48 protein-coding genes, 1 tRNA gene and 1 other RNA gene (2 of these 50 only partly in view) are annotated in these 57,671 nt (G+C 38.3%); 27 read left to right on the top strand and 23 right to left on the bottom strand.

Annotated features, from left to right (window positions below):
* The 4 genes from G521_RS0114970 to G521_RS0114950 form a co-directional block, all read left to right on the top strand.
* A protein-coding gene (locus G521_RS0114970) for a PAS domain-containing sensor histidine kinase (RefSeq protein ID WP_026899242.1) crosses the window boundary here: on the top strand, positions 1-1,310 show its 3' portion. 1,360 nt of this gene lie to the left of the window's left edge; only the last 1,310 of its 2,670 coding nucleotides appear in the window; its start codon lies beyond the left edge, outside the window; the stop codon is at positions 1,308-1,310.
* Between the two features lie 122 nt (positions 1,311-1,432).
* Positions 1,433-3,220 (top strand): chloride channel protein, encoded by a 1,788-nt coding sequence (locus G521_RS0114960; protein WP_051189787.1) that lies wholly within the window; start codon positions 1,433-1,435, stop codon positions 3,218-3,220.
* A gap of 126 nt (positions 3,221-3,346) precedes the next feature.
* Positions 3,347-4,792 (top strand): PAS domain-containing sensor histidine kinase, encoded by a 1,446-nt coding sequence (locus tag G521_RS17915; RefSeq protein WP_051189786.1) that lies wholly within the window; start codon positions 3,347-3,349, stop codon positions 4,790-4,792.
* Positions 4,793-5,279: 487 nt separating this feature from the next.
* Positions 5,280-5,690: a helix-turn-helix domain-containing protein gene (locus G521_RS0114950; RefSeq protein ID WP_026899240.1), complete on the top strand. Its 411-nt coding sequence runs from the start codon at positions 5,280-5,282 to the stop codon at positions 5,688-5,690.
* Positions 5,691-5,863: 173 nt separating this feature from the next.
* Here G521_RS0114950 and G521_RS18195 read toward each other — a convergent pair whose 3' ends face one another.
* The 10 genes from G521_RS18195 to G521_RS17910 form a co-directional block, all read right to left on the bottom strand.
* On the bottom strand, positions 5,864-6,013 hold the full coding sequence (locus tag G521_RS18195; protein WP_155975822.1) for a hypothetical protein: 150 nt from the start codon (positions 6,011-6,013) through the stop codon (positions 5,864-5,866).
* A 5-nt stretch (positions 6,014-6,018) separates the two neighbouring features.
* A complete protein-coding gene (locus G521_RS0114945; protein WP_155975819.1) occupies positions 6,019-7,614 on the bottom strand; it encodes a hypothetical protein in 1,596 nt (531 codons plus the stop codon).
* Positions 7,615-7,627: 13 nt separating this feature from the next.
* On the bottom strand, positions 7,628-9,745 hold the full coding sequence (locus tag G521_RS0114940) for an ATP-binding protein (protein WP_026899238.1): 2,118 nt from the start codon (positions 9,743-9,745) through the stop codon (positions 7,628-7,630).
* Between the two features lie 104 nt (positions 9,746-9,849).
* Positions 9,850-12,288: an AIPR family protein gene (locus tag G521_RS17445; RefSeq protein WP_081675095.1), complete on the bottom strand. Its 2,439-nt coding sequence runs from the start codon at positions 12,286-12,288 to the stop codon at positions 9,850-9,852.
* Entirely contained in the window at positions 12,289-13,254 is a 966-nt protein-coding gene (locus G521_RS0114930) for a PD-(D/E)XK motif protein (RefSeq protein WP_026899237.1), read from the bottom strand.
* Between the two features lie 9 nt (positions 13,255-13,263).
* On the bottom strand, positions 13,264-16,272 hold the full coding sequence (locus G521_RS0114925; protein ID WP_026899236.1) for a Z1 domain-containing protein: 3,009 nt from the start codon (positions 16,270-16,272) through the stop codon (positions 13,264-13,266).
* Positions 16,273-16,278: 6 nt separating this feature from the next.
* Entirely contained in the window at positions 16,279-17,811 is a 1,533-nt protein-coding gene (locus G521_RS0114920) for an ATP-binding protein (RefSeq protein ID WP_220096080.1), read from the bottom strand.
* A gap of 10 nt (positions 17,812-17,821) precedes the next feature.
* Positions 17,822-19,423, bottom strand: a complete 1,602-nt coding sequence (locus G521_RS0114915; protein ID WP_026899234.1) for a DNA cytosine methyltransferase — start codon at positions 19,421-19,423, stop codon at positions 17,822-17,824.
* Positions 19,424-19,603: 180 nt separating this feature from the next.
* Positions 19,604-20,017 (bottom strand): very short patch repair endonuclease, encoded by a 414-nt coding sequence (locus G521_RS0114910; protein WP_026899233.1) that lies wholly within the window; start codon positions 20,015-20,017, stop codon positions 19,604-19,606.
* 124 nt (positions 20,018-20,141) lie between these two features.
* Positions 20,142-21,422 carry a hypothetical protein gene (locus G521_RS17910; RefSeq protein WP_051189785.1) on the bottom strand — a complete coding sequence of 427 codons (1,281 nt, stop codon included), beginning with the start codon at positions 21,420-21,422 and terminating at the stop codon, positions 20,142-20,144.
* A gap of 242 nt (positions 21,423-21,664) precedes the next feature.
* Here G521_RS17910 and G521_RS0114900 point away from each other — a divergent pair, with 242 nt between their 5' ends.
* Positions 21,665-22,264: a hypothetical protein gene (locus tag G521_RS0114900; RefSeq protein WP_026899232.1), complete on the top strand. Its 600-nt coding sequence runs from the start codon at positions 21,665-21,667 to the stop codon at positions 22,262-22,264.
* A 556-nt stretch (positions 22,265-22,820) separates the two neighbouring features.
* Here the strand turns inward: G521_RS0114900 and G521_RS0114895 are convergent.
* Positions 22,821-22,894 (bottom strand) — tRNA-Ile (locus G521_RS0114895).
* A gap of 245 nt (positions 22,895-23,139) precedes the next feature.
* Between G521_RS0114895 and G521_RS0114885 the strand changes: the two genes are divergently transcribed.
* The 3 genes from G521_RS0114885 to G521_RS0114875 are packed head-to-tail and all read left to right on the top strand — an operon-like array spanning position 23,140 to position 24,507.
* Positions 23,140-23,775: an HAD family hydrolase gene (locus G521_RS0114885; RefSeq protein ID WP_026899231.1), complete on the top strand. Its 636-nt coding sequence runs from the start codon at positions 23,140-23,142 to the stop codon at positions 23,773-23,775.
* A gap of 35 nt (positions 23,776-23,810) precedes the next feature.
* Positions 23,811-24,119 (top strand): DUF962 domain-containing protein, encoded by a 309-nt coding sequence (locus G521_RS0114880; protein ID WP_026899230.1) that lies wholly within the window; start codon positions 23,811-23,813, stop codon positions 24,117-24,119.
* 58 nt (positions 24,120-24,177) lie between these two features.
* On the top strand, positions 24,178-24,507 hold the full coding sequence (locus G521_RS0114875; RefSeq protein WP_036679462.1) for a hypothetical protein: 330 nt from the start codon (positions 24,178-24,180) through the stop codon (positions 24,505-24,507).
* Here G521_RS0114875 and G521_RS0114870 read toward each other — a convergent pair.
* Positions 24,504-25,712 carry a proline dehydrogenase family protein gene (locus G521_RS0114870; RefSeq protein ID WP_026899228.1) on the bottom strand — a complete coding sequence of 403 codons (1,209 nt, stop codon included), beginning with the start codon at positions 25,710-25,712 and terminating at the stop codon, positions 24,504-24,506. The genes G521_RS0114875 and G521_RS0114870 overlap by 4 nt on opposite strands.
* A 63-nt stretch (positions 25,713-25,775) precedes the next feature.
* On the opposite strand from G521_RS0114870, the gene G521_RS0114865 reads away from it, so the two are divergent.
* The 7 genes from G521_RS0114865 (at position 25,776) to G521_RS0114835 (ending at position 32,356) form a co-directional block, all read left to right on the top strand.
* Complete coding sequence (locus G521_RS0114865) at positions 25,776-25,982, top strand: RNA-binding S4 domain-containing protein (RefSeq protein ID WP_026899227.1); 207 nt, start codon at positions 25,776-25,778, stop codon at positions 25,980-25,982.
* Positions 25,979-27,037, top strand: coding sequence for a 3-dehydroquinate synthase (gene aroB, locus G521_RS0114860; protein ID WP_026899226.1), 1,059 nt, complete (start codon positions 25,979-25,981; stop codon positions 27,035-27,037). Before G521_RS0114865 ends, aroB begins: the two co-directional genes overlap by 4 nt.
* Before the next feature lie 260 nt (positions 27,038-27,297).
* Positions 27,298-28,125 (top strand): prephenate dehydratase, encoded by an 828-nt coding sequence (locus G521_RS0114855; RefSeq protein ID WP_026899225.1) that lies wholly within the window; start codon positions 27,298-27,300, stop codon positions 28,123-28,125.
* 41 nt (positions 28,126-28,166) lie between these two features.
* Positions 28,167-29,276, top strand: a complete 1,110-nt coding sequence (locus G521_RS0114850) for a chorismate mutase (RefSeq protein ID WP_026899224.1) — start codon at positions 28,167-28,169, stop codon at positions 29,274-29,276.
* Positions 29,277-30,512 carry a 3-phosphoshikimate 1-carboxyvinyltransferase gene (aroA, locus tag G521_RS0114845; RefSeq protein WP_026899223.1) on the top strand — a complete coding sequence of 412 codons (1,236 nt, stop codon included), beginning with the start codon at positions 29,277-29,279 and terminating at the stop codon, positions 30,510-30,512.
* 118 nt (positions 30,513-30,630) lie between these two features.
* Positions 30,631-31,734 carry a chorismate synthase gene (gene aroC / locus G521_RS0114840; protein WP_026899222.1) on the top strand — a complete coding sequence of 368 codons (1,104 nt, stop codon included), beginning with the start codon at positions 30,631-30,633 and terminating at the stop codon, positions 31,732-31,734.
* A gap of 1 nt (position 31,735) precedes the next feature.
* On the top strand, positions 31,736-32,356 hold the full coding sequence (locus tag G521_RS0114835) for a DUF1684 domain-containing protein (RefSeq protein WP_026899221.1): 621 nt from the start codon (positions 31,736-31,738) through the stop codon (positions 32,354-32,356).
* A gap of 328 nt (positions 32,357-32,684) precedes the next feature.
* Here the strand turns inward: G521_RS0114835 and G521_RS0114830 are convergent, their stop codons facing one another.
* Positions 32,685-35,105 carry a thiamine pyrophosphate-dependent enzyme gene (locus G521_RS0114830; protein WP_026899220.1) on the bottom strand — a complete coding sequence of 807 codons (2,421 nt, stop codon included), beginning with the start codon at positions 35,103-35,105 and terminating at the stop codon, positions 32,685-32,687.
* Between the two features lie 191 nt (positions 35,106-35,296).
* Here G521_RS0114830 and G521_RS0114825 point away from each other — a divergent pair, with 191 nt between their 5' ends.
* The 3 genes from G521_RS0114825 (at position 35,297) to ssrA (ending at position 37,425) form a co-directional block, all read left to right on the top strand.
* On the top strand, positions 35,297-35,680 hold the full coding sequence (locus G521_RS0114825; protein ID WP_026899219.1) for a DUF1573 domain-containing protein: 384 nt from the start codon (positions 35,297-35,299) through the stop codon (positions 35,678-35,680).
* 64 nt (positions 35,681-35,744) lie between these two features.
* Positions 35,745-36,947 carry a pyridoxal phosphate-dependent aminotransferase gene (locus G521_RS0114820; protein ID WP_026899218.1) on the top strand — a complete coding sequence of 401 codons (1,203 nt, stop codon included), beginning with the start codon at positions 35,745-35,747 and terminating at the stop codon, positions 36,945-36,947.
* A 109-nt stretch (positions 36,948-37,056) separates the two neighbouring features.
* Positions 37,057-37,425: a transfer-messenger RNA gene (gene ssrA, locus G521_RS18070) on the top strand.
* A 138-nt stretch (positions 37,426-37,563) separates the two neighbouring features.
* Here ssrA and G521_RS17435 read toward each other — a convergent pair.
* From G521_RS17435 to G521_RS0114800, 4 genes are all read right to left on the bottom strand, one after another.
* The gene (locus G521_RS17435; RefSeq protein WP_081675094.1) at positions 37,564-39,006 is read right to left on the bottom strand and encodes a serine hydrolase; all 1,443 of its coding nucleotides are present in this window, start codon (positions 39,004-39,006) and stop codon (positions 37,564-37,566) included.
* Positions 39,007-39,298: 292 nt separating this feature from the next.
* Complete coding sequence (locus tag G521_RS0114810; RefSeq protein ID WP_026899217.1) at positions 39,299-40,018, bottom strand: SDR family oxidoreductase; 720 nt, start codon at positions 40,016-40,018, stop codon at positions 39,299-39,301.
* A gap of 189 nt (positions 40,019-40,207) precedes the next feature.
* Positions 40,208-40,885, bottom strand: coding sequence for an MCP four helix bundle domain-containing protein (locus tag G521_RS0114805; RefSeq protein WP_026899216.1), 678 nt, complete (start codon positions 40,883-40,885; stop codon positions 40,208-40,210).
* Positions 40,886-41,020: 135 nt separating this feature from the next.
* Positions 41,021-41,962 (bottom strand): hypothetical protein, encoded by a 942-nt coding sequence (locus tag G521_RS0114800; protein WP_026899215.1) that lies wholly within the window; start codon positions 41,960-41,962, stop codon positions 41,021-41,023.
* A gap of 261 nt (positions 41,963-42,223) precedes the next feature.
* On the opposite strand from G521_RS0114800, the gene G521_RS0114795 reads away from it, so the two are divergent.
* From G521_RS0114795 to G521_RS17905, 3 genes are all read left to right on the top strand, one after another.
* On the top strand, positions 42,224-42,745 hold the full coding sequence (locus G521_RS0114795) for a TetR/AcrR family transcriptional regulator (RefSeq protein WP_026899214.1): 522 nt from the start codon (positions 42,224-42,226) through the stop codon (positions 42,743-42,745).
* 46 nt (positions 42,746-42,791) lie between these two features.
* The gene (locus G521_RS0114790) at positions 42,792-43,901 is read left to right on the top strand and encodes an MBL fold metallo-hydrolase (protein ID WP_036679625.1); all 1,110 of its coding nucleotides are present in this window, start codon (positions 42,792-42,794) and stop codon (positions 43,899-43,901) included.
* A gap of 167 nt (positions 43,902-44,068) precedes the next feature.
* Positions 44,069-45,802, top strand: coding sequence for a CHASE domain-containing sensor histidine kinase (locus G521_RS17905; protein ID WP_051189784.1), 1,734 nt, complete (start codon positions 44,069-44,071; stop codon positions 45,800-45,802).
* Positions 45,803-45,823: 21 nt separating this feature from the next.
* Here the strand turns inward: G521_RS17905 and G521_RS0114780 are convergent, their stop codons facing one another.
* The 4 genes from G521_RS0114780 to G521_RS0114765 all read right to left on the bottom strand — a co-directional run bounded on the left by G521_RS0114780 (position 45,824) and on the right by G521_RS0114765 (position 50,373).
* Positions 45,824-46,387, bottom strand: a complete 564-nt coding sequence (locus G521_RS0114780; RefSeq protein ID WP_026899212.1) for a helix-turn-helix domain-containing protein — start codon at positions 46,385-46,387, stop codon at positions 45,824-45,826.
* Positions 46,388-46,399: 12 nt separating this feature from the next.
* Entirely contained in the window at positions 46,400-46,609 is a 210-nt protein-coding gene (locus G521_RS0114775) for a heavy-metal-associated domain-containing protein (protein ID WP_026899211.1), read from the bottom strand.
* Positions 46,610-46,659: 50 nt separating this feature from the next.
* The gene (locus G521_RS0114770; RefSeq protein ID WP_026899210.1) at positions 46,660-48,882 is read right to left on the bottom strand and encodes a heavy metal translocating P-type ATPase; all 2,223 of its coding nucleotides are present in this window, start codon (positions 48,880-48,882) and stop codon (positions 46,660-46,662) included.
* Positions 48,883-48,966: 84 nt separating this feature from the next.
* A complete protein-coding gene (locus tag G521_RS0114765; RefSeq protein ID WP_026899209.1) occupies positions 48,967-50,373 on the bottom strand; it encodes an ATP-dependent DNA helicase in 1,407 nt (468 codons plus the stop codon).
* Between the two features lie 79 nt (positions 50,374-50,452).
* Between G521_RS0114765 and G521_RS0114760 the strand changes: the two genes are divergently transcribed.
* The 3 genes from G521_RS0114760 to coaD all read left to right on the top strand — a co-directional run bounded on the left by G521_RS0114760 (position 50,453) and on the right by coaD (position 52,432).
* Entirely contained in the window at positions 50,453-51,301 is an 849-nt protein-coding gene (locus tag G521_RS0114760; RefSeq protein ID WP_026899208.1) for a DUF3822 family protein, read from the top strand.
* Positions 51,292-51,828, top strand: coding sequence for a 16S rRNA (guanine(966)-N(2))-methyltransferase RsmD (gene rsmD / locus G521_RS0114755; protein ID WP_026899207.1), 537 nt, complete (start codon positions 51,292-51,294; stop codon positions 51,826-51,828). The genes G521_RS0114760 and rsmD overlap by 10 nt, the downstream gene beginning before the upstream one ends.
* Before the next feature lie 136 nt (positions 51,829-51,964).
* Positions 51,965-52,432 (top strand): pantetheine-phosphate adenylyltransferase, encoded by a 468-nt coding sequence (gene coaD, locus G521_RS0114750; protein WP_026899206.1) that lies wholly within the window; start codon positions 51,965-51,967, stop codon positions 52,430-52,432.
* Between the two features lie 8 nt (positions 52,433-52,440).
* Here the strand turns inward: coaD and G521_RS0114745 are convergent, their stop codons facing one another.
* Positions 52,441-53,043 (bottom strand): NUDIX hydrolase, encoded by a 603-nt coding sequence (locus tag G521_RS0114745; protein ID WP_026899205.1) that lies wholly within the window; start codon positions 53,041-53,043, stop codon positions 52,441-52,443.
* 9 nt (positions 53,044-53,052) lie between these two features.
* On the opposite strand from G521_RS0114745, the gene pyrE reads away from it, so the two are divergent.
* The 3 genes from pyrE to clpB all read left to right on the top strand — a co-directional run bounded on the left by pyrE (position 53,053) and on the right by clpB (position 56,920).
* Positions 53,053-53,712, top strand: coding sequence for an orotate phosphoribosyltransferase (gene pyrE, locus G521_RS0114740; RefSeq protein WP_026899204.1), 660 nt, complete (start codon positions 53,053-53,055; stop codon positions 53,710-53,712).
* A gap of 13 nt (positions 53,713-53,725) precedes the next feature.
* The gene (locus G521_RS0114735; RefSeq protein WP_026899203.1) at positions 53,726-54,118 is read left to right on the top strand and encodes an SRPBCC family protein; all 393 of its coding nucleotides are present in this window, start codon (positions 53,726-53,728) and stop codon (positions 54,116-54,118) included.
* Positions 54,119-54,295: 177 nt separating this feature from the next.
* Positions 54,296-56,920, top strand: coding sequence for an ATP-dependent chaperone ClpB (clpB, locus tag G521_RS0114730; RefSeq protein WP_026899202.1), 2,625 nt, complete (start codon positions 54,296-54,298; stop codon positions 56,918-56,920).
* Between the two features lie 50 nt (positions 56,921-56,970).
* On the opposite strand, the gene G521_RS0114725 is transcribed toward clpB, so the two are convergent.
* Positions 56,971-57,671, bottom strand: the 3' end of a protein-coding gene (locus tag G521_RS0114725; RefSeq protein WP_026899201.1) for a bifunctional metallophosphatase/5'-nucleotidase. 841 nt of this gene lie beyond the right edge of the window; the window shows 701 of its 1,542 coding nt (coding positions 842-1,542); its start codon lies beyond the right edge, outside the window; its stop codon occupies positions 56,971-56,973.

Raw genomic sequence — 57,671 nt, 5'->3', positions numbered from 1 at the left:
CACAGCTGGAAGATCCGCAAAGTTTTATTGAGCGGGTGCAGTATTGCTATCAGCATCAGGAAGAATCTGCGCATGAGGAAGTGCTTTTTAAAGACGGCCGTGTAATTGACCGATATGGATTCTCCATCAAGGCCGAAGGAGAAGAGTCTTACGGCTGGGCCTGGTATTTCAGGGATATTACCGAACGTAAAAATTTTGAAAAATCTCTTCTTGAGAGTGAAAAACGATTCAGGCTGATGGCTGATTCTATGCCTCAGAAAGTATGGACAGCTGATGCTGCAAGCCAGGTTAATTATTTTAATAAACGATGGCTGGATTATACGCAGCTGAGTTTTGATGAACTCCGTGATCAGGGCTGGGATAACATCATCCATCCGGATGACCTGGCAGCAAGTTTACAGGCCCTGAAAGAATCTTTTGAAAACTCAAAAGACTGCGAGATTGAACATCGTATACTGAGGTATGATGGAACTTACCGATGGCACTTAAGCCGCGGACATGCCCGGACCGACAGTGATGGTAATTTAAAAGGATGGATTGGAACCAATACAGACATTCATGATCAGAAGCTGTTTGCGGAGGAGCTGAAAAAACAGATCTCTGAGCGGATTAAACTTGAGAAACAGAAAAACGATTTCATCAGCATGGCTTCCCATGAATTAAAAACACCTGTAACCAGCATTAAAGGATATACCCAGTTTCTGCAAAATAAACTTGCCAGAGAAGGAAATACCGAAGCAGTGAGTTTTCTATCCAGAATAAATAACCAGGTAAATAAGCTCACGTCTCTGATCAGCGATCTGCTGGACGCCACCAAGGTAACAGGCGGCAGACTGCAGTATGATTTAGAAATTTTTGATTTCAATAATCTTGTAATGGAAGTTGCAGATGAAATGAAACAAACCTCACTAAGTCACAGCATTATCTGCAACCTGGATTCCACTCAAAATATCCTTGGAGACCGCATTCGCATCGGTCAGGTTATGATTAATTTAATTTCTAATGCCCTGAAGTATTCTCCAAAGGCAAACAGAATTGTGCTAAGCACTAAATTAAACCACGATGAGATCAGTTTTTCAGTTCAGGATTTTGGAATAGGCATCTCTGCAGAAAATCAAAAGCAGGTTTTTGATCAGTTTTTCAGGGTAAGCGGTGAGGTAGTCAGTCAGTATGCCGGAATGGGCCTGGGTTTATATATCTCCTGCGAGATTGTTAAACGGCACCAGGGAAGGTTAGATGTACAAAGCGAAGAAGGCGAGGGTTCAATATTTACATTCACTCTCCCCCTAACAAGTGTAGAAAATATTTAATCAGACTCCTGTTATGATATTTTTAATCTTGATTTCTGATTACCGGGCAGCAATTCTGAATCAAATGGTTTAAAAATGAGTTTTAATTTCATTTGCTGATAAAATTCAGGAACTTGGCCCCAATGATATTCCCAAGTTTAAAAAGGCTATACATCCGGGTTAACAATTACAGGCAAAAACAAATTTCTAACCGTAATTTTTTAATAGTAGCCGCTGTATTTGTGGGAATAATGGGCGGACTGGCAGCTTCCCTTTTAAAATCATTAAGTCACCGGATCAGCTTTTTTCTTCAGCATGATGTACAATCCAATTATAAATACTTTTTATATCTGTTGTTTCCCTTAGTCGGAATTCTTCTTTCCATCACGTATGTTAAAAGATTTATCCGCAAAAAGCCCTTTGAAATTGGCTTAACCCCTATCCTTTTCACCATATCCAGAAAATCCAGCAAAATGGATTTTCATAATATTTACTCGCAAATAATAACCAGTGCTTTAACCGTTGGGTTTGGAGGATCAAGCGGACTGGAAGCTCCGATTGTTTCCAGCGGCGCTGCCATTGGTTCCAATTCCGGAAAATTATTCGGTTTAAATTATCGCGAAGTAACATTACTGCTGGCCTGCGGAGCCGCCGCCGGTATTGCCGGCGCATTTAACAGTCCGGTAGCGGGGATAATATTTGCTATAGAAGTACTCCTTCCGGAGTTCACCATTCCTGCATTTATTCCTCTGCTGATATCCGCAGCCACCGCCTCTGTAGTTGCCCGTTTATTTTATAAAGAACAGCTGTTTTTTCTGATCACAGAAGGATGGCAATTTAGTGCCATTCCTTTTTATGTAATTATGGCCCTGCTCATCGGATTATTTTCAATCTATTTTACCAGGCTTACCTTTTACATCAAGGGCAGTTTTAAGAAAATAAAAAACGACTATTACCGGGCCATAGCCGGAGGTCTTATCCTGGGAGCCCTGATTTTTATTTTCCCGGCGTTATACGGCGAAGGATATATCAGTATTAAAGAATTGCTGGCCGGGAATCACGACACGCTTCTAAAAAACAGCATTTTTTCTGAGTACAGCCATATTCCTGTTTTGATGATTCTGTTTGGCATTCTCACCATTTTTGCCAAATCATTTGCTACGCTGATTACCCTGGCTGCCGGAGGAAACGGCGGTGTATTCGGCCCCAGCCTGATTATGGGAGGTATTACAGGTTTTGTATTTGCCGAAACGGTTAATCAAACCGGCTTAATGCATCTGAATACCGCCAATTTTATTGTAGCCGGCATGGCTGCTGCCCTCAGCGGAATTATGCATGCGCCTCTCACCGGAATTTTTTTAATTGCCGAAATTACCGGCGGTTATGAACTTATGACACCCTTGATGATTGTTTCTGCTATTGCCTATTTCATTAGCCGCCGGAGCCAGAAATATTCTATTTATACAAAAGCTTTAGCCGAAAAAGGGGAACTGCTTTCCCATGAAGATAAGGATAGTACGGTACTGCAAATGATGAAGCTTAAGTATCTCATTGACCGCAACTTTATTCAATTAAAGCCCGGAGATATTCCTTACGAAAAAAGGAATGAAATCATCGGGTCCAAAAGAAATATCTTCCCCGTTGTGGATGATACAGGAAAACTCCTTGGAATAGTGTACAGTGATAAACTGTTTAATATGCTTTTTAAACCTGATGAAGCGGTAAAAGTGGAAGATATAATGGAACAACCTCCGTATGTTTTAACCCTTGATATCCGCATGAAAGAGGTTATGAAAAAAATGGATAAAGATGACATCTGGATTTTGCCTGTTGTTTCGGCCACTGGGAATTATATCGGTTTTGTATCCAAATCGACCATATTTACAAAATACAGGTCGCTGCTCATCAGGCAGGCTGCTTATCTCCAGTAAGATTATAAAAATACCACCTTAAAAATCTCAATCAGCCTGCCGCTGCATCCATTATTTTTTTATCATATTTCATAGAACCGGAAACTTCGGCATCATTTTAAACGTTGTTTAAATTTACCAGGGTTTATGGCAAGCAATTCAGAAATAGATTATAAACAGAAGTTCGCAGAAAGCGATACTAAGTTTCAAACCATTTTTAAATTAACTTCTGTCGCCTGTAAGATTATCAGCTCTGATCTAACCGTTATAAAGGTAAATCAGGCCTTAATCGATTTGCTGGGATATTCTGAGCAAGAAATCCAGGGAACCAAAATAGTTGATTACGCCTGCGAAGAATATAAAGCGCACTGGAATCATCTGCAGGATGAACTCTGGGATAAAAACACACCCTTTTTTAAATTAAATGCCTGTCTCATCCGGAAAGATCAATCTCTCGTTTGGGTGAATGTTACTACTATCCTGTTCCAGGAAGAAGGGATTACCTATGGTTATTCCGTACTGGATGATATAACCGGGCAAAAGCATTTCGAAGAAAGTGAGAAGCGGCTTGAAATGGCATTGCAGTATTCTAAAATGGCCGCCTGGGAACTGGACCTGAATGACTTTTCAGTTATTCGGTCTGAAAACACTCACGATAAAATTTTTGGTTACAAAGCTCCGCTCGAAGAATGGAATCTGGATACCTATCTCCATCATTTGATTCCGGAGGATGCCCTGCTTTTTAAAGAAGCTATTAATTCCTTAACCGATCATACCAACTTTGATTTTAAAGGAAGAATTCATACCGATAATATGTCGTTCAAATACATCCATTTTCAGGGCGAAAAGGAGCTTGACGAGCATGGCAATCCATGTAAAATTATCGGCACCATCAAAGATATCAGCAAAGAAAAACTTCTGGAACGCCAGAAAGAAGATTTCATCAGTATTGCCAGTCATGAGTTAAAAACTCCCATTACCAGTTTAAATGCCTCGCTGCAGCTGATTAATAAAAACATTAGTGACGGTGCTCAGAATTTAAAGCACCTGATTACCATGGCCAATAAAAGCATGAACAAAGTAAGTGCCCTGGTTGAAGATTTACTGAGTGCGAGCAGCATGAATGAAGGTCAGTTAAAACTGCATAAATCGACATTTATTCTTTCGCAGTTAATTGAAGACTGTTGCGACCGCATCCGCGTTTCGGGTAATTACTCGATAATTACCGGCGGAGATCTTGGGCTTAAGATTGAAGCAGACCCCGAGCGGGTGGAACAGGTAGTGAGTAACCTGATCAACAACGCCATAAAATACGCCCCGCAATCCAAAGAAATTCGCATTGATATTGAAAAGCAGGAGCAAATGGCAAAAATCTCCGTTACAGACCAGGGACCCGGTATTGCTGCAGAAAAAATCCCCCTTCTGTTCGACCGCTTCTACCGTGTAGAAAGCAATGGCAGCCGTTATTCCGGGCTCGGCCTCGGCCTGTATATTTCATCCCAGATTATTAAAGAGCACGGCGGACAAATTGGAGCCGACAGTGAAGAGGGAAAAGGAAGCAGGTTCTGGTTTACTTTGCCGATGAAGGAATAATATAATTGTACTCTAATCCTGATCTGCCGGTTTAAGAATCGTGTACAATCGCCATTGCAAGGTTACGAAGCAATCCTCCGGCGATAAGCATTACAACCTGCTATAAGTATTTACAAAAAAGCCCCTTTGGTCGGTTCTCCTTCGGTTCTTGGTCGGGTAAATATGGGTTTAAAGTACCACCAGCCCAGAAAGAGCCGAAGAAAGACCGAACAAGAACCGAACAATGTAGCTAGCGGTCCTACCCTTGTCTACCCTGAAATAGCTTTACAATTCCATAAACGAAACATAAACGAAAACATCAGCGTCATTGCGAGGGAATAAGCAATCAGCGGGAGATAATTTGTAATTCCGGATAAAGGAAAGTTAAGGCTATGATGTAAAGTATAGTAACTCAGTAATTTGTAATTTACAAGCACCTAAACGTTTTAAACAACCAAACTGAACTTGTATATTTATAATATATATTTGAAGCTTAAACCTTATAGCTATGACAGAAACTGCAACTCATATCGGAAGAAAAATCAGCCGCATCCGCGAATTACGTGGCATGAAGCAGGAAGTATTAGCCGCAGAATTGGGTATCAGCCAGCAGGCCATCTCGAAAATGGAGCAAGGAAATGTTGTAGATGAAGATATTCTGGAACAAGTTGCTAAGATTTTAGGTGTTACTTCAGATGCTATAAAGAATTATAGCGATGAAGCTGTAATTAATTACTTTAGCACCTTTCATGATAATAGTGGTGCTGGTGCATATAGTAATTATAGCAATTTCAATTTCAATCCAATAGATAAGTTAATTGAGGCTTACGAGGAGAACCGGAAACTTTATGAGCGATTGCTTCAGAGTGAGCAAGATAAGGTGGAAATGTTGAAAGAAATTTCTAAAAAAATTTTATAAAACTTAATAACATTAGATTAGAATCGTAGTCTTCACATATCAAGATAAGCCTTCTGAAAAGAAAGCTTTTTTTATAATTAGAATTTAATAAAGCATTACAAACGAATCATTTTAAAATAAAACTGGTATAGATGGGCATTAAAGTTTTCCGCAGTCTAATTATATCGCCCCTGTTAAAATGAATTGGAGCGATTAGAGAATAGATTGGTGTTATAGGTTGTTGATGACAACACCAACAAAGGCCAGAATTCGCTAAATTCTGAATCTATCAGTTCAGAAATTTTAGAGAGTGAAAAACCTTTTAATGCAGTTATATCTATCATAAAAACTATTGTATAAATGAAATTCCGGGTCTATTAACGTGTGATGAAAGCTGAGCAATAATGTCGAGTAATAATTCTCTTTTTAAGCGATAAATAACTTTTTTTGCTTTAGCATCAGATTTATCTTTGACATGAAATATATGATAATCAAACATAAAATTATATTCAATGCCATCAATATTAAATGTCGGCTCTACCTCATAAAAATTCTTGCCGGATTTCTTGTGACCAAAATACATGGTCGGACACATAACCCCCGGTAATGTACGTGAACGCTTCCATTTTTGTTGGGCGTAATCACAAATTGGTGACACTTCAAGATCAATTAGATAATATTCGGAGAGGTTTCCATCAATTTTTTTCATGAAAGTACCTAAGTATTGTTCTTTCTTTTTTTCTTCCTCATTGAAATAAATATTCCCAGGTATTAATTCCTGGCTCGGATTTAATTCAATATGAAGTTTAGTGTTCAAAGAAGCTGGTAGAATCTCGTAGCTAACTAATAAATTAACGCTGTTTTCCTTATCTTGAGATGCGATTTTATTATCTTTATTTAAAATTGCTTTTCTTAGTTTTTCTTTATCTGCCGCTTTACAAACAAGCTCATTACCTTTAAAAATCTCATATTCGGCAGGATGTTCTTTTAAGATATAATTTATTTCATCGATTTTATTGATAGAAATTATATTGTCGTCCAATGTAATATGTCCCGGTACATTCTCTGATTTCATTTCGTTTTCAACAGTATCCACCAGAGAAGTATTTAAGGTGTTTATTGATTCTTTAATCAGAATATCCATGGAAACTTTAGTTTGACCTACTCTTGCGATTCCCATCCTTTTAAGAACATTTTTTGTATTGACTTCCCAATGCTCATCATTTTTTATCAGGGAAGACACCTCATACACCATTGTTGAAGATGCTCTTTTAACAATATTCTCCCAGATTACAAACAGATGAAAGGCTCCCGCTTTTTCAAGCTCACTCTTTAATTGCTTTTCAATTATATCAACGGCATCAGTTTTGGCTTCGTATTCAGTCTTAAATTCTTCGTTCAGGGCAATTGTTACAGCTGATTGAACAATTTCGATATCATCAGCGTGAAGCTGACCTTCCAATTGTTCATTTAACTTCTCTAAAAAAAGATCTGATTCAATTGCCAATATTCTTTTACTTTCAAGACAGGCTGCTTTATCGAAATTAACTATACAGGCTGGGATAAGGTGATCGTGTTGATATATTTCTTGTTTAACCGCGGCCGCATAGGTGTTGAACTTTTTGCTCCATATAACCAGTAAGTACGGCCCGTTTTGTTTTGAAATAATTTTTAAAAGTACATTTACTATAGATTTGGCAATCTGATGTTCATCATTCGTTTCAATTATTTGAAGATCAAGAAATAACAACCTTATACACTGAATAGGGTATATTGGCAAGTCTTCTTTTATATTTCCTTGATAATATGTGGTTGCAATCCCTTTTTTAGATAATGCTTTAACAATAGGTAAAGCTTCACCAGGTTGGTCATCAATAATAACAACTGAGCCATTCTCAGGTATCAATTTAACATCCTTAAAATCCTGTATATTGGATGGTTTCATGATATGCTTAGGTTTATTTTTGAGAAAGACGGAAGCCAAGCCCCAAGATTGCACCTGCGTTAAAATTTTCCTTAATATTAGCTTTATCAACTGAAAGAAAGAGTAGTTCTCCGCCATTACTTTTCATTATTTCGTCTGCAATATGCAGCCCTATGCCAATACCATCTTCCTTATTAGATATAAACGGTTTAATTGCATCCTCATAGGGTATTGTAAATCCTGGTCCATTGTCGGCTATTAATATAGTTATATAGCCGTCAATATCTTCGGTAAGATCTACAAATATTTTTTTATTCTGAACTTTGGAAAAGTTCATCCAATAAATAGAATTGTCTATAATATTTATTATAGTTCCAGTAATTAAGCTTTCTGAACATTTTACTTTTGTTTTAAAAGTTTTTTCATTTTCAAATGCGGAAATAATTTCCACTTCATGAGCTTTTAACCGATACTCGACATTCCATAAAGCATTCGCAATTATTTTTTTCAGGTCAGATTCTTTTCTTGATCTTCTACGGATAAGCCCACTGTACCCATCAACAAGTTTACCCAAGTGCCACGTTAGAGCCTTAACCCGTTCTCCGCTGTTGGGCTTACTGGCATCTTCTACGACATACAATAATTCCTGAATTATCTTTTCTATCTCATGTATTACGATACTTAAACTTAAACCGGCACTAGCGCTGCGAATGTAAACATCACTTATCGTCTTATAGTCAGCAGCAATCTCATCAATGATACCGAGGATTTCAGATCTGTTTAGGGTGTCGGGTATTAAGCTCTGAACCTTTTCCCGTAAAAAATCAAGGTTATCGACAACCGGAACCTTTTTAGATTTTCCGGAATAATGGCTTCTTAATTTATCTTTGTCAATATTTCGTTGGGTTATTACTCGGCTTATTGTAAAATGAATAGCTTTAAAAAATTCGTCATAGGCATCATTCTGCAAAAAGCCCTCTCGGTTCGTCTTTTCAATCAGGTCTTTACTTTCAATTCTGCTTAATTGTATGGCACCAATGACAATGTTATTACTGATTCTTGCAGTTGGAAGATTTACCCGGTCAATATCGAGACTTAACCAATCATTACCCGGCTCTCCATAGTCATAAACCCGGATACCGTCCCGGTAAACACGCATTCCTCCATTTAACTTTAGATAATCTTTAAGGCCTTTTCTATCCGCGACACCCAAGGAAAGAATATTAGTGTCAAAATCAAATATTAACATCTTGATTTTTATTTCGCCAATTTTAAAATGGGAAATATCAATATCTTTTATGACTTTCTTTTTTTTCCTCTCATCATAAACCTTTTGAACCATTTCAATATTCACTTCAGAATGAACCCTTTCCCTCAGATCAGTCATTGAGCCATACGGAGTAAACTTATAGTCAAGTTGTGTGATCTGATTTGCCCTAATCGTGATATCCGCTGAAAAAAGTGCGCTGTCTTCAATTTCTTTGAACTTTAATAGACCAGATAGCCATTCCTGACGGTCTATTTTAAATAAAACTTTAAAGGAATTTATGGATTCGAATGGTGAATTTAAAGAGTTTACTGCTCTATAAAGTTCCCTGACACTGCCCCTTGTCCATGTTGTTCTTAAATTTTTTATAATTATTTTAGTACCATGTCCATTATGACTAAATACTATAGGTTCTCTTTCAATTAGATTAATTGGAATTTTATCGAGCGACAGATCATTGTCAAAATCATTCCAGTCAATTTTTAAATAGGCCTCTTTACTCTCTTTAGTTTTACTAATTAATTCGATTTCTTCTCCAAGCTTATGGACTCCGAACCTTCCTATACCTTTCTCACCTAAGGGCATTCTGTTACATGGGCTAACAAACTTCTTGTCTTCTATTTGATTTTTTTTAAATGTTGTACCTGGTTGCAACCAGACACCTCGTATCAGATTATAGTCCATTCCAAACCCATCATCTTCAATTACAATTTGCCCAAACTGCTTATTGTCAAGATTACTCAGAGAAATATTAACTCTGCTGGCACATGCGTCGTAAGAATTTTTTATTACTTCTAGAAGAGCAATGCCTTCGCTTCTTATTAATTGATCACCAAGTTGAAGTATTAAACGTGCCTTGGGTTTGAATCCTAAATCATTATCCATTCTAAAATATTAAATTAAATAATACCCTTTATTATGGCCTTATTTACCAAAACTACTTGCTTTTTAAATTCCTGTCTCTTAAAACCTGCTCGTTACTATCAGAATCAGATGATCAGTTTTTCAGTAATATTACCAATATTACCGTAATCAAATGAGATATTTCCAACACTTTGAATTTGCTTTATTGTAGGAGGAGATCCATTTAACAAACCCTTTCCAATCTCATCGAATACAGCATAATATTTAGCACCTTTTAATTTCGCAAGTTCTTTGTGTTTTTGAAACGTGGATAGCAGATCAATTCCGTTTTCCAAACATTTGTTATAAATATCAACTACGTAATCTGTTGATATAACCCACTCATTTTCTTCTTCTATCTGAATAGTGTCAAATATATCCGGGCTATCTACTCTTATCTTTTGAATCAGGTCCTTTTCAAATTCACAATACACCTTATCAATATTAGTTTTGCTGTTAATACAATAAATTAAATGGTCAATCTTATTTTGTTGGGAGGAGGAAAGGTTATCCATTAATATCAACCCCAGCTTTTTATAATATGCCTGGCCCCGTGAAAAAATCTTAGCATTATCATATAAATTACTGAAGTCGATTTCCTTAACCTTCTTCATTTTTAAAACTCTTCTTTTTATTTCTTCTTTTGAAAGAGCATAGCTTTTTATTGCTTTTAAAAATTTTGGTAAGGAAGTAAATTCTTTAATTTCTTTAGCTGCCAGAATATTGTCCCAAAGTTCCTTTCTTTTTGAATATTCACCATAATCGTCACTGATAGAGTAGCCTTTAATCAGATCATTCATGAGGACCATAAGTGATGCAAGCACTTCCCTTAAATCATTTTCAAGTCCCTCCCGCTGCCATAATTTAATTAGGTCAAAATCGTCAGATCCCTTATGTCCGGTTGTGTGGGCAAATAAAATCGATATGGTATATGGTACTACCGCTGAACGTAATTGGCCCATTGAGTTTTTTCCTGCACCATAGATATTTTCAAGCTCTTTAAATAATATAATTTTTGCAATCACTTCTTCATAAAAATCACGGTTAATTAAAGGGCCCTTGATTTTTTCCGGAGAAATCTCCTCAATAAAAGATCTGAAAATTTTATCCCCACCTTTTTTTACGAGATAAGGACTTGATCCCCAGGACATATAATACTTTGCAAGTTCTTCTTTTGTAAAACGGCGTTCCTTTGGGTATTCATTATTGATTTTAGTTTTGGCCCGCGGATTTTTTCTGATTAACGTATTAAACTCTCCTTTAAAACGCTCAAAAAACCATTTCCTGCCTGAAGGTGTCATTGTACTTTCAGAAATAGATTTGAGCTTAATCAGTTGTTCATTTCTTGAACGCAAATCAGCATTGCTTACTTTAGACTGTGCATTTGAAAATCTGCTTATGTTACTGATCAGCTCATTCAAATCTTCTTCATCAGCATTTTTAGCCACATTGATTTTAGCCATCACTTTGACTTTACTTATATCAAGACCATCTTTCTTAGAAAAATAGATTGTAGCAGTAGTCTGTCCACCATTTACAATCTGAAAATCCTTCAAAGAGGTAATCGTAGTTCTGTCCTGAGACTTTTCAATTTCAGCACCAACCGCAGTAATGGTTAAACCATTATTGTAGGCTATAAAATGTTCAGGATTTTTTCGGATGGTATCTCTTATTCCCTGATTTACACCCTTGAACTGAAGAAATGACCTCACGTTCTTTTCGAGCATACGCGTACTGTATCGTTTGTAAAGTTCCGCCAGAATATTACCCGGCAAAACACACAGAAAAGATTCAAAATTATCCTCATCTGCAGCTTTGATTGCATCAATCCCCTTGTTGAATAACTTTTCAAAGTTAACTTCGAGAACCTCTCTGTTTCCCTGAGAAATAAGTATATTATACAGGAAGTTTAAATCAATAAGTCTTTTAAAAACTGTAATTTCTTTTTTCTGTATTTTATGGTCTTTATCAACAACATTTACTGTAATTACCTCTTCCTCAAATTCAATCATCTTAGGCATCGGTTCGCTTCCTCTCTTTTCAACTGTGGCTGTCGCTGAAATCAGAAACAATTCAATGACATCAATCTGTGCTAGTCCGAGTGAAGAGGATGAGATAAAATTGATTAACTTTTTGACAGGGCTAGAATCCTGAATTTCTTCGTCCAGATGTTTTCGAATAGATTTATTAATAAGCTTTGAAACCTTAGCAAAAATAGTATCATAATAGCTTTTTTGAGAAATCAGCAGATCCTCATCTTTTGTTTCCAGGTTTATGGAATCCTCATTTACAATAAAAACCTGCAATCTCTCTTCCGACTCATTAATTTTATACCCGTTTATTTTGATATTATCTGGCTTCAGATAAAAGTAACATTCCTCATAATCCTCTGAATCCAGGAGCTTGGCATCACTTAAAGATGGTAGTGTAACATCAAGAAATTTCGATTCGGTAATAAAACCATCCTCGTCTTTTGCCTCATCGAGTAAATCAATACGATATTTCAGGTATTCGCTTATTTCCATTTATAAAGTTTTATCGTAGATTAAATATGGCTGAATTGCTGTCAAGTTCAATTTGTATGATACGGTATTAATCGCATCAGGTAAATTTGTTCTGATAAGTCTGGGGAAATCGTCATCAGTACAGGAATATGTTACCATATTTAAAGCAATGAATTTTAAATGATCATAATTTTCAAGATTTCTGATAGTCAACCCCTTTTGAGAAAGTGACTTTAATAAGATGGTATAATCTCCGAGTTTTGAAACCACATAGTCACGGATGATCAAAACTAAATCTTTTAAGGAATTACCATCCAAAGGATCAGGATTTATATTCACGATAAGCAAATCCAGTTCTTTACCTGGTTCTGGTTGTAATTGAAATTCACTGGATATTCTTACATGAGCAGCCGAATTAAGCTTGGTTTTTACTTCAATATTTTTATGTTCTCCTATAAAATCCTGACCTGTGTCATAAGGTCCCTTCCATGAATTAAGTACATCATTGATTTCCCCAGAACCTGTTGACTTTAATATATCATTCAATACGACGAGTTCTCCAAAAATCCCTTTCACAGCATCATCCGTTAATCCATTTCCCTGATTCTCCTGAAAAAACTCGCTCCATTTGTGGTAAGTTTTAAGAAGTTCAGAAACATAAACTGAAGCTTCGGATATGTTACTGATTTTATTATATATTGAAAAAATGAGGTCATCAAAAAGGTCGATATACTGCTCATCAAGTAGTGTTAAAACGACCCATCTGGTATCCGGGAAGAGTTCCAGGGATAGATTTTGTTTAACGGAAGACTGAAAGTCAGGAAGATAGTTGCCCGGTAATTTCAGGATAAGCCCCCTTTTTAACTCAGCACTTAATCCAATAAAAAGATCCGGGATTGATTCACTGTCAATTCTCAACGATTTAATACCAGTCCACTGGCCAGTACTGATTAATTGCCACTTTAATTCAAGCTCCTCTATTTTCATATATCGGAATTAATCTTCGTTAGTCTCTAATATTTCATCCCATTCATCTTCACCCTCTTCATCATCCAGATCATAATCACCATGAACATATTCACCTCCGGGATCAGGAGAGATCGGAGGAAATCCTATAGCATAGCCGATTAAAGGAATATCAGTTTTGATACCGTTTTTAATAACCATGTTATCCATTTCTGAATCCTGCATCTCTTCCCTAAAAATTGCCTTTAAATCCATAAGGTAAACTACAAGCAGCCCATGATCATCCGGCATAATTTCCCGATACACTTTTTCAGGAATCGTTACATTTAAAGCCTTTTGGGCAAAATCAGGAATATCCTTTCCTCTGAAGTATTCGGATCTTTCGAGACGGAAATCGGCTATTGCCTTCCTTTTAACTTCATCACTCAGTAAGAGATCGAAATCAGAACCAGATGAAACAATATTGGCAGATTTCCCTGATGCTGAAAAAATTCCTCTTGTAATAAATTGTTCTCTGAAATATGTTGCAGATTCAGGTTTAGGTCCAGACCTCACTGATAAACCTAAATTAACCGTCAGACCCGTCTGATTTGCATTTAAGGTACCACCTTCCCCATTAGCCTTTATAGCTATAGTCCAGTTCTTTAATTTATTTTTCTCCGCACAGAGTTCGATGAACCTGATTATCGAAGGTATTTCAAACTCTGTAAAAGTATTCGGGAGATTTAAAAATTCAATAAGCTGAATGAAACTAAGATCAAGCCTGAAGAATCGGTCATCATAGGTAATTTGTGAATGATGTGTGTTTATAAAAGCTCTAAAAGCTTCCCATGACTGATTAATCCGATCAGCATCATTGACTTTAAACCTTGTTGATTGAACTAACTGATCCTGATAAGACCAGTTGACAACTTTGGTGTTTTTCAAAATTGATGGGCGTGTTATTTTTAAAGTACCCGGATGCTTTCTTACCCTCAATACAAAATCTTGCGGGGTTTTATTAAGGCGCTTCAATTTAATAAATTCGGCCTCCAGCTCTTCTATTGCCCTTGTAGTTGAATCAAACTTCTGCACAGCATCAAATGTTGTGAAAACTTTACAGCAATCAAGGTATCCAGGCCGGTAACCAAACCATCTGCCCATTTGTAAAAGGGTATCTGAATAATTCGTATTTCTGATAAAATAATTGATCGTTAGACCTTCTAATGTGAATCCTCGTGATAAGCGGTTACCACCGACAGCTATTATTTTCTTACCATTCCCAGAACTATCCTTTACATATTGAAGTTTATCACCTGTTTCGCTGTTTACCGCTTTAATTTCAATTCCTTTGACCGCATCTATAAGATGCCCTTTAACCTCAGAAAATGTTTTAGATACCAGAAATTCATCGGAATAACCCTCCGGGAGATAAGCTCTTATATTTTGAACGATAGTAGCATAGTATCTATTCCATGTTTTTTCCAGAGTGCCATAAATAAGTTTCTTATTGTTGGGCAAATCGTTATTTATATCCTCTTCAAGTTTTTGTATATAAATTCCAAGCAGGTCTTTTGTTTTATTCTGCCAGGGTATAAAACGAGAAATGTGAACAAGCATGGTGTGGTGCGGGTTCAGAAAACCCGAATCTGTCATATCGGCGATCCGGCTTAATCGCAGTGCTATACTAAGAACAAAGCATTGTGTTGCTTCTTCTAATGACCTTGGTAATTTTACCGGAAAATTATCGTTCCTGACAGTTGCCCTTTCTGTTCCATCGTCTTTTAGAGTATGGGAGGGGAATTCGGCGATCGCATCATTGACTATTTCAACAAGAGGGATTTTGAGAGCATCGTTTAAAACAGTTTCAAAAATTTGTTTTGCGCCAATATAGTTGCTTGGAGGATTGAGAAGTTCAATAAAATCATCGGGAAAGATGTTGTTTACTTGTCCGAAATCCTTATCAACAGTTTGACCATTTAATCTGTAGGAAACAGGCCATCTTAACGCACTTAAACCATTTCGATCCTGTAAAACATTCGCAAAAGGGGTTGCGGTATAACCAAGATAAGTTTTTCTGGTAAATAAGTTTAGAAGTGCCCTGATATGACCATTGATCTTGCTGGCATAATCAACACCTTTTTTTCCCAAATTATTCAGTGAAGCGTTGTCAGCTTCGTCATCCACTATCAGGAAAGGAATATCATGTTTTTCTTTATTTTCATTCAAATAATCACTTAACCAGATCAGCAGATTCTTTAAAACCCCGGTATTCTTTTTACATACAAGAATATTTTTGTTGTTGAGTGAGAAATCTGTATCCTTAACTGATTTTTTGAAATCTGATTTATAGGAAGTTATTGAAAACACTTGCCTAACACTCTGGTCTCCCTGTTCACCAAATTTCCTGACCGAGCCTACACCTTTATCGCCTTTATTATCTTTTGATATATCTAATGAACCTTCCCCTATGACATCCTCTTCAATCCTCATCTGAGTTTGACTTCTCAAATCTTCCATTATACCGGATAGTACAATAATAAGACTATACCCGCTGTCAATTGCCCGGTTGATCACTGCATTGAAATTGCCTGTTTTCCCAGACTGGACACTGCCAACTACCAGCCCCTTTACATAAAACGGTCTTTCGGATTTTGGATCGCCAAGCTTTGAAAGTATCTTCTCACTGGAGATTTTAATTTCGTCAACTACCTTTTCTGATCTTCCCCTTTTTGATAAATAGGTCAAGTATCTGTTGATATAATCATATTGAAGCTGTTTTTTGCGATCTTCAGTAAGCCATGTTTTGAAATCTTTTTTCGTTAAGGATGTCGATGGATCAATTTCTATAGGATTAACCGATTGGAATTCTTTTGCAGCAACATTGTACAAATGGAGAAAAGTAACCTCATCCAGAGCTGAAAGACCAGGAAAAAAACTTCTGATGTTTGTAATCTCTATTTTAATATCTTCAAAGAAAGAATGTAAGATGTGTTCTCTCTCTTTAGCTTTTTCTTTAATAAAAGATTTAATTATCTCTATACACTCTGAGTTTGTCATTACAGGCTATTTAAGCAATTTTGTGATTTGATAAGGAATTGTATCTATACGGTAACCTAAAGCTGGAAGAATAGCTTCTTTAATACTTTCCTTACTTGTTCCTGCATTGAGTAGATTTTGAATAGTTTCAGTTAAATCCGCTTCGCTTGTTCCATCGGCTTGTGATTCTGCGTTGAGGTATGATTTATCTTCATGTACTTGGCGAATCCGGTTAATTCCGGTATTAATCATTTTGAGTAAAATCAGAAATGATTTTTGCTGTTCACTATCCATTTGCCCCTTAATCATTCGAATTAGCGGAAATTCCGTATTTAATTCTAAAAGCATTCCTTTATTTGAAGCTTTACGTTCGAATAATTGAAGAACCTGATCAGATTTTCTTGATGATATGGTGCGTATCCCCCTGTTATAGTATTCTTTTTCAGCCTGTTCTTTTAACTCAGCCATATATTTAAGAAACCCCATTTTAAGGTCGTATGGTATTACAATCTGAGATTTGGCAACATTCAGATGCAATAAATTATCGACTTTATTGCCAACTTCAACTTTTAAGCGGGCAAGTTGAAGACGGGGGGATTTACGGATAATACCATTCCACCCGCCAAATAAAATTATTCTGTCTGCCCGGTAAATATAAAGACCCTCCATATCCATTAATCCGCGGCTTCTGGTAGTCCAGATATTATTATTCTCTTTGCTTTCTTCTATACTTCTCACAGGCAAAATGTAGCCTTCAAGATTGATAACATCAGATTTGAAATTCTTTTGTTTGGATTCAATCAGCCGGAGGTCAGTTTCAGAAGTTGGGAAAGGGTTAAATGGTTTAACGATAATGTTATTGACCCGGATAGCCAGTGGATTCTTTTCTCTTTCCATAAACCTGTGAAAAACAAGCGCCAGATATTCAGTAGTAACCTCAGTAATCTGGTTTTTCAATGATTCACTTTTATCTTTTCCTTCAAGGTAATCTTCAAATTTGTATAGGCTCTGCAATACAACAATTGTATTTGGTTCGAAATCAGTGAATTCGTTGAAGAAACCTTTGCTTAAATTTTGATACTGACTAAGCAGTTCGGCTACTTCATCATCTGTATTGATAATAATTCGCCATTCTTTTATCTGCTTTAGATAATCTACATCCCATGTTCTGGCAAAATACCTGACGCTTCCTTTTATTTTTGAGATAACAGTGAATTTTCGTGTCTGTGCAAACGAAGCAGTTTTCATTCCTAATCCAAATCTGCCCAGATCATCCTCATCTCTTAAATTTTCCAAAGATGAGCTGGGAAACTGCATACATCTTTTGAGAAGCTGTTCATCCATTCCGTTTCCATTGTCTGCAAGAAAAAGAGTGAAGGGAAGATTTTCGGTATCAATAAGTATTTCAATTTTATTAGCGCAAGCTGACACCGAATTATCTATCAGATCGCCAAGAGATGTCTCAAGCGAATAGCCTTGTTCAGCGATTGATTTGATAAGATATTCGGGGGAAGGGATTGCATTTTCAAAATTAATTTCAGGTATAGATTTTTCCATCATCGATCAAAAATTAAACATTCGCTGCATTTAATAGAGTCAGTTCCTCAAAAATTCTATTTACAACCTGAGCAATCTGATAAGCCAGATACGGTGGAACAGCATTACCAACCTGATGAAACTGAGACGTTCGCGGCCCACAGAAAAAATAATTATCCGGAAAAGTTTGGATCCGTGCTGCTTCTCTTACCGTCAGGCTTCTGCACTGTGTGGGATCCGGATGAATATAGTAATGACCGTCTTTAGAAATGTGACTGGTGATTGTTTTGGAGGGTTTGTCTAATAACTGAACCCGGAACCTGTCAGCAAATTTTTTATCATCTATACCCTCCTGTACATTTAAGTGCGCTGGCAATAAGGCGGCTGGGAAATTCATCAACGTGGGTGAACATTTTTTTATGTTCCCGAAGCAAGACACAAAAAGATACCGATGGATATCACTTTCCATATGTGATCTTGACATGTGATTGCAAACGCCTTCTAAACGATTGTCCAGATACCATTCGGTCTGATAACCAACATTGATTTCTTCACATTTTATGTAATTGTTTCCCACGCCATCAATGGGCTCCTTAATATCATTTATTTTAGCATTAATATCACCTACTACATCTGAATCGACATCAACAAGCAGGTCTCCTTTTATTATTTGGTGAATAAGTGCTTTCCAGCTTTCAAAATCATCTTTAGATTTTGAAAGACCACTTCTTACTCTTGGGAGACCATTGATCACATTTGAAACAGATATTTCTTCGGATGCATGAATAATGTCTGGTTTTATATCGATATCTCTCCTTATTCCAAGTAAAATTACCCTATGACGTGTTTGAGGGATACCGTAGTTTTCTGCCTTAATAACAAAATCCTTTTGCTTATAAACAGGATTTCCATGCGAGTCAAACCTCTCGGGTTTGCTTACGATAGAATATATTTTATAGCCAGGACAGTTGAATTCCTGATCATCACCTTCTCTTTTGGTCAAATAAGAACCCGCGGGATCTGACAGATCACTTAATATCTTTGAAAAAACCTCATTATCAGCCGTTTTTGCAGATAAAATCCCTTTAACATTCTCCATTACAAAAACAGCAGGGCTGTGAACAGCAAGAATCCTAAGGTATTGCTTGTATAATCCTACCCTTTTGTCACTTTTCTCATTTAAAATTTTCTCCTGTCTTCTGGATCGGCCAACAATAGAATATGCCTGACAAGGAGGTCCGCCAATTAGAAGCCAGTTAGGTTCTCCATTTAAAACTTTTGAAATTTTGGCATCCACGTCTGCATCTGACACTGCATTCATATCCTTTTCATCCGGATCGCCTAGAGTACCACACCAAGCTTCTTCCTTTGCATTTTCCGACTGGTCAGGCCACTTTTCAAATAATTCATGAATGGTTAGATTTCCTTTAACAAAATCATAATAATCTTCTGGAACCTCGTCTGGGGCAAACTGACGAAAGAAGCTTCTTAAAGTTAGTGTCTGATGAGCTACTGGATCTTTTTCTATTGATAACGCGATGTTAAAGTGCTTTTCATTTTCTTCGTTAACCAATGCGGAAAAACCCTCACCAAGCCCCCCCGGGCCAGCGAATATATCTATAATAGGAATTGGCATACAAAAAAGTGCAGATTGTAATAAAAAGTTAATGGCAACAAAGCATTTACGAACGCATAAAAAAATTCACCTTATTGGAGACGAATCATCATTTAAAGATCATTGCCTTACCCTCTATCATTAATCTGGAAAGCTATCTAAAATTTAATTTAAATCAATGAGTTTTTCATAGAATTTGTATTAGAGCCTTAAGGAAAGCAATATCTCTAACAATTTAGGATTCAAAGCGCCTTTCTTGAGTTCACACTCCCAGATCTTAATAATCCTCCATCCCTGAGAAATAAGATTCATTTCAGCTTTCACATCATTTGAATTATTAGTCTGAATCTTATTCACCCACCACTCCGTCCTTGTCTTGGGCACAACAAAATACTTACACCCCTCATGTCCGTGCCAGAAGCAGCCATGTACAAAAATGACGGTTTTGTATTTAGGTAAAACAATATCCGGTTTACCGGGAAGGTCTTTTACATGGAGGCGGTAACGAAAACCATGGCTATGCAGGAATTTCCGGACCAGCAGCTCAGGCTTGGTGTCCTTGCTGCGGATACGGGACATGTTGTAAGAGCGGATTTCTTTAGAATGAACATCCATGAGTTTATAAACGCTGCAAAGAGAAATTTTATATTAATTATCAGCTGATAAAACAGAATATCCGGGCACGCAACCACCATAAGAAAAAGTGCTTTCATCTGGCATTACGGGTTTCACCTCAATCCTAATTAAAGAATATCCCTCCTCCGCCGCCGCCTTCAAATCTGGGGTTCACCACATTATTAAATAAGGAGCCAAATCGGTAACGAACCCCGAAGCTGGAATAGAAATAATAATTAGAGTCCAGTTGCCTGCGCCGGGTGAGTAAATCTTCGTTAGTAATATCGCCTTTTACAATATTCAGCTGATCTCTCTGGAAAGCATAATAGCCGTTGAAATTGAGCGACAATCCTTTATATAAGCGCAGATCGGTATAAGCCGAAAAGGACAGGTTATTTTTGCTGAGATCGTGAAAATAATGGCCGAATGAAGTTGAACCGCTGATCTGTCCCCATTTCTGGTTATAGCTGATGTCCAGAGAAATACTTTGCTGGAAACGCAGTTCATCCATTTGGAGGAAGATGGTTTCTTCTTTATAATTCAAATATCGCGGTCCCGCTTTATACATTAGGCCCACATAGTGGTTGGTGGATTCCTTGTAAGGAAAAAAATTATATTCAAGAGCGGGTGTTACTGATAAGAATGCATCGTAGTTGCTGTAATCAGAGCGCTGGGCAGATACAAATGCTCCGGCAGATAAATGTTCGCCCAAAGACCACACTGTAGTATTGCTGGCATAATAATTTTTATTGGTAAATCTGTAGGCATCAAGGCCTTCGCCAAAGCGGTTCTTCTCCAGGTTGTAACTGATATTACTTGTTGTTTTATGCTTTTCGCTGATACGCGAAGCAGAGAATCCTGTACTAAAGCTGTTGGAAGAATAATTTTTGTCGCCATTTACATACCCGTTTACACGGAGATTGATTACCCAGAGATTCCAGGGATCTTTTTCGGGAGTTTTTGCTTTAGTGCCTGCAGCTGTATCGCTTTTAAAAGTGATCTGTAAATCCTTTGCTTTTTCGGTTCTTGCGAAATACTTAACCAGACCCAGTTTTAAATGTTGTACCGCCAGTTTACGGTCTTCGTCGTCTGTTGCAGTTGCCTGCCGGATGTAGGACAGTGTATCGTTTACCCCTTTAAATTTATCCTGACCGGCAAACTGCAGTTTATATTCTCTGCCCCCGCTGCCGGTAGATTGAGAAGTTATTAAGATATAAACATTGGCCTGAAAACGATCGTTTACATAATCCACAAAGGTAATCTCCCGCTTTACATAGTCATTGTCGCAGTACGACTGGCAGTCCAGAAAAACGCGAAGATTGTCATTTTTGATAAGCTGGGCAGAAGCGAGATTAACTTGCAGAATACCGAAAAAAGTTAATACAATAAGATAGAAAAATTTCATTGATGGATTTTGAGAGCGCAAAATACCAGAATAATTTAATTAGTTAGAAAATAAATAATTCTAAGAATGAAGGTTGACAATTGTTTCAATTTCTATACGCATTCATTTCAAATACATAAATAATTTTCTGAATTACTTGGAATGAAAAACGTTTACAAATATTTTATATCATAAAAATAATTTAAATTTTATGTTTAGATAATAATTTACTTTATTTTTAATAACTACTAAATAAACATGATATGAAAAAACTATTCACACTTTTAACAATTGCCACATTTTTAATTAGCTCAGGATTCAATGAAAATGAGGAAAAAGGATTATCCAGAGTAAATAAGGTACAGGGAATTGAAGTATACGTCCTTTCAGAACCCTTGAGAGATTATGAAGTGATCAGTGATGTAGGTACCGGAATTAGTACTACGTCAGCTGTGACCGGAGGACTTGTAAATGAAAGCATCGCCGATAAAATTTCATCTTTTGTTAGAAAAGCGATGAAAGAAAATTCCCGGATTGATGCCGTTGTCTACTCATCCGGAAAAAGAATAGTTGGAATACGGTTTAAAGACACAGCAACTCCCACAACCAAAGGTATTGGCCGGGTAAAAAAAATTGGCGGATTAGATGCTTACGTTTTAGCTGAGCCTTTACAGGATTATGAAGTACTTACAAACAAAAGCGGAGGAATTAAGTGGAAGTCAGCCATAACAGGCGGCTTAATCAATAATTCTATAGAAGATGATCTGGAAAAAATGGCTAAGAAAGTCTCGGGCACCGGAACTTCTGTAGATGGTATGATATATTCATCAGGAAAAACTGCTTCAGGATTCAGGTATAGATAAGCGGTTAGATTTATTTTATTAGAAGCCTTTAATTAAAGGCTTCTAATATGTAAAAAATAAAATATTTGCAGAAAAATATCGTGAACTCTAAATCTTCTTAGCTATACCCCAGGGAGGATTATTGTTAAAGCATATTGTCGTACTATTTATACGTCAATCGAAATTGAGAAAACAGTTTATTTATAAAGTTAAAAGCCAGGGTATTGACGTTAAGCGGGACTGTTCGTAAAATTTAGATTATGAGATCGACATCATTTTTTGGTATTTCATTAACTGAAATCATTATTTTAATTATTATTTTGGTAATGGTCGTTACAGCTATTAGATTGCTGTTCGAAACTAAACCCATACACATTCCCTGGCTGATATTTATAATAATCGCCCCGCCCCTCGGGGCTTTTCTTTATATCTTATATCGATTCGTAAAAAATCTTAAATTAAACGTACGAGCCTGATTTCACCAATGTCCGAGTTCCTGTAGAAACCAGACACCTCTAGACAAATCTCAAATCTATTTAGAAACAAAAAAAGCCTTCCTTTCGGAAAGCTTTCAAAGTGCGCCCAGATGGGCTCGAACCATCGACCAAAAGATTATGAGTCTTCTACTCTAACCAACTGAGCTATGGGCGCTGCTTAAACTTGCGTTTTTGCGAATGCAATTTTACGTATTTGCATCGGAATACAAAAATCTAATTCTGAAAAATTAAAATTTCAAAGTTTGAATTTTAATGCATTCATTTTCAATTTATTAAACTTTCAATTTCCTGATTTGCCTGCTTTTTTTCCATCCGAATACGAATATTAAGATTATAAAATATAGGCTTAATCATGAATAGATGATAATTTGCGATATTGCGGCTCAATAAAAAAACAGCATGCCGGCTATTAAAAATATCATATTTGACTACGGGAACGTGATTTTCCTGATAGACTTTAAACGCACTCAGCATAGTTTTACAGAGCTGGGAATTGAAAATGTGGAGCGCTTTTTTGCTCATACCGGTCACGACCCGCTGTTTGATGAATTTGAAAAAGGAATGATCAGTTCTGCAGAATTCAGAGATGGTATACGTCGCATTACTAAAAGTCCGAACCTGACTGATGTACAGATTGATCATGCCTGGAACACCTTATTAATTGGCGTACCGCCGGTCAATCATACTCTTTTATTAAAGGCCAAAGCTAAATACCGTACATTCCTGCTCAGCAATAATAATGCGATCCATTATGAATGGATCATGAATTATCTGAAAGCAGAATATAAGCTGGAATCCAATGAAGTTTTTTTTGAAAAGGATTATTATTCGCACCTCATGAACATGAGGAAACCAAATGCAGATATTTTTGAATTTGTTCTTCAGGAAAATCAGCTTGATCCGGCTGAAACACTTTTTATTGATGACAGTCCGCAACATTTAAAAACCGCCTCAGAGCTGGGGTTTCAGACTCATTTGCTGAGCACTTCACAAACGCTTGAAAGTTTTATGAGCAGTTCGGGACTTCTAAAATAGGCTTCAGAAAAATAAGCGATTTGTTATCTTGTTGCATGGAACAAAAACGATATACCTCGTTAAAACAATTTTATCCATTTTATTTGGATCAGCACCGAAATAGCCGGAGCCGCATATTGCATTTTATTGGCACGGGACTGGTTATTTTGCTTATCCCTGCATCTCTCCTGCTGAACAAACTCTGGCTCTTACTTTTAATTCCTTTTGTAGGATATGGCTTTGCCTGGATGGGTCATTATTTTTTTGAGAAAAACAAACCGGCAACCTTTCAGTATCCGGGTTACAGTCTGGCCAGCGATTTTATTTTATTCTGGGATTTGCTGAGAGGTAAGCAGAAATTTTAAATTTCTGTAGTCAGACCCTTTTTGCTGAACATTTTAGTTCCTTTCGTGTTAAAAGAACATGGAAGAAATTGAAAACGAATTCGAATACGAAAGCCTGGTGGATGCTTTAAATGACTTGAAACAAAAAGGATTTACACACGACTTCAACATCCACAACAATTCTTTAAATAGCAGCCAGAACGATATTGTATTAAGTCCTAAAGACTTTGAAATTGTGAAGGTTTACCGTTTTGAAGGCATGAGCGATCCGGGAGATAATTCTATTTTGTACGCCATATCTTGCCCGAAGCACAATATTAAAGGCACGTTTATAAATGCATACGGTGTATATTCTGATGATATTTCTGAAGAGTTATTAAAAAAATTAAATACTCCTACCCCATCTTAATTTTTCCTTCTCCGCTTTTGTTCCTTGATGATCAGGTTTAATTCCCGTCCCATCTGGCCTGCAATAGAAGTATTTTCCTGAGCTCGGCGAAACAGGTAAGGCAAAACAGCTTTCACCGGACCATAGGGAACATACTTGGCTACATTATATCCGGCATTGGAAAGGTTGAAACTTAAATTGTCGCTCATTCCCAATAGCTGGGAAAAATAAACATGAGGATGATTTGAAGAGATTTCCTTTTCATTCAAAAGATCGGTTAGCAGTCTGCAACTGTTTTCATTATGAGTTCCGGCAACAAATCCGATCTGATCTATATTATTTATACAAAATAAAACAGCTTCGTTGTAATCTTTATCAGTGGCCTCTTTACTGCTGTTAATGGGCGATATATATCCCATATCGGCCGCTCGCTTGCGTTCCTTCTCCATGTATGCGCCCCGAACCAGTTTGGCACCCAAAATAAAATTTTCTGCTTTCGCTTTAGCGGCATCAGCTTTTAAATCCTGCAATTTATCATGACGATATAGCTGATATGTATTTAAAACAATCGGGCTTTCACGGTTATATTTCCGCATCATTTCCATAGCCAGGTCATCAATAGGCTGCTGAATCCATGATTCCTCCGCATCGATCATCACCGGTACATTTGCTTTGAATGCCGATTGGCAAATTTGTGCCGCCCGATTTTTCAGCCTGTTAAATTCTGTTTCTTCATCGGCAGACAATGCATATTTAGCGCTTATCTTTTCAAGCAATCCGAAACGGCCAATGCCCGTAACTTTAAAAACAGTAAGTGGAATTCGGCTGTCGCCGGTTGCACGTTGTATGGTATTTAATATTTCCCGGCAGGTTTCATCAAACACATCCTCCTCTTCGGCACCTTCAACAGAATAATCCAGAATAGATCCTACCGAACCTTTTGAAAGATTTTCAATAGTCTGCTCACATTCTTCGATGGTTTCACCTCCGCAAAAATGGCGAAAAATAGTAGCTTTAATGATGGGTTGTATCGGAAGACCTATCCTTAAAGCGAAATTGGTAATTGGCGGACCAATTTTAGTAAGAAAATTACTGCTGATCATTTTAAATAACCAGTAAGCCCGGTTAAGATCAGTTTGAGACATTCCTTTAAATGCAATTTCGGTATTTTCGAATGACAGGTTTTTAGCTTTTGGCGGCTGAACCTGGGAGGAAGAATTTGCCATGGCCAAATTTAGAAATAATTGCTAATTAATAGCCCTCAAGAGTTTATTTTGTAAGTTTGTTTCATGCTTGAATTTATACTGGAAGGAGAATTTATTCCACTCATACAATTGTTAAAGGCCAGCGGCCTGGTTGAAACCGGCGGACAAGCTCAAACCGTGGTAACCGAAGGACTGGTTAAATGTAATGGCGAAGTTGACTACCGCAAACGGTTAAAAGTTAGAAGAGGTGATGTCATTGAATTTAATGGCCAAAAAATTACGGTGAAATGAAAGCACTCAAAAGCCTCTCCTACACCATCTTTTTCGAAAACTGTCTGAATGAACTGGTTCATTTTCTGTCTGAAAATGCGTATTCTAAAGTACTGGTGCTGGTCGACAGCAATACCGAAAAATATTGCCTGCCCATTTTACAGGAGCATTTAGGCGCTGCATTTCAATTTGACGTAATTGAAGTAGATGCGGGAGAAGAAAACAAAAACATAGATTTTTGCATAGGTATCTGGAAAATGATGATTGATTTCGGAGCCGACAGAAACACTCTTCTTATAAATCTGGGCGGAGGCGTGGTTACTGATATGGGAAGTTTTGCGGCATCTACTTTTAAACGAGGCATTGATTTCGTGCAAATTCCCACTACTTTACTGTCACAGGTTGATGCTTCGGTTGGAGGTAAAACCGGCATTGACATGGATCATGTAAAAAACATTATTGGCACTTTCAGCCAGCCTAAAGCAGTTTTCATTGATCCGGTTTTTTTGAAAACGCTGGATGAGCGGCAGCTTTATTCCGGCTTTGCAGAGATGATCAAACATGGTCTTATTTATGACCGCGGCCTGTTCAATCAGTTAAAAGATTTGAAGCCTTATGAAATCACTTCTGAAATTATTTATCAATCAATACAAATCAAGAATGAGGTGGTGATGGCAGATCCCTTTGAAAAAGGAATCCGTAAAATTCTAAACTTTGGCCATACCATCGGGCATGCACTGGAAAGTTATTCATTAGAAAATGACAAGAATCCGCTTTTACACGGCGAAGCAATTGCCATAGGTTTTATTTGCGAGGCCTATCTTTCTTTCAAACAAAACTCCCTGCCTCAGAATGAACTTTTAGAAATCAGTTCCCTGCTTAATTTGATGTATCCAAAGTATTCATTTAATGAAAAGTGCTTTCCCGATTTACTTTCTATCATGAAAAACGATAAGAAAAATAGTTTAAACCGGATCAATTTTTCATTGTTAAGCAGCATTGGCCATTGCGAAATTGATAAATTTTGTACAGATGATGAAATTTTTGAAAGCTTAAATTATTACCTTAACAGCTAATCAGAGTACATTCAACTGCATTCCAGCTTTCGTTTATTTCAATACAAAAAAAATAAAATTTAAATTTTGGTAAATATTTATTTTTAAGTGTGTACTTTTAACAATAACAACGCAACACAAACATGAGATTTTACAATGCATATTGGTTTGGATTTTATTACTATCAAAGTAATAGTCGGGCCCGTATGCAATAATTTAAATAAAAAATTATAGCAAAAAGTCCCGGCCCAACAGCCGGGACTTTTTTCATTTACAGCCATATGGAGAAAAAAAGAATTGCTATTCAGGGTATCAGAGCCTCTTTTCATGAAGAAGCTGCATTTAAATTTTTCGGTGAGAATATCGAAACGGTAGAATGCAACTCATTTAAACAAACCTGTGAAACGCTGAAAAATAAGGATGCGGATTTTGTGGTAATGGCAATTGAAAATTCTATTGCCGGAAGTTTGCTCCCGAATTATTCCTTACTGCGGGAGTATAATTTCCCCATTGTAGGCGAAGTGTATCTCCCTATCCAGCTGCATTTACTGGCTCTGCCGGGAGTTAAGTTTGAGGATATCAAATATGTTCAATCGCACCCGATAGCCATCCGCCAGTGCAATGATTTTTTTGACGAATTTCCGCATTTACAGGTTATCGAAAGCAATGATACAGCCGCATGCGCCAAACTAATCCGGGAAGAACAACTGACTGATACCGTAGCCATTGCCAACAAGCTGGCCGCAAAACTCTATAACCTGGAGATTATGGAGCGGAGGATAGAATCAAACAAGAAAAATTATACACGGTTTTTGATTCTTGCACCAAAATCTAACGGAGATGTGTCTATTAATAAAGCCTCACTATGCTTTCAGGTGGGTAACGATGCCGGCTCACTGGCCAAAGTGCTGAATGTTTTTGCTGATCATAGAATCAATCTGAGCAAAATACAATCGATGCCTGTTTTAGGTAAACGGAACGAATACAATTTCTATGTGGATATTGAGTGGGCAGATCAGCCCGATTATGATAGCTCTATCCGCAAAGTGCTCAGGCATACCGTAAATTTTACCATCATGGGCGAGTATCTTAAAAACGATACGGTCTGAATAAAATATTTGTCACTTATCTAAACTTAAAAAACACTCCTATGAAATTGAATCTAGACATACAACCCATCAGCAGCTGGTTAAATTTAAAAAATGAGCCTTTGTTAATTGCGGGTCCATGCAGCGCTGAGACTGAAGACCAGCTTCTGGCTACCGCACATTTACTGGCAAAAACCGGAAAAGTTTCTGTACTGCGAGCCGGAATCTGGAAGCCACGCACTCGTCCCGGCGAATTTGAAGGGATCGGAAACATAGGCTTACAATGGCTGAAAAGAGCAAAAGAAGAAACAGGTTTACCCATAGCCGTTGAAGTTGCCACGGCCAAACATGTTGAAGAAGCTCTTGCGGCCGGCATAGATATTCTTTGGATTGGAGCCCGTTCTACTGTAAATCCATTTACCGTTCAGGAAATTGCTGATGCCTTGCAGGGCGTAGATATCCCGGTGATGATAAAAAACCCGATTAACCCGGATGTATCGCTTTGGATTGGCGCTTTAGAGCGGATAAACAACGCCGGTATTAAGAAACTGGCAGCCATTCATCGCGGTTTTTCATCTTATGAGAAAACGGCTTTCCGCAACGAACCAATGTGGGAACTTGCCATCCAGCTGAAAACATTATGTCCCGAACTGCCGATTATCAATGATCCGAGTCATATCTGCGGAAACCGCGAACTGATTCCTTATATTTCTCAAAAAGCATTGGATCTGGATATGCAGGGATTAATGATCGAATCACACTTTGATCCATCCGTAGCCTGGACCGATGCCAAACAGCAGTTAACACCATCTGCACTTTCAGATCTGATGGAAATCTTAACGCTTCGTAAACCTGAATCAAAGGACAAAGAATTTTCTGACAAGCTGGCTGAATTAAGAAAAAATATTGATAAGATTGATGATCAGATCATCCAGAAAATGGCCGAGAGAATGCAGATAGTGCAGCAAATAGGCGAATATAAACGAGACAACGGCGTTACCATTTTACAGGTTAACCGCTGGGATGAGATCATGAATAAGAGAAATGATTTTGCAAAAGCGCTAAAGCTCGACCTGAATTTTACCGGCAAATTACTTGAGCTGATTCATTCTGAGTCCATCAGAAAACAAACTGAAATTATGAATGCTAAAACTCAGGTGGAAGTAAAATAGATGAATACGATTCAAATTTCGGCGGCGAGCAAAGATATTAAATGCACTATTGAACTTACGGGATCGAAAAGTGAGAGTAACCGGGCACTGATCCTGAACGCTTTAAGTAAGAATGTAGTTCAGGTTAAAAATTTATCCACTGCTGCGGATACAGTTACACTGGATCAGATCCTTAAAACTGAGATTTCAACTGATAATACTACACTTGATGTAGGTCCTGCAGGTACAGCCATGCGTTTTTTAACCGCTTATGCTTCGGCTCAAAATTCGGAAGTTGTTCTTACAGGTTCTGAGCGAATGCTGCAAAGACCTGTTAAAATTTTAGTGGATGCATTGAGAGAAATTGGTGCAAACATAGATTACCTGGGAGTGGACGGATTTCCGCCCTTAAAAATAAAAGGTCCTTTAGTTAAGCAAAAAAGCAGCATTTCTGTTAAAGGAGATATCAGCAGTCAGTATATTTCTGCCTTGCTGCTTATAGCTCCTACTCTGGATCAGGGATTGGAGCTCCGGATAAGCGGCGAACTAACTTCGATGCCGTATGTAGAAATGACTTTAGCCATGCTTGAGCAGGCGGGAATTAAATCTGACTGGCAGGAAAACCGGATACAGATAGACCGGCAGGACTTCAAGCCTTCTACCTTGAGTATTGAACCCGACTGGAGCGCAGCTTCTTACTGGTATGCCATCGCCGCCTTATCAGATTCGGCTGAAATCTTTCTTCCGGGATTAACGCAATATAGTTTGCAGGGCGACAGCCGCATTACGGAGATAATGGCCAATTTCGGAATTACTTCTCAATTTATTAACGACGGGGTGTTACTCACCAAAGAGAACAAAAAACTGGAGCGCAGAATATTTGACTTTAAAGATTGTCCTGATTTGGCCCAAACGGTTATTGTTTGTTGTGCGGCATTGGGCCATGATGCCAGCTTTACCGGACTGGAAACCTTAAAAATTAAAGAAACAGACCGGGTAAAGGCCTTGCAAACAGAACTTCAAAAAATCGGCGTTAAGCTGATTGAAAAAAATCTTACCTGCAAACTGGATTGTTCAGGTCTTAAATTTCCTGAAAAACTTAAAGTCAGCACTTATGAGGATCATCGCATGGCCATGGCATTTGCGCCCCTGGCATTGCTGATTCCGGAATTAGAAATTGAAGATCCTCAGGTGGTAGAAAAATCTTACCCCGGTTTCTGGAATGATCTGGAAAAAGCGGGTTTTAGAATAAAATAAGATTTAATATATTAAATCTGAGATTCGGGAATCTATATTTTTTAACTATTATTAAACTAATTAGGATTTGGGGTCCGGAGTACAATATCTCATATCTCACATCTCTCATCTAAATAACATGGCAGGCAATTCCTTCGGGCAATTATTTCGTATCACAACATTCGGAGAATCTCATGGTGAAGCCATCGGGGTAATTCTTGACGGATGTCCTTCAAACCTTGAGATTGACCTTGACTTTATCCAGTCTGAAATGGACAAACGTAAGCCCGGACAATCAAAAATTACTACCCAAAGAAAAGAAAGCGACACTGTACAGATTCTTTCGGGAGTTTTTGAAGGGAGATCTACCGGAACGCCCATTGCCATGATCATCCCGAATGAAGATCAGCGATCCAAAGATTATTCACATATTAAAGATACCTACCGCCCCTCTCACGCTGATTTTACTTACGATGCCAAATATGGCAACCGTGATTATCGCGGAGGCGGCAGATCTTCTGCCAGGGAAACAGCCGCACGTGTGGCTGCCGGGGCCATTGCTAAACTGCTTTTAGCACAGCATGGAATTGAGATATTTGCGCACGTTTCATCTGTAGGAAGTTTAAATGCGCCTAACCTGGAAAATCTGCCGTTAACTGATTTACTGGAAGCCAGGGAAAATAACATCGTACGATGTACCGATCCGGCTTCAGCGAATCAAATGATTGAACTGATTGAAAAAACAAGGAAATCCGGAGATACCATTGGCGGTAAAATTTCTGGTGTGATTCGCAACTGTCCGGTCGGACTTGGCGAACCTGTTTTTGATAAGCTTCACGCCGATTTAGGAAAAGCAATGCTGAGTATTAATGCAGTTCATGGCTTTGAATACGGATCAGGCTTTTCCGGCTCAGAGATGTTTGGTTCAGAACATAATGATCTCCTGATTCCAAATTCCTCTGCCGATGAGACCGGTAATTATAAAACTTTAACAAATTTTTCAGGAGGTGTACAGGGCGGAATTTCTAATGGGATGGATATTACTTTTAAAGTTGCTTTTAAACCTGTAGCCACAATTATGCAGAGCCAGGCTACAGTTAATTCATCCGGCGAAGCTGCAGAAATTAAAGGAAAAGGCAGACACGACCCCTGCGTTGTGCCCCGGGCCGTGGCTATTGTTGAAGCTATGGCAGCTTTGGTTATTGCCGATCACTTTTTAAGAAACAAAACCAGCCGTATCTGAAATGAGAACTATACTTACATTCCTGTTCATTTTGCTATGCAATTTTTCTTCTTATGCGCAGGAAATAAATCAGGGCAGCTATTCTCAGCAAATTAAAAAGCATCGTCAGGAATATAAAGATGATTTTTTGAAGGAAACCAGGTCGCCGCTGCTAAAAAATGATCTTTCAAAACTTCGCTTTTACAAACCGGATGAAAATTATTCTGTAAATGCAGCAGTTGAAATCCTGCAGGATCAGCAGGTTTTTAAAATGCTAACCTTCGACGGTTCCGCCAAACAGTATGTTCGTTATGCGCTATTGAAATTTAAACTGCAGGGTGCAGATCAAATATTAACACTCTACCAGAGCATCGCATTGAAAGATAACGAACAGTATAAAGATTATCTGTTCCTTCCTTTTACCGATCTGACTAACGCTTCTTCCACCTATGGCGGCGGACGTTATATCGATCTTAAGATAAAAGATATTTCCTCAGGGAATTTTCAACTCGATTTTAACAAAGCTTATAATCCATACTGTGCGTACAGCAGCGGCTACAGCTGCCCTATTCCCCCCGAGGAAAATGACATAAAAATTGCTGTTAAGGCCGGAGAAAAGAAGTTTGCGGGAACAAAAAAATGAAGGGAACCCGCAATCTCATGAATGAAAAGCTATTGCTACTATGTTGGAGATACCGCGTCGGCCCGGTAAGACTTGTGGTTGGGTCTGCGTTTTTGTCATTGCGGGCTTGACCCGCAATCTCATGAATGAAAGCTATTGCACTATGTCAGGGTTACCGGGTCGGGCCCGGTATGACACGTGTGGTTGGGTCTGCGTTTTTGTCATTGCGGGCCTGACCCGCAATCTCATGAATGAATGGCTATTGCACTATGTTGGAGTTACCGGGTCGGGCCCGGTATGACATTAGAATGCAAATACCGGGATGGCCCCGGTATGACAGGCTTTAAATTCATGAATACAATTCAGGGAATTTATCCGGATCTGAATCAGTCATCATCTTATAAACTGTTTCAATTACATCATCAACCGAAGGTTTTGTAAAATAATCACCATCCGAACCGTAAGGCGGGCGGTGAGCTTTTGCGGTTAATGTTACCGGTTGCGCATCCAGGTGGAAATAACCTTTCTGATTTTCTAAAATCTGCTGCAATATGTACGCAGAACCACCTCCCGGAACATCTTCATCAACAACCAGTAACTTATTGGTTCTCTTTAATGAGTCGCCGCAAAGATGATCAGTATCAAACGGAAGTAAGGTTTGCGAATCAACAATCTCTATTGAAATCCCCAGTTTCTCCAGTTCATCAGCCGCTTCCTGAACTATCCGTAAAGTAGATCCGTAAGAAACGATCGTAATATCGGTACCTTCCCGGAGCAACTCTGCTTTTCCCAAGGGAACAGTAAAATCGCTAATATTAGAAGGCAAACGTTCTTTGAGGCGATACCCGTTCAGACATTCAATAACCAATGCAGGTTCATCCCCCCGAAGCAGAGTATTGTACATGCCGGCAGCCTGGGTCATATTCCTGGGAACACAAACGTGCATGCCGCGTAAAGAATTGATGATCATACCCAGCGGTGAGCCAGAGTGCCAGATTCCTTCCAACCGGTGACCGCGGGTGCGGATAATTACAGGTGCTTTTTGTCCTGCTTTGGTTCTGTAACTTAATGTAGCCAGATCATCACTCAAAATATTAATGGCAAAAAGCAGATAATCAAGATATTGAATTTCGGCAATTGGTTTTAAGCCTCGCATAGCCAAACCTATCCCCTGACCAGCAATGGTCATTTCCCGGATTCCGGTATCTGTAATTCTTAATGTGCCGTATTTATCCTGCAAACCTGCAAAACCCTGGTTAACATCACCAATATGACCCAAATCTTCACCGAAGGCAATAATTCTTGGATCGCGACTAAAATGAGCATCAAAACACGCATTTAAAATCTCTCTGCCGTCCATCATTTTCGAATCCGAATCAAATTCGGCAGGCACCGCAGAAATATTTAAAGGACTTTCAGAAGAACCTGTAAAAAGTTTAGAGTTAAAGCGGTCGAAATTCTGCTCACTTTCTTCTTTATACCATTGCATCAGTTTCTCCTTTGCGGGAGATTCATCAGAACGCAGTAACCGTATGGCTTTTCTTACTGTGCTGTTAACATCTTTACGGGTTGGATCTGTAATGGACTTTAGTATTTGAGAAAGAAGTTTAACTTCATCATGCTCTACCGCATTTAATAAACTGATAGCAGATTCCGCTTCATTTTTTATTCCGGCATTAAAATCTGCCCATGCTTTTTTCTGGCAGTTACGCACATATACTTTTGCCTCTGTTTCCAGTTCTGTTAATACATCTTCGGTAGCAATGGCCGAATCAAGCATCCACTGGCGCATTTGCAAAATGCAATCGTATTCAAGCTCCCAGCTTAAGCGGTCTTTTGATTTATACCGCTCATGCGAACCCGAAGTAGAATGACCCTGTGGCTGCGTCATTTCGATCACATGGATCATTACCGGAACATGCTGCTCACGGCAAATCTGAATGGCTTTTTCATAAGTCTCGCAAAGTCCGGGATAATCCCAGCCTTTAACTTTAAAAATTTCATATCCCTGACCTTTTTCATCCCGCTGGAAACCTTTTAATATTTCGGAAATATCCTGCTTAGTGGTCTGGTATTCTGATGGAACAGAAATTCCGAATGCGTCATCCCAAATAGAAATTGCCATTGGTATCTGCAAAACTCCGGCGGCATTAATAGCTTCAAAAAATACACCTTCAGAAGTAGAGGCATTGCCTATAGTTCCGAAAGCAACCTCGTTTCCGTTTGAAGAAAAATTCTTTAAATAGTCAAGTTCCGGATTGTTGCGGAATAATTTTGATGCATAGGCAAGACCCAGCAAACGGGCCATTTGTCCGCCGGTAGGCGAAATATCTGCAGAACAATTTTTGATGGCCGTTAAATCTTTCCAGCTTCCATCCTCATTTAGCGTACGGGTGGCATAATGCCCGTTCATCTGCCTTCCGGCCGAAGAGGGTTCTGCTTTTTCGTCAGGATGAGCGTATAACTGAGCAAAAAATTCGCTGATGTTAGACATCCCGGTAGCAAACATAAATGTCTGATCGCGGTAATACCCCGACCTCCAGTCACCATTTTTGAAGGCTTTTGCCATAGCCAGCTGGGCTACTTCTTTGCCGTCGCCGAAGATTCCGAATTTAGCTTTACCTGTTAAAACTTCCTTCCTCCCCAGTAAACTTGCCTGGCGACTTTCGTATGCTATTTTATAATCCGCGATAATAATGGACTTAAAATCGTCAAAACTAAGTTCAGTACCGGTTACCGGGTTGCTTTCTTTTACTTCTGATAGTGACATAGAGAATGGTTAGTTTGGTCAAAAATAACAAAAGCCAGCATGAAATGAAGTTTTGCTACTGTAATTATTCATAATGAATCTGATTAATTACATATCGTAACTCTAACTTGCAATCTTTCGTTAAAATTTGAATATTTGGAATACTTTTTGAATTAACTAATTAATTACATTTGTATAATTATAAACTTAGAATGAAAAAATTTTTTACATTATGTGCAGTAGTTATTGGCTTTATCGCCTTTACTGCCATGCAGACAGATAATAAGGCCGTTTTTAAGTTTGAAAAAGAGACCCATGATTTCGGTAAAATTCCTCAGGGGAAACCTGTAAGCTTTGAATTTAAATTTACCAATTCCGGTGAAGAGCCTTTAATTATATCTAACGTAGAATCTACCTGTGGTTGTACAGTTCCGGTATATACTAAAACTCCTATTTTAAAAGGACAGAGCGGTATTATCACTGTTACGTTTAATGCGGCAAGTGCCCAGGCTTTTTCAAAAGCTGTTACTATTAAATCAAACGCCCGTACGCCTGTTAAACTTTTGTACATTAAAGGTGAAGTTGTAGCCAATTAATCTTTTTTAAATAATTATTTAAAACCTCTCCATCATACGGAGAGGTTTTTTATTTTTGCAGCCTATGCCAAAAATATCAAGCAAGGGCGAGCACATGCCTGCCTCTCCCATCCGTAAATTAACGCCTTATGCAGATCAGGCCAAACGTGAAGGTAAAAAAGTATATCATCTGAATATCGGTCAGCCGGATATAGAAACGCCCGAAGGAATGCTGAACGCGATTAAAAATATTGATTTTAAGGTGTGGGCTTATACCGCTTCTGAGGGAACCTTAACTTACCGGAGCAAGCTTGCCGAATATTACAATAAACTAAATTACAATATCAGCCCTGAAAATGTACTGGTTACCAATGGCGGATCTGAAGCCATCACCATTGCTATGGGCGCATGCCTTGATCCTGGTGATGAGGTGATTATTCCGGAGCCGTTTTATGCAAATTATAACGGTTTTGCATGCATGAGCGACCTGGTTGTAAAACCAATTTTATCTCATATAGAAAACGGATTTGCGCTTCCGCCGATCAACGAATTTGAAAAGCTGATCACGGATAAAACAAAAGCAATACTGATTTGCAATCCCAATAATCCAACAGGATATCTTTATTCCCGAGAGGAGCTGGAAGAGCTGAAAAAGCTATGCTTGAAATATGATCTTTTCTTATTCTCTGACGAAGCTTACCGCGAATTCTGTTATGACGGAAAAGAATTTATTTCGCCGATGTTTTTGAGCGGGCTGGATGAAAATGTGGTGGTGATGGATACCGTTTCTAAACGCTATAGTGCTTGTGGCGCCCGCCTGGGATGCCTGATCACAAAGAACAAAGCTGTGATGGCGGCTTCCTTAAAGTTTGCACAAGCCAGACTTAGTCCGGGTATGGTGGCGCAAATAGCCGGAACGGCCGCTGTTGATACTCCAGATTCCTATTTCCAGGAAGTAAATAAAGAATACAGTGAACGCCGGGATATTCTTGTAAAATCCCTTAACCAGATTGAAGGTGTTTATTGTCCGAATCCGGGTGGCGCCTTTTATGTGGTTGCTAAATTTCCAATAGATAACTCCGACAAATTCTGCCAGTGGATGCTGGAGGACTTTGAATATGACAATCAGACAGTTATGATGGCTCCTGCTACCGGATTTTACAGCTCTGCGGCAGCCGGAACACAGGAAGTTCGCTTGGCATATGTTTTGAATAAAGAAGATTTGAAGAACGCAATGATCTGCCTTCAAAAGGCTCTGGAAGTTTATCCGGGCAGGGTTATCAATTAAGAGTTGAGAATTAACAGGTAAGAATTAGTTTTATTTGTAAGTTTGCAAACGGCAGGGTCTTAAGCTTCGGCTTTTGATCATTGTTCTTTGATCTTTTTTCTATTACAACGGGGCCGACCGGAATTGACAGGGTGGAGATACGTATGTAAGCATGCAGCGCATTGTGAGTATATAGCGCTTAAATCTGAACTCTCAAACCACAGTTGGCGAAAATAACTACGCCTTAGCTGCTTAATTTAGAATTAAGTAAGCTTTTGTTCCGCTAGGTTCTGTTCTGTTACTTAGCATCAGGAGCATCGAATAACAGAACTGGTCAGGGTATAATGATGTAAAACCCGACGAGACAACACATCTACGGAAGACGGTACAGGTGAACTTCTAACCTTCCCCTTCCCGACAATTAAATAGCAGTTAAGCATGTAGAAAGCATAATTTGTCCCATGTTTGGACGAGGGTTCGAATCCCTCCGGCTCCACAAACAATCAAAAAACCCCTTGTAAATCAGATATTTACAAGGGGTTTTTAGTTACATCGTAAGTGTTACTATCAATTATATCTTTAGCCATTGTTTGATAATGATGGATGTTCCTTAATTTTTTGAAAGAGTCAGTGAAATTTATAACCTATAACTCTTCTTTTGAACTTTTGCGCCCTGTATTGTTTCTCTGACTCCTCCTTTGGTGAGGATCATGCTGCGTTTGCCGGTCTTTTTATTATATAAAAATTCAAATGTCCGGTCGGGGTTATCTTTCCGAAAGAATTTTCTGTCCGATTCAGGTATCAATTCCACATTCATCGTGTTCAGGTAAAGCTTATCGTTTTTTGCAATAATCTCGAAACTTCCGTATTTACCGGCATATCTGCTCAGCAACGCAGGATCTATACTTTTCTGAACATGTATGTAAGGTAGCTCTACATCTTTACCAAACATAATTCCTGCAAGTCCGTAAGCTATCCAGTGAGATTCCGACTGATTATTGGATAGCACGGTGATGAAAATATTATCTTCAGGATAGCGGTCCATAGTAGTCATTACCCCAAAATAACCTCCGCTGTGGGTAAGCATTTCATGACCGTGATTAAAATATGGGTTTATAAATATCCCATAGCCGTAGCTGTCTAAAAAGCCGTTATCAGAAAAAGCTTTATTATACTGAGTAAACATTTTGGCTTTAGAACTTGCAGAAAGCAGCGAATTACCATACAGTGCACGGTCAAGCAGGTACAGGTCAGCGGCAGTTGAATACATTCCATCCAGGCCAATATTTACTTCCCAGTTGATGTAGGGATTTTTAAAAAAACCCTCCCCTTCCCTGTAATATGACCTTGCCAGTTTCGGCACTATTTTTTCATTGCTATTCAATCCCGAATTCTTCATTCCCAGGATATCAAAGATGTTCTTTTGAAGATAGTCACCAAAACTAAGTCCTGAAGTTTTTTCAATTATTTGCGAAAGCAGAAAATAAGCCACATTGCTGTAGGCCAAATTTTTACCCGGTTTAAATTGCAGTGGCAATGTCTTTATATAAGTTAATGCGCTATCTTTTGTTAATGATGTTTGATACAGATAAAGCTCTTCGAAATCCAAAGCCAGGCCTGATGTATGTGTTAACAGCATGTGTACAGTAATGCTGTCGCCATTGGGAAAATCCGGGAAGAAATTACTTAACCTGTCTTCAAATTTAAGTTGCCCTCTCTCCACCAGCTGAAGAATTGATATGGCCGTAAACTGTTTGGTAATGGAGGCCATACCGAATTTTGTATCTATAGTGTTGGGGACCTGCCATTCGTAATCAGCAAATCCATAGGCCTTTTGAAATAATAGCGTATCGTTCCTGGTCACCATTACAGTTCCCGAAAACTGATTAACAGCATTCTGACCTTTCATATATGCCTCCAGTTTTTGAGTTAGGTTATTTTGGCTGAAGGCGTGGGTGGTCAGAATAATAAATAAAAAAGTTAACAGGCTCTTCGCCGCGGTTCCTGATTTTTTAAAAATAGTTTTCCGACATTTTACTGCCCGATACCATGTGGTTTTCAAAAGATATTCAGCGTTCATTATAAATTTATAATTGTCTTATTTTTTTGAATCACACAATATTCACTCAAAGTGATGTTCATACAACTATTTAAAATCATTTAGAATTCCAAAGCGGTTGACTGTTACAATTTTCTTTTCTCTGCATAGAATTATTTCTCTTTCATCATTTGTTAAGCCGGCGACTCAGTTCGGATGAATTTTCAAGTAAGAACCTAGTTTAATACAGCAACAAAAAAGAGGAATTTTTCAATTCCTCTTCGCTAAGAGATAAATTACAATTACCTCCATTATCCCATAAAATCTTTTAAAATCAGCCTTTACCCGGCACAGTTGGCCTTACCTCAATTTTACTCGGCAAGGTTCTGGGATGCATTTCAAGAAGATCAACTACCAGTTTCCCGATATCTTCGGGCTGAATTTTCCAGGCATCTGCATCAGAAGGAACATGGTCATTAAATTCGGTAGCCACAGATCCGGGCATAATGGTCGTTACTTTTATACCGTGCTTGCGCAGATCGAGCATGATGGCCTGAGAAAAACCAACAAGTCCGAATTTGCTGGCATTGTAGGCGGCACCATTTTCAAAAAAATTAGTACCGGCAAGGCTGGCAATCGTGATAATATACCCTTGAGATTTTTTCAGGGCATCGATACCGGATTTCACACTGTGAAAAACACCAGTCAGATTAGTATCTATTGTATTCTTCCAGTCTTCTTCAGACAATTGCTCTATCGGGGCAAAATGACCGACTCCTGCATTAGCAACCAGCACATCCAACTGCCCAAAATGATCTGTCACTGCTTTCAAGGCCTTTTGTTCTGATGCCAGAGAACTTACATCTGACTCCAGAGCCAGCACTTTTGAATGATCACTGCTTAATGACTTAGCTGCCTCCTGCGCCGATGATAAATTTCTACCGCTAATGGCTACCCGCATTCCCTTTTCAAGTAATGCTTTGGCTACACCAAAACCAATTCCTTTAGTTCCGCCTGTGATATAAGCTACTTTATTGCTGAGATTTGTATTCATGTCCCTGATTTTTGATTCGGATTAATAAAAAATACTGTTGGAAGATAAACAGCAGCAAGTGTGCAGTGTTTCTGAGATTTCGCTAAATGACCGCATCATGATATCAGGCCAATGATAGCAGACATTTTTGTGGTGATTTTATGAGATATTAAGAATCCTGTCTTACCCGATTGAAATTACAATGAAAATTTAGTTCATCTGATATTTTTCCTGTTTGAGCATAAACTGCTTGCCGGTTATGACCAATATGACAATCACCACGCCGAGAATAACAGTAATAATGAGTAATAGCTGGGTGATGAATGTTGAACTAGCCTGGGTTTTAACCGATTCTATGACCAGGTTTTTTCCTACCTGTGTTTGCACCTGCGTTAATTGCCGCAGGTCTTTGTTCAGCTCTTTGTAAAGCTGAACGGTATTTTTTAAATAGAGCGAACGGGCCACTTCTTTATTGCCCGAAGCGGCATTGATCAGCAGCAGCTCATCACGCTGATAGATTTGTAAATTTCGCTTTAGATTTTGCAGATGACCTGATTCTTCCTTTACCAGATAAGTGCTTTCATATTTTTCTAAAACGCTGTCGAGCCGGATATTTGCAGCCTTTAAGTAAGTTTTCATTTCGTCCATACTAATCTCATCGGTAAAAAGAAAAGTAAACAGATGATCTCTCTTATCATTGATCTGGTCGGCAATAGAAAAAAGATCTACCGCCGGAATTAACCTGTCTTCGTAAATTGAATTAAACGATTTGGATATGCGGTTGATGTTGTAAGACTCCATTAAACTGAACATGATGATAACCAGCATCATAATTGCCAGTAATATAGCCACCCGTATTTTGCGCTGTATTGCGAAAGCCCATTTCATAATAAACCAATATTTTGCTGAATATAGTAAATCTTCAGCAAGTGATTTAATAACAATCAGTTCCCGTTTAATTCTAAAACATAAAATCCCCTGCAATAAAATTACAGAGGATTATTCAGGTATTTTTTCACAGGTTTATCTGTTTGGCCAGCTTGCCCAGTTACTGCAATGTCCGCCGAGATCTGTTTTTTCAATTTTTGTTTGAGTACCGGAATAGGCGGCATTCATTACCGCCCGCGGAGAAAAATGCAATTTATTATTAGCTGATCTGAAGGCTGAACCGAAATGTGCCTGACTTAAGCCATGTCCGGATTCATGAAGGGCTACGGTTTCCACATCATAAGTGCCGCCATCTCTCCAGGTAAAAGCATCATTATAATAAATTTCACGAAAGGCAACATCTGCTTTGTTATTATTATCTGTATCAACAGGGTTGCCCAGCTCATCAGTGAATATAATTGTGAAAGTTACGCCGAGAATAAAATTGCTTCCTCCCGGAGCAAGCTGATCAAAGAACGCCCCGGGCAACCAGCCGGCATGAACCAAATCGGCCGTGTAGTTTAAACTTCCGGGATAGCCTAAGAGAGCAGCCACAAAACCTGTGGAAACAGTGCTGTTAAACGGAATTTTTGTCATTCCCAGAGAAGAGCAGTCAACTCCGTTCCAGGTAGCCATTGCTCTGTCAATCGCATTTTCAGTAGTGGATGCCGGGAGATCTGCGCAAGCACGCTTATTATCTACGTAATACGAAATATTATTTGATCCGTCTAAACTCAAACCGGGAACAAAATCATCGCTCAATTGCTTATTTCCACGATTGTTGAAATAGACTTCACGTCCTATCTCCTCTCCTTCTCCTGATGAGAGATATTCAGCTTTATACAATACGACATGTCTACCATTTAAATTTGCAAGCGCACGTGGTTCAGCTCCCAGACTCATCAGACGGGCGTCTTTTGAGCGCAATTCTAATTTTTGATTTTCTGCCGAAAGCTGATCCTCCGTAACAGAATTTTCTTTACAGGTGATAAATAGCATAGAACATGCTGCCAGGATGTAGATTTTAAAATTTTTCATAGGTTATCTGATTATATGATTTACTAAAAATTTAGTTCTGCAGAAGGGTTACAGCATCATATTCTAATTGATCAGCTAATCTGGATGGTAAGAAATGTAGTAGCTAATAAATTATGTGGAGCGGATTTACAGGCAGGAATTGTATTATCAAGTACGGCATAAAAATTTAATTATACAAGATCAATAAACAGTATAATTTAAATTTCTGTATAGTAATTAAAATTACTTACGTTAGTAAGTGATTACTCACTCATAAAATTTATGACCGATAAACAGCAACATATTTTAAAAGCTGCATTAGAGCTGTTTGCACAGGAAGGTTATCACAATACATCTACCAGTAAAGTAGCAAAAATGGCCGGAGTTTCAGAAGCTCTGATCTTCAGGCATTTTGAAAACAAAGAGGGTTTACTGGCAGCGGTTTTAAACGCCGGAAATGAGAAAGCCACCGAAATTTTTGCAGAAGTATTGCTAACGGATGATCCTAAAAGTCTTATAAAAAAAGCTTTAGAACTCCCTTACACGTTTAAGGAATCTGAATACGGATACTGGCGACTGGTTTATTCTTTAAAATGGCAGGTAAATTTATACAATAGTAATAAAGCAGAAACATTAAAACTGGCTTTGAAAAATGCGTTCAGAAATTTGAACTATGCTGATCCGGAAGCAGAAAGTGAATTGATCATGATTTTTCTTGATGGAGCCGTCACCTCTTTGTTATTGCATAAGCCGGAGAATACAAAAGCCATATTAAAGGTGTTATTAAGCAAATATCATCTATAAAATAACGAACTGACAATTGTTGACAAGAATGATTAAATTATTAAAAATGACAGGATTAGCTATCGGAACTATATTGATATTGCTCAGCATTTTCACCTTGCTGTTTATATTTTTGAGTCCGCAATTTGGCGGAAGCCTAAACAGTGAATTAAAAACTAGCTATGCAAAGTCTAAAAACTGGAAAGCGAATAAATTTGTAAACCAAATACCCACTTCGCTGGATATCAAACTAAAAGATTATCCCGGAATGATTGCTAAATATTTCGGGAACTCGAAAGGTCGGCAGCCAAAAAATGATCTCAGCGTTTTAAAAATAGATTCATTAGCCATTGTCAATAAACCCTCCGGCATGACACGCATTACATGGTTTGGTCATTCGGCATTTCTGCTGGAAATAAAAGGAAAAAATATTTTGATTGATCCGATGTTTGGAGAAGTTGCTGCGCCGCATCCCTATCTCGGAAAAAAACGATACAATGCTGAACTTCCCATTGAAATTGAAAAACTGCCTCATTTAGATGCAATTATCATTTCGCATGATCATTACGATCATCTGGATTACGAAAGCATTTTAAAGCTGAAAGATAAAGCAGATGAATTTTATATGCCTCTGGGCGTAGGAAGGCATTTTAAAAAATGGGGAGTAGATGAACGTAAAATTCATGAGCTGGACTGGTGGGATGAAATTAAACTGGATAATCTGAAATTGGTATGTACGCCTGCCAGACATTTTTCGGGCAGAGGATTTACCGATAATTCTACCACGTTGTGGAGCTCCTGGGTCATTTTATCAGAAACTGAAAAAATATATTTTAGCGGCGACAGCGGATATGGTCCGCATTTCAAAGAAATTGGAAAAAAATATGGTCCTTTTGACTTCGCAATGCTGGAATGCGGTCAGTACAATGAACAATGGAGTGCCATTCACATGATGCCCGAGCAAACTGCACAGGCTTCTATAGATGTACAGGCAAAAATTTTTATGCCCATTCACTGGGCAGCATTTACCCTTGCATTTCATTCGTGGACAGATCCCATTGAGCGGGTATCCGCAAAATCAAAAGAACTTGGCTTAAAATTAAGTACACCCAGAATTGGCGAATCGGTGATTCTAGGTGAAGCATACCCGGCAAGTACCTGGTGGAAGGGTTTATAATAGTTTGCAGAATTAATATAATCAGGAGGCGATAAATTGAATCCTATAATAATGATTCATAATTGCAGGGTATAGATGAACCTTAGTATCTTTACCACTTAAATTTAAGCAGATACAGATGATTTAATGCAATAAAATCACAGATCCGAATTGAGAGAGCATGTTAAATGAAGTTTAAATTATTTATTAAAAAATATTATCCTGCCTTATTGGTATTTGTAATTCTGGTCGCGTTTTCCTATCAGGCTTATGAGGGTGCCAGAATTGCCAGTTACGACAGACGCTCTAAATTATTTGATGCCCGTGTTCAGCGTTTATCTGAAGATGTAAAATCAGGCATGAGTAATTATATCCAGATTTTAAAGGGTTGTCAGGCGTTTTTTTATGCTTCGGATACCGTTTCTGAAAATGATTTTAAAATTTATACCAATAATTTAAAAGTTTCTGAAAATTATCCGGGCATTCAGGCTATGGCTTATGCACCTTATATTTCAAATAAAAAACACGCTGCTTTAGAAAGCAAGATCCAAAGAATAAAAAAAGATTTTAAAATACAATCTACGTTTACCAATAAAATTCTGACACCGATAGTTTTTATAGAACCTTTAAACGAACGTAATAAACGAGCAGTAGGATATGATCTTTACAGCGATTCTATCCGGAGGGCAGCTATTCGCCGGGCTATTGTCACCGGCGAAGCTTCCATCACCAAAAAAATTAAGCTTGTTCAGGAAACTTCAAAAAATGTTCAACCGGGTTTTTTAATATTTCTGCCGATCTACAAAAACGGTAGAAGCATACGAACACCGGAGGACAGACTGCAAAATGTAACCGGACTGGTTTCAAATGTGTTTCGTGCGCATGACCTGATGAGCGTTTTATTTGAGCGCTATTCTGATTTTAACATTGAAATTTATGATGGGAAACAGGATTTAAAGGAGCAACTTTTATATAATTCAGATTCATTAAAGACAAACGATTTCTTTGCATTTAATAAAAAATCGGATTTTAAAGCTAAATTAAATATTAGCATTGCAGGAAATCCCTGGGGCATTTTCGTCACTCCAAACAATCAGTTCGGTTCAGTTCTGGAGAGACAGCAACCTGCATTGATATTTATTTTTGGAATCTCAATCAGTGTTTTGCTATCTCTTCTCATCTTCAATATTATTAAGCGCCAGTCTGAAATTGCCGAAGAATTACTGCTGAGTAAATCCCTGGAAAGTAAAAAAGACGAATTTATTGGTATTGCCAGTCATGAGCTTAAAACACCCTTAACCAGCATTAAAGCGTATATGCAACTGCTGGAACGGGCAGATTTGAATGAACGGGAAAAGAACTTCATTCAGAAAGCTAATTCAAATGTCAATAAACTGAGCAATCTGATTGGTGATTTGCTGGATGTGTCTAAAGTACAGGCCGGAAGATTGCAGTTAAACAATGCCACATTTTCAGTCATCAGCATGATTGATGAAAGTATTGAAAATGTGCAGCATATGTACAGTACGCATCAGATCATTAAGAAAGATTCTATACCTGATGTTGAACTTTACGGGGATATTTTGAGGCTGGAGCAGGCTATGACTAATTTACTGGTAAACGCTATTAAATACTCACCCGGCGCTTCATCCATTTATGTAAATGCGGTTGTGTTGAGTGATGAAGTCCGCATTGAAGTTATAGATCAGGGACTGGGAATTTCAAAAGAAAATCAGGAAAAAGTATTTGACCGTTTTTTCAGGGCCGAAGAATTGTCGCCGGTTATATCAGGTTTAGGAATGGGCCTCTATATTTCAAATGAAATTGTAAAAAGACATCAGGGAAAAATGGGGGTTAAAAGTCGCATAAATGAAGGATCTACTTTTTGCATCACCCTGCCGCTAAAGCATACCAATAATTAATCGTTGAAGATTGCCGATGACTTAAATTTTATCAATCGGGTCTCTTTTATAATTATGATTTTCACGATACTGACTTGGCGTTAATCCGGTTACCTTTTTAAACTGCGTTGATAAATGAGCGCTGCTGCTATATCCCAAGGTATAAGCTATCTCATTCAGGTTTTGCTGCCCGTATTCTATCAGCTCTTTAACCTTTTCAATTTTTTGCTGAATGATATATTTTTCAATGGTGATATCCTCAGATTCTGAGAACAGATTACTCAGATAGGCATAATCTTTATGAAGTTTTGATGAAATGAGTTCCGAATAATTGATGTTCATTTCGGCTGAATCCGCATGATGAACCTGCTGAATAATAATCGTTTTTACTTCGTCCACCAATTGATTTCGAAACTCATCAATTAATTCAAATCCAACTAATTTTAAAGCTGATCTGATTTTAGATAATTCCTGATCCTGCAAATTTTCGGAAAACTCTGCTTTGCCCAGCACAATTTTCAAAGGCCTGAAACCTAAATGTTCTAACTGTTGCTCAACCACCATTATACATCGGTCGCAAACCATATTTTTTATTCTCAGGATCATATTTAAATATAATTAAATCTGCTGCGCTTCGTATCCGGCCAACTTTAAATCAGAAATGATTTCTTCAGCAGAAACATCTTCTGCATTTACGGTTAGTATTTTATCAGGATCTGAAGTATCTACCTGCCAGTTTTCTATAGCTTGTTTTTTATTAAGCACCGGAGTTACAGCAGCAATGCATCCGCCGCATTTTATGTTTGTTTTGAATTTTAAAGTTTTCATCCGTAAAATTTATAGTGTAAAAATTAGTGTATGTGATTTATTTAACTGCATCAAAGTTTCTGCCATTTTAAGCGCAGGCTATTTGATACTACAGAAACTGAGCTTAAAGCCATTGCTGCTCCGGCGATCATTGGATTCAGTAAGAATCCGTTAAACGGGTATAAAAGTCCGGCCGCAATCGGAATACCAATCAAATTATAAATAAAAGCCCAGAATAAATTCTGCTTAATAGTCTTAACAGTCTGTTTAGACAAGTTAAGCGCCTGCGAAATTTTATTGAGATCGGAAGAAATGATCGTCATTTTGGCAACGTCAATAGCAATATCAGAACCTTTGCCCATTGCAATAGAAACGTTAGCCTGAGCTAAAGCCTGACTGTCATTTATACCATCTCCTACCATCGCTACAATTTTACCTTCCTTTTGCAATTGCTTCACAAAATCATATTTCCCGGCAGGTAAAACTTCGGCCTTAAAATTAGATATTCCAACTTCTTTTGCTACCGCGGAAGCTGTATGGCTGTTGTCGCCTGTGAGCATATACACGTCTATTCCTTTGTTTTGCAACTCAGCAATAGCCTGTACAGACCCGGTTTTAATTTGGTCGGCAAGAGCAATTACCGCCAAAAGTTTGTGTGCCGAACTGAAATAAATAACCGTTTTAGCCTTCTCCTGAAAATATTTAATCTCCTTATTTATCTCTTGAGGAACCTCAATATTATTTTCAGATAGCAGATGATGGCTTCCGGCAAAATAGGTTTCCCCGCTGAATTTAGCTTTTGCTCCCCTGCCTGTTAAACTTTCAAAATCAGTTATGCTTACTGCAGATATATCCTGTTCTGCCAGCTTCATAACAATTGCAGCAGCCAGCGGATGCTCAGAACTGCTTTCTATGGCCAGTAAAATGCGGCTAAACTCCTGCTGTTCTTCCTGCGGAATGTTCCATATTATATCTGTAAGCAAGGGTTTGCCATTGGTAATTGTTCCCGTTTTATCCAGAATTACCGCGTTTACTTTATGACCTGATTCCAGACTTTCGGCGTCCTTTATTAAAATTCCGTTCTCGGCTCCTTTTCCCACTCCAACCATTATCGCTGTAGGTGTAGCTAATCCAAGTGCGCAGGGACAGGCAATAACCAGCACGGTTACCATTGCCAGCAGACCGTGAGTAAAGCCGTTTTCTCCGCCCAAAATAATCCAGGCAACTAAACTGAGAATTGAAATAAGAATAACCACAGGTACAAAAACCCCGGCAATTTTATCAACCAGGCGTTGAACCGGAGCCTTGGAGCCCTGTGCATCTTTCACCATCTGGATAATCTGAGCCAGCATAGTTTCTGATCCAACTTTTTCTGCTTTAAATTTGAAACTTCCTTTTTGATTAATAGTTCCGGCAAAAACTTTGCTTCCGTTTAATTTCTCAACCGCAACCGGTTCCCCGCTAATCATACTTTCATCAACAAAGGAACTTCCTTCATAAACCAGTCCGTCGACAGGTATTTTTTCACCAGAGCGAACCAAGATCTGATCACCGACTTTTACATCGGATATGAGTATTTCTTTTTCTGTTTGTCCCTGTATAACCCTAACCGTTTTAGGTTGAAGACCGATCAGTTTTTTTATAGCTGAAGAAGCATTCGTTTTAGCCCTTTCTTCGAGGAGTTTACCCAGCATGATAAATACAATTACTACTGCTGCCGCTTCAAAATAAACATGGGGTTCTACTCCCCGACTCAGCCAGAAGTCAGGATAAATGGTATTAAAAAGACTAAAAATATAAGCGATACCGGTACTTAATGCAACCAGCGTATCCATATTAGCCTTTCCATGCCGGGCTTGTTTAATCGCATTTATAAAAAAACTACTCCCAAAGTAGAACACAACCGGAGTTGCCAGAGCCAGCATAATCCAATTGGCATATGGCATATGCATCAAAAACATACCGATAATAACTATGGGGAGACTTAAAACAGCGGCAAAAATGGTTTTCTGCTTTAGCTCCAAATAATAGTTAAGGATCAGTTCCTCCTGCTTTTCTTCGGCATTTTCTGTATCAATAATCAAATCATATCCAATGCTTTGCACTGCTTTCTGAATCTCGGAAAGTTTTATTTCCGTTTCATTGAAAGTTATTTTTAAAGACTGGTTAGCATAGTTTACCGCAGAGCTTTCTACCCCTTTAATGGCGGCGGTCATGCTTTCAACACTGCTTGCGCAGGAAGCACAACTCATTCCAGTTACCGGTAAAATCAAAGTTTGGTTCGAATTTTTCATATAATTTGAATTACATCAAAATTAACACAAGCCATTGCAGGAGGCTTACATCATTATTATAATTTTTTACAACATTTTGAATCTTTATTCAAAAAACTGGTCGGAGAAATTGACCATAAATAGTTCTTTGGTACTTCGGGTGATACCGGTGTAAAGCCAGCGCAGAAATTCGGTATTCATCATTTCATCCGTCAGGTATCCCTGATCTATAAATACTGCTTCCCATTGTCCGCCCTGCGCTTTATGACAGGTTACAGCAAAAGCAAATTTTATTTGTAAGGCATTGTAATACGGATCTTTTTTTAATTCCTGCATCCGCAGGCGTTTATTCTGAATATGCTGATAATCTTCCATTATCGCCTCAAACAAGCGTTTACTATCTGCAGAAGAAAGGCTTGGAGTTTCGGCATATAAAGTATCCAGTAATACTTTGCAGGTTAAGGGTTCTTCATCCGGATAATCAACCAGCTCGAGCACAATTTCAGCGAAGCGAAACCCGTATTGTTCATGCATATTCCTCACTTTCCGGATCCGGCAAATATCGCCGTTGGCAATAAATGCTCCGCTGTTCTCTTCAGGCTGCAGCCAGAAATAATTATTTCGGACCACCATGATATAATCTCCTCCTGTAAGTTCTTCCTCACGGTACAAAATCCGGTTACGGATATTCTGATTATACGCATTTGCGTTTTTATTGGAACGGCAGATTACAAGCGTATTTTCCATTCCAAACTTATTGTAAGCATAGTTCAATCCTTCCACAAGCTTTTCGCCCGTCATGCGGAAAATATCCTGAAATCCTTTAGCCCTGATTTGGGGGAAAGCATTTTCATCCTGACGAATAAGTTCACGGATTTCTGTAGCATTATATAAAATACCCGAAGCTTTTTCCTGGCGCACCACATCGGTAAGTTCATAACTGAAAATGCGGAGTGAAAAAGAACTTTGCATTATTTTTAAATCCAGCGCCGGACTATTGGGCGAACCCACCGGCGGCAGCTGAGCGGTATCTCCAACCAGCATGAGTTTGCAATTTTTGCCGTTGTAAACAAAGCTTAACAAGTCATGCAATAAGCTGCTTTTGCTAAAGTCGCTGCCCTGGTCAGAAATCATAGATGCTTCATCGACAATAAAAACAGTATTTTCGGCAAGATTATCGCCTAAAGCAAAATTCATATCCGGACTAGCCGCATCCTTTTTACGGTATATTTTTTTATGAATGGTAAAGGCCTTTTTACCTGAATAATTACTGATAACCTTGGCGGCACGCCCGGTGGGCGCAAGTAATACCGAACGCAGGTTCAGTTTAGGAATAACTTTAACCAGCGCAGCAATCAGCGTTGTTTTACCTGTACCTGCATACCCTTTCAGTACAAAACACGCATCGCCTGATTCAGATTTTAAAAAACTTTCTATAATGAGAAAAGCTTCACGCTGCTGGCTGGTAGGTATTTTACCAAAATGCTGTTCAATTAGCTGATGTATGCTCACAAGGGCAAATTTGCATATTCTGCCTGAACTATAGCAGACAAAAGGTTTATTAGCTAAAAAATTTTACTTTTGTTTCCCGATGAATAATACGCTCCATTTCACAGACGAACAATTCCAAGTGCAACATTCCGATAAATGCGATTTATTACTTCATTTGGGCAGTAATAGTATAGCCTATTCAATAATTGATCAAAACAATCAGTTAGTAATTCTAAGAAATCATCCACGTAAGAATGATGAGCATATTTCTGCCATTAATAATCTTGATAATATCCGCGAATCTTCAGATTATCTACAGCTGAATTTCAGAAAGATTAAGATCAGTTTAGAAACTCCTGAATTTACTTTTATACCTCAGGAACTTTATTCTGAAGATTTATTAAATGACTACCTGCAATTTATTAAACCGGCAAGCGGATCAGAAGCAAAAGCATCTGCTATTGAAAAAGCCGGATTAATTAATTTGACCGCCATAGATTCTGAACTTACAAAAGAATTAAAACAGAGGTTTCACAATCCGCTAATTGTAAGCAGTATTGATCCATATATTGAAAGCACTTCGCAAATAGCTAAAGAATCAAATTCATCCATTCTATTTTTAAATTTTCAAAAATCAGCTTTCGAAGCAGCACATTATAAAGAAGGAAATTTTATATTCTATAATCGGTTTGAATTTACAACAGAAGATGAATTCAATTATTTTCTGCTGAATATTATTGAGCAACTTAATTTGGATGTGCAGCACACGAATATTCAATTAACAGGGGATATTGATTTTAATAACCAACTTACAGAGCGCATTTCAAAGTACTTCCATGAAATTAGTTTAGGCGAAGTACCACATATTCTGAAAGAATCCTGGTCCTTAGCAACAAATGAAGGGTTGCATACCTATTTTTCTTTACTCAGCTTAAGTTTATGCGAATAATTGGGGGCAAATTAAAAGGACTAAAAATAAATCCTCCGGCTAATTTGCCAGTAAGGCCGACCACAGACCTGGCCAAAGAAGCTTTATTTAATATTTTATATAATCAGTTTGATTTCGAAGAAATTAAAGTTTTGGATCTCTTTAGCGGAACGGGAAATATTTCTCTAGAATTTGCTTCTCGCGGAGTTCCTCAAATCATTTCTGTAGACCGTGATTCAGGCTGCGTAAACTTTTTAAAAAATACAGCTAAACAACATAAGCTGGAAAATATACAGGTTTACAAGGATGATGTTTTTAAATTTATGGAAGCAGAAACCGAGCCTTTTGATATCATTTTTGCTGATCCTCCATACGATTTAAGCCGCATACCCGAGATCGTTAAAATTGTATTTGAAAGAAACCTTGTCAGCAAAAAAGGCTACCTTATTGTTGAACATCCGAGCATGAAAACATTGAGCAATCATCCCAATTTTAAGGAGCAGCGCATATATGGCTCATCTTCGTTCAGCTTTTTCAGCCTCTCTTAGCTCTAAAAAAAGCAGAACTTTGAATTAAAGATTTATACTTTAACTTTACCGTATTATAAATCAATTCAGAGCAGTTAATATAAGCTATGATACTTAAATTCTATATGGCAATCACACTACTTAATAATTCTAAAGGATGAAAATAGCTCTTTTCCCAGGCTCTTTTGATCCGGTAACTAAAGCCCATGTAGACATTTTAAAACGGTCAATCTCTTTATTTGATAAAGTAATAGTAGGAATTGGGTTAAACAGCAACAAGGCATCATTCTTAGAACCAGAAACCCGGAAAAAAATGCTTGAGGCAGTTTTTGCTTATGAGCCAAAGGTTGAAGTAATGACCTACGAAGGATTAACGGTTGATTTCTGCAAAACCATTCATGCAAAATACATGATCAGGGGCATTCGCACCGTTTCTGATTTTGAATATGAAAAAGCCATAGCGCAAATGAATCACGCCTTAGTACCGGACATCGAAAGCATTTTTATTGTGAGTAAACCCGGCTATTCCTCTATTAGTTCAACAATTGTTAGAGATATTTTAAGAAATCACGGGGATGTAAGCCAGTTTATACCTAAAGAAGCCCAAGCGTTTTTACACAAATAGCCGGCGTCTTATCCTTCAATTAAACTCATTACATCCCGTATCAGCGGGTATGTATTTTGCTTTACCAAACTGAAATCTCCCGGGGCCATCCATTGAACATCGGTAATATCTTCTTCCAGCTGTGGAATCAGGGGCTGTAAATTATCTGCTTTCATCCAGTACCAGCTGGTTTTTTTGAATACAATCTGACCACTCATTTCATATACGTGGTACGTTTTACAAATTTTATCTCCGGCAGAAGAAATAATTATTCCGCATTCTTCCTCCACTTCCCTAATGGCAGCGATTTTAGTTTTTTCTCCTTTTTCAATCTTTCCCTTAGGCAAGTCCCAAACCCCTTTTCGGTAAATGAACAGGAATTTATTCTCATCACTTCTGACAACTCCACCCGCAGCCTTAATTATTTTTAAAGATTGTTTAATTTGCTTAAACAATCGTCTGGCATTTGATGTTAGCAGAACGAATATACCGCCTGAATTTTCTTGCTTAAAGCGCTGGTAAAATTGCGTGAACACAAATCCTTCTGGTTCAATTTGTTGATAGTTTTCATCAGAAAAAGGTGCTGTTTCGGTTATGATTAAAGCAGTTTGGTTAATATATATTCTATACATTTGTAGCCTATGAGTAACAAGAGTGAGATTGAAGAGAAAGTTGCTGAATTTTTGTTGCAAATTAAAGCAATTAAATTACAACCTAATAACCCTTTTACATGGGCCTCTGGATGGAGGTCTCCAATTTATTGTGATAACCGCATTACTTTGTCTCATCCATCCATCAGAACTTATATCCGTCAGAAATTAGCCTCCCTTATTCAGGAAGAATATGGATCTGTGAGTGTGATTGCAGGTGTTGCAACCGCCGGAATACCACAGGGAGTTTTGGTAGCTCAGGAACTGGGATTACCATTTATTTATGTACGGTCTAAACCAAAAGATCACGGTACGGGAAGTCTTATTGAAGGCGAATTCTCCGAAGGTCAGCGTGTGGCAGTTGTAGAAGATTTGATTTCAACAGGTAAAAGCAGCTTGCAGGCTGTAGATGCGTTGAGAAATGCCGGGCTCGAAGTTGCCGGATTGGCTGCTATTTTCAATTACGGATTTGATGCAGCTGAACAAAATTTTAAAAATGCAAAATGCAGATATTCTACTCTTTCAAATTACAACGCCTTGATAGATTATGCTGCAAAACATAGTTTCGTATCAGAAGATGATCTTTTGCTGCTTCGTAAATGGAGAGAAAATCCATCAGAGTGGACCAACACAATTCAAAATATAGCCTGATCTAAATATTGATATGACTAAATTTCAAAGTAAAATAACCATAAATAAACCTGTAAATGAGGTTTATGCTTTTCTTTCCGATCTGAATAATCACGAGCAGTTAATGCCCGAAAATATTTACAACTGGTCATCAACTACTGATGAAGCACGCTTTACCATCCAGAATATGGCGAAACTGGCATTGAAAGTATCGGCCAGAAGTGAAAATCAGGAAATTGTAATTATACCTTCTGAAAAAGCACCTTTTGATGTAGAGCTGAAATGGAATTTACAAGATAACGGCAATAACACAACCGAAGCTTTTTTAACCATCTCCGCAGACTTGAATATGATGATGAAAATGCTTGCGAGTGGCCCGCTACAAAAACTGGCTGATCAGCAAACCAGCAAATTGCAATCGATATAATTTTTAAGAGGCTCTGAAATTTCAGAGCCTCTTAATTTTTCTCTATTCTTACTGCAACTTTTTCCGATTATTTTATTCTCATCGGCCCTTTCGTCATAAGAAGATAAATTTCAGCGACAAAAAATCATTATTAAAATCATTTTCAATGAATGGTTTTGGTTTTGAGTAAATTGTAGCATGAATCTGAACAACTTTACAATCAAAGCTCAGGAAGCTATTCAAAAGGCTTCTGAAATCGCAGTTGGCAATCAGCAGCAGGCTATTGAAACTGCCCACATATTAAAAGGTTTGTTAATGGTTGATGAAAACGTAATCAACTATTTACTAAAAAAACTGAATGTAAATATTAACAGAATCACATCTGTTTTAGATGCCCAGATTCAAAGTTTTCCAAAAGTTACCGGAGGCGACATGTATTTGTCTTCTTCTTCCAATAGTGCTTTACAGAAAGCGCAGTCATATCTTAAAGAATTTAAGGATGAATTTGTATCTGTCGAGCATATCCTGTTAGGCATCCTAAATTCGGGAGATAAAGTAAGTAATATCCTCAAAGATTCGGGGGTTAATGAGAAAGATCTTAAAAAGGCAATTCTTGAACTTCGTGGAAACAGTCATGTTACCGATCAAAATGCCGAAGCCACCTATAATGCATTAAATAAATATGCCCGCAACCTCAATGAGTATGCTGGCACCGGAAAGCTCGATCCTGTTATCGGACGTGATGAAGAGATCAGAAGAGTGATTCAGATACTTTCAAGACGTACCAAAAATAATCCCATTTTAATTGGTGAACCCGGTGTTGGAAAAACCGCAATTGCCGAAGGAATTGCTTTTCGAATCATCAAAGGAGATGTTCCTGAAAATCTGAAGACAAAGACAGTTTATTCACTGGATATGGGCGCCTTAATCGCGGGAGCTAAATATAAAGGCGAATTTGAAGAAAGACTAAAAGCAGTTATTAAAGAAGTTACCCAGAGTGACGGAGAAATTGTTCTGTTTATAGATGAAATACACACACTTGTAGGTGCAGGCGGCGGTGAAGGTGCAATGGATGCCGCTAATATTTTGAAACCGGCACTTGCCCGTGGAGAATTGAAAGCAATTGGTGCAACTACATTAAATGAATATCAAAAGTATCTGGAGAAAGACAAAGCCCTGGAACGCCGTTTCCAGAAAGTAATGGTCGATGAACCCGATACTCAGGATGCCATATCCATATTGCGTGGGCTGAAAGAAAAATATGAAACGCATCATAAAGTCAGGATTAAGGATGAAGCCATCATAGCTGCCGTAGAACTATCACAACGGTATATTTCAGATCGTTTTTTGCCGGATAAGGCTATTGACCTGATGGATGAGGCTGCTTCAAAATTACGACTGGAAATGGATTCTGTTCCCGAAGTGGTGGATGAACTGGAGCGCCGCATTATGCAGCTTGAAATTGAACGTGAAGCTATTAAACGGGAAAATGACGAAAAGAAAGTTAAGGACCTGAGCGAAGCAATTGCTAATTTATCTAATGAACGCGATTCTTTGCGGGCCAAATGGCAGGGCGAAAAAGACCATGTAGATGGAATTAACAATAAACTGGAGCAAATAGAAAACTTTAAACTGGAAGCCGAACAGGCTGAACGTGCCGGAGATTACGGCAAAGTTGCAGAGTTACGCTATGGAAAAATTAAAGAGGCTCAGGCCGAAGTTGAAAATCTAAAAAAAGAACTGGAAGAAACTCAGTCTGAAAGCCGGATGCTGAAAGAGGAAGTTACTGCAGAAGATATAGCCGGAGTTGTTTCCCGCTGGACCGGAATTCCGGTTACTAAAATGATACAGAGTGAGCGGGAAAAACTGCTTCATCTGGAGCAGGAATTACATAAACGTGTAGCCGGTCAGCATGAGGCGATCGAAGCCATTTCTGATGCTATACGACGTTCAAGAGCGGGCTTACAGGACAAACGGAAACCAATCGGTTCTTTTATTTTCCTGGGGACTACCGGTGTGGGTAAAACTGAACTGGCAAAAGCCCTGGCTGAATTCCTGTTTAACGATGAGCACTCCATGGTACGTATTGATATGAGCGAATATCAGGAACGCCACTCTGTTTCAAGGCTAATTGGCGCTCCTCCGGGGTATGTGGGTTATGATGAAGGCGGACAACTTACTGAAGCCGTTAGGCGCAAGCCTTACTCGGTGATTCTTTTAGATGAAATTGAAAAGGCTCATCCGGATGTATTTAATATTTTGCTGCAGGTTTTAGATGACGGTCGCTTAACTGATAACAAAGGTCGGGTAGTAAATTTTAAAAACACCATCATCATCATGACCTCAAATATCGGCTCTCACCTGATCCAGGAAAATTTCAAAGATTTGGATGATGTGAACCGTGATGAAGTTGTTGCAAAAACAAAAACTGAATTATTTGAACTGCTGAAGCAGACCATCCGACCTGAATTTTTGAACCGGATTGATGAGCTGATTATGTTTACACCGCTTAATCGCGAAGAACTGCGGGATATTGTTTCACTTCAGTTTAAAGGTGTACAGCACGTATTAGCAGAAATGGGAATTCAGATTGAAGCTTCTGATGATGCCTTGGACTGGCTTGCTCAATTAGGTTATGATCCTCAGTTTGGTGCCCGTCCATTGAAAAGGGTTATTCAGAAAAGAATTTTAAATGAATTATCTAAGGATATCCTGGCTGGAAAAGTGGATAAGGAAAGCAAAATTAAACTGGATGTTTTTGACAATCAGTTTGTATTTATGAATACCAAAAAAGAAGAGAAAGCAGATTTGGATGTATCTTAAAAAGATAGAGTCAGGCTAGGGAAACAACCCTGCCTGACTTTTATTTTATATCATTTATTCTTCAGATAATCAATTATCAAAAGACGGATATCACTTTTTAAATTTTTCGGATTATTTTCTTCCGGATAAACTTTTATCATACCGGGATTATTTTCTGTAAGAAATTCCAGATTGGCTTCATTTCCGGTCAATAAGAAGTCTGTTATTACAATTTTGTAATTATTTTGGGGATCAATTGGCAAACCTTTAACCGTCCAGGTATTATTGGTTTCATAATTTATATTGCCATATTGAAGAAATCCGCCAATTCCCCGGTTTTTTAAACCAGTATCCAAAATTTGCTGAAGTAAATTTCCTTTCATCTCTGTGAGATGTACTCCTCCGCCGAAAGGCAAAGTTCTGATTATATCATATTGGGTAACCGGTGCCTGCAATACATCATCTACCCGAATAGATCCTGAATTAAAAATAGAACCATCCGCCTCGGGGTAAGCATACAGCATGGAGCTGGTAACCAGTCGCGTAAGATTAGTTGATTGTGTTCTAATTTCAGTTTCACGGCCGTCCAGAGGTTCCGAATTTGCGAGCACGATTGCCTTAGAATCAAAACCCTGAGCTCCGAAGCTGCCATCTGCAATTTCTATCCACTTGTCAACAACTTTATTAACCGTACTATCTATTAAAACACTTTGATCCAGATTTTTTAAAACCGGATTTACGGTAACCAACTTTGTATTTTTATCAATACTCA

The organism is Daejeonella oryzae DSM 19973, from assembly GCF_000422945.1.
GTDB lineage: Bacteria > Bacteroidota > Bacteroidia > Sphingobacteriales > Sphingobacteriaceae > Daejeonella > Daejeonella oryzae.
The sequence above is the reverse complement of the archived record's forward strand: the minus strand, read 5'-3'. Positions and strand labels throughout refer to the sequence as shown.

Excerpts from the sequence above, each read along its gene's own strand:
- G521_RS17435 (WP_081675094.1), bottom strand. The coding sequence starts at position 39,006 with ATGAACGCTGAATATCTTTTGAAAACCACATGGTATCGGGCAGTAAAA.
- G521_RS0114850 (WP_026899224.1), top strand. The coding sequence starts at position 28,167 with ATGAAATTGAATCTAGACATACAACCCATCAGCAGCTGGTTAAATTTA.
- G521_RS0114770 (WP_026899210.1), bottom strand. The coding sequence starts at position 48,882 with ATGAAAAATTCGAACCAAACTTTGATTTTACCGGTAACTGGAATGAGT.
- G521_RS0114775 (WP_026899211.1), bottom strand. The coding sequence starts at position 46,609 with ATGAAAACTTTAAAATTCAAAACAAACATAAAATGCGGCGGATGCATT.
- G521_RS17445 (WP_081675095.1), bottom strand. The coding sequence starts at position 12,288 with ATGGAAATAAGCGAATACCTGAAATATCGTATTGATTTACTCGATGAG.
- G521_RS0114735 (WP_026899203.1), top strand. The coding sequence starts at position 53,726 with ATGACTAAATTTCAAAGTAAAATAACCATAAATAAACCTGTAAATGAG.
- G521_RS0114790 (WP_036679625.1), top strand. The coding sequence starts at position 42,792 with ATGACAGGATTAGCTATCGGAACTATATTGATATTGCTCAGCATTTTC.
- G521_RS0114940 (WP_026899238.1), bottom strand. The coding sequence starts at position 9,745 with ATGGATAATGATTTAGGATTCAAACCCAAGGCACGTTTAATACTTCAA.
- G521_RS0114855 (WP_026899225.1), top strand. The coding sequence starts at position 27,298 with ATGGAGAAAAAAAGAATTGCTATTCAGGGTATCAGAGCCTCTTTTCAT.
- aroC (WP_026899222.1), top strand. The coding sequence starts at position 30,631 with ATGGCAGGCAATTCCTTCGGGCAATTATTTCGTATCACAACATTCGGA.
- G521_RS0114820 (WP_026899218.1), top strand. The coding sequence starts at position 35,745 with ATGCCAAAAATATCAAGCAAGGGCGAGCACATGCCTGCCTCTCCCATC.
- G521_RS0114925 (WP_026899236.1), bottom strand. The coding sequence starts at position 16,272 with ATGACAAACTCAGAGTGTATAGAGATAATTAAATCTTTTATTAAAGAA.
- G521_RS0114835 (WP_026899221.1), top strand. The coding sequence starts at position 31,736 with ATGAGAACTATACTTACATTCCTGTTCATTTTGCTATGCAATTTTTCT.
- pyrE (WP_026899204.1), top strand. The coding sequence starts at position 53,053 with ATGAGTAACAAGAGTGAGATTGAAGAGAAAGTTGCTGAATTTTTGTTG.
- aroB (WP_026899226.1), top strand. The coding sequence starts at position 25,979 with ATGAAAGCACTCAAAAGCCTCTCCTACACCATCTTTTTCGAAAACTGT.
- G521_RS0114805 (WP_026899216.1), bottom strand. The coding sequence starts at position 40,885 with ATGAAATGGGCTTTCGCAATACAGCGCAAAATACGGGTGGCTATATTA.
- G521_RS0114900 (WP_026899232.1), top strand. The coding sequence starts at position 21,665 with ATGAAAAAACTATTCACACTTTTAACAATTGCCACATTTTTAATTAGC.
- G521_RS0114760 (WP_026899208.1), top strand. The coding sequence starts at position 50,453 with ATGAATAATACGCTCCATTTCACAGACGAACAATTCCAAGTGCAACAT.
- G521_RS0114885 (WP_026899231.1), top strand. The coding sequence starts at position 23,140 with ATGCCGGCTATTAAAAATATCATATTTGACTACGGGAACGTGATTTTC.
- G521_RS0114930 (WP_026899237.1), bottom strand. The coding sequence starts at position 13,254 with ATGAAAATAGAGGAGCTTGAATTAAAGTGGCAATTAATCAGTACTGGC.
- G521_RS0114810 (WP_026899217.1), bottom strand. The coding sequence starts at position 40,018 with ATGAATACAAATCTCAGCAATAAAGTAGCTTATATCACAGGCGGAACT.
- G521_RS0114910 (WP_026899233.1), bottom strand. The coding sequence starts at position 20,017 with ATGGATGTTCATTCTAAAGAAATCCGCTCTTACAACATGTCCCGTATC.
- G521_RS17910 (WP_051189785.1), bottom strand. The coding sequence starts at position 21,422 with ATGAAATTTTTCTATCTTATTGTATTAACTTTTTTCGGTATTCTGCAA.
- G521_RS0114945 (WP_155975819.1), bottom strand. The coding sequence starts at position 7,614 with ATGAAACCATCCAATATACAGGATTTTAAGGATGTTAAATTGATACCT.
- G521_RS0114745 (WP_026899205.1), bottom strand. The coding sequence starts at position 53,043 with ATGTATAGAATATATATTAACCAAACTGCTTTAATCATAACCGAAACA.
- G521_RS17905 (WP_051189784.1), top strand. The coding sequence starts at position 44,069 with ATGAAGTTTAAATTATTTATTAAAAAATATTATCCTGCCTTATTGGTA.
- G521_RS0114880 (WP_026899230.1), top strand. The coding sequence starts at position 23,811 with ATGGAACAAAAACGATATACCTCGTTAAAACAATTTTATCCATTTTAT.
- clpB (WP_026899202.1), top strand. The coding sequence starts at position 54,296 with ATGAATCTGAACAACTTTACAATCAAAGCTCAGGAAGCTATTCAAAAG.
- aroA (WP_026899223.1), top strand. The coding sequence starts at position 29,277 with ATGAATACGATTCAAATTTCGGCGGCGAGCAAAGATATTAAATGCACT.
- G521_RS0114920 (WP_220096080.1), bottom strand. The coding sequence starts at position 17,811 with ATGATGGAAAAATCTATACCTGAAATTAATTTTGAAAATGCAATCCCT.
- coaD (WP_026899206.1), top strand. The coding sequence starts at position 51,965 with ATGAAAATAGCTCTTTTCCCAGGCTCTTTTGATCCGGTAACTAAAGCC.
- G521_RS0114795 (WP_026899214.1), top strand. The coding sequence starts at position 42,224 with ATGACCGATAAACAGCAACATATTTTAAAAGCTGCATTAGAGCTGTTT.
- G521_RS0114780 (WP_026899212.1), bottom strand. The coding sequence starts at position 46,387 with ATGATCCTGAGAATAAAAAATATGGTTTGCGACCGATGTATAATGGTG.
- G521_RS0114875 (WP_036679462.1), top strand. The coding sequence starts at position 24,178 with ATGGAAGAAATTGAAAACGAATTCGAATACGAAAGCCTGGTGGATGCT.
- rsmD (WP_026899207.1), top strand. The coding sequence starts at position 51,292 with ATGCGAATAATTGGGGGCAAATTAAAAGGACTAAAAATAAATCCTCCG.
- G521_RS0114825 (WP_026899219.1), top strand. The coding sequence starts at position 35,297 with ATGAAAAAATTTTTTACATTATGTGCAGTAGTTATTGGCTTTATCGCC.
- G521_RS0114830 (WP_026899220.1), bottom strand. The coding sequence starts at position 35,105 with ATGTCACTATCAGAAGTAAAAGAAAGCAACCCGGTAACCGGTACTGAA.
- G521_RS0114950 (WP_026899240.1), top strand. The coding sequence starts at position 5,280 with ATGACAGAAACTGCAACTCATATCGGAAGAAAAATCAGCCGCATCCGC.
- G521_RS0114870 (WP_026899228.1), bottom strand. The coding sequence starts at position 25,712 with ATGGCAAATTCTTCCTCCCAGGTTCAGCCGCCAAAAGCTAAAAACCTG.
- G521_RS0114800 (WP_026899215.1), bottom strand. The coding sequence starts at position 41,962 with ATGAAAAATTTTAAAATCTACATCCTGGCAGCATGTTCTATGCTATTT.
- G521_RS18195 (WP_155975822.1), bottom strand. The coding sequence starts at position 6,013 with ATGATAGATATAACTGCATTAAAAGGTTTTTCACTCTCTAAAATTTCT.
- G521_RS0114915 (WP_026899234.1), bottom strand. The coding sequence starts at position 19,423 with ATGCCAATTCCTATTATAGATATATTCGCTGGCCCGGGGGGGCTTGGT.
- G521_RS17915 (WP_051189786.1), top strand. The coding sequence starts at position 3,347 with ATGGCAAGCAATTCAGAAATAGATTATAAACAGAAGTTCGCAGAAAGC.
- G521_RS0114865 (WP_026899227.1), top strand. The coding sequence starts at position 25,776 with ATGCTTGAATTTATACTGGAAGGAGAATTTATTCCACTCATACAATTG.
- G521_RS0114960 (WP_051189787.1), top strand. The coding sequence starts at position 1,433 with ATGATATTCCCAAGTTTAAAAAGGCTATACATCCGGGTTAACAATTAC.